The 51446-nt window shown below is 64.4% G+C and carries 74 protein-coding genes and 1 pseudogene (2 of these 75 running past the window's edge); 43 read left to right on the plus strand and 32 right to left on the minus strand.

The window, feature by feature from the left end; translation table 11 throughout:
* On the plus strand, positions 1–464 hold the 3' portion of the coding sequence (locus V6U71_RS13040; protein ID WP_411338866.1) for a hypothetical protein. Its footprint begins 31 nt before the window's first position; 464 of the gene's 495 nt are visible here — the last part of the coding sequence; its start codon lies off the left edge, out of view; the stop codon is at positions 462–464.
* Positions 465–493: 29 nt separating this feature from the next.
* On the opposite strand, the gene V6U71_RS13045 is transcribed toward V6U71_RS13040, so the two are convergent.
* Positions 494–622: a hypothetical protein gene (locus tag V6U71_RS13045; RefSeq protein ID WP_411338867.1), complete on the minus strand. Its 129-nt coding sequence runs from the start codon at positions 620–622 to the stop codon at positions 494–496.
* A gap of 312 nt (positions 623–934) precedes the next feature.
* Positions 935–1105: a DUF1328 domain-containing protein gene (locus V6U71_RS13050; protein ID WP_077029184.1), complete on the minus strand. Its 171-nt coding sequence runs from the start codon at positions 1103–1105 to the stop codon at positions 935–937.
* A 370-nt stretch (positions 1106–1475) separates the two neighbouring features.
* Between V6U71_RS13050 and V6U71_RS13055 the strand changes: the two genes are divergently transcribed.
* The 9 genes from V6U71_RS13055 (at position 1476) to V6U71_RS13095 (ending at position 5631) form a co-directional block, all read left to right on the plus strand.
* A complete protein-coding gene (locus V6U71_RS13055; protein ID WP_137893791.1) occupies positions 1476–1658 on the plus strand; it encodes a DUF3606 domain-containing protein in 183 nt (60 codons plus the stop codon).
* Positions 1655–1921 (plus strand): hypothetical protein, encoded by a 267-nt coding sequence (locus V6U71_RS13060; protein WP_411338868.1) that lies wholly within the window; start codon positions 1655–1657, stop codon positions 1919–1921. Before V6U71_RS13055 ends, V6U71_RS13060 begins: the two co-directional genes overlap by 4 nt.
* Positions 1922–1964: 43 nt before the next feature.
* The gene (locus V6U71_RS13065) at positions 1965–2585 is read left to right on the plus strand and encodes a retropepsin-like aspartic protease family protein (RefSeq protein ID WP_411338869.1); all 621 of its coding nucleotides are present in this window, start codon (positions 1965–1967) and stop codon (positions 2583–2585) included.
* A 75-nt stretch (positions 2586–2660) separates the two neighbouring features.
* Entirely contained in the window at positions 2661–3104 is a 444-nt protein-coding gene (locus V6U71_RS13070; protein ID WP_411338870.1) for a hypothetical protein, read from the plus strand.
* Positions 3105–3114: 10 nt separating this feature from the next.
* Positions 3115–3774, plus strand: coding sequence for an SOS response-associated peptidase family protein (locus V6U71_RS13075; RefSeq protein ID WP_411338871.1), 660 nt, complete (start codon positions 3115–3117; stop codon positions 3772–3774).
* A 60-nt stretch (positions 3775–3834) separates the two neighbouring features.
* The gene (locus V6U71_RS13080) at positions 3835–4509 is read left to right on the plus strand and encodes an SOS response-associated peptidase (RefSeq protein ID WP_293644168.1); all 675 of its coding nucleotides are present in this window, start codon (positions 3835–3837) and stop codon (positions 4507–4509) included.
* On the plus strand, positions 4509–4688 hold the full coding sequence (locus V6U71_RS13085) for a DUF6961 family protein (RefSeq protein ID WP_293644166.1): 180 nt from the start codon (positions 4509–4511) through the stop codon (positions 4686–4688). Before V6U71_RS13080 ends, V6U71_RS13085 begins: the two co-directional genes overlap by 1 nt.
* Entirely contained in the window at positions 4685–5275 is a 591-nt protein-coding gene (locus V6U71_RS13090; protein ID WP_411338872.1) for an alpha-ketoglutarate-dependent dioxygenase AlkB, read from the plus strand. The genes V6U71_RS13085 and V6U71_RS13090 overlap by 4 nt, the downstream gene beginning before the upstream one ends.
* A gap of 80 nt (positions 5276–5355) precedes the next feature.
* Positions 5356–5631: an HU family DNA-binding protein gene (locus tag V6U71_RS13095; protein WP_056350296.1), complete on the plus strand. Its 276-nt coding sequence runs from the start codon at positions 5356–5358 to the stop codon at positions 5629–5631.
* Between the two features lie 9 nt (positions 5632–5640).
* Here V6U71_RS13095 and V6U71_RS13100 read toward each other — a convergent pair whose 3' ends face one another.
* Entirely contained in the window at positions 5641–6063 is a 423-nt protein-coding gene (locus tag V6U71_RS13100) for a VOC family protein (RefSeq protein WP_137893798.1), read from the minus strand.
* 342 nt (positions 6064–6405) lie between these two features.
* On the opposite strand from V6U71_RS13100, the gene V6U71_RS13105 reads away from it, so the two are divergent.
* Both V6U71_RS13105 and V6U71_RS13110 read left to right on the plus strand, forming a co-directional pair.
* On the plus strand, positions 6406–7320 hold the full coding sequence (locus V6U71_RS13105) for an endonuclease (protein WP_411338873.1): 915 nt from the start codon (positions 6406–6408) through the stop codon (positions 7318–7320).
* A complete protein-coding gene (locus V6U71_RS13110; protein WP_411338874.1) occupies positions 7317–7493 on the plus strand; it encodes a hypothetical protein in 177 nt (58 codons plus the stop codon). The genes V6U71_RS13105 and V6U71_RS13110 overlap by 4 nt, the downstream gene beginning before the upstream one ends.
* Positions 7494–7777: 284 nt before the next feature.
* On the opposite strand, the gene V6U71_RS13115 is transcribed toward V6U71_RS13110, so the two are convergent.
* From V6U71_RS13115 to V6U71_RS13140, 6 genes are read right to left on the minus strand one after another with little or no spacing between them, the layout of a single operon-like run.
* A complete protein-coding gene (locus tag V6U71_RS13115) occupies positions 7778–8161 on the minus strand; it encodes a nuclear transport factor 2 family protein (protein ID WP_411338875.1) in 384 nt (127 codons plus the stop codon).
* A 31-nt stretch (positions 8162–8192) separates the two neighbouring features.
* A complete protein-coding gene (locus V6U71_RS13120) occupies positions 8193–8483 on the minus strand; it encodes a hypothetical protein (protein ID WP_411338876.1) in 291 nt (96 codons plus the stop codon).
* Positions 8480–11011: a cbb3-type cytochrome c oxidase subunit I gene (locus tag V6U71_RS13125; RefSeq protein ID WP_411338877.1), complete on the minus strand. Its 2532-nt coding sequence runs from the start codon at positions 11009–11011 to the stop codon at positions 8480–8482. Before V6U71_RS13125 ends, V6U71_RS13120 begins: the two co-directional genes overlap by 4 nt.
* Positions 11008–11955, minus strand: a complete 948-nt coding sequence (gene coxB / locus V6U71_RS13130) for a cytochrome c oxidase subunit II (protein WP_187140418.1) — start codon at positions 11953–11955, stop codon at positions 11008–11010. Before coxB ends, V6U71_RS13125 begins: the two co-directional genes overlap by 4 nt.
* The gene (locus V6U71_RS13135; protein ID WP_411338878.1) at positions 11948–12313 is read right to left on the minus strand and encodes a c-type cytochrome; all 366 of its coding nucleotides are present in this window, start codon (positions 12311–12313) and stop codon (positions 11948–11950) included. Before V6U71_RS13135 ends, coxB begins: the two co-directional genes overlap by 8 nt.
* A complete protein-coding gene (locus V6U71_RS13140; protein ID WP_411342394.1) occupies positions 12310–12627 on the minus strand; it encodes a hypothetical protein in 318 nt (105 codons plus the stop codon). The genes V6U71_RS13135 and V6U71_RS13140 overlap by 4 nt, the downstream gene beginning before the upstream one ends.
* Between V6U71_RS13140 and V6U71_RS13145 the strand changes: the two are divergent.
* Positions 12523–12912, plus strand: a pseudogene (locus V6U71_RS13145) (c-type cytochrome); the annotation flags it as partial. The gene V6U71_RS13140 and the pseudogene V6U71_RS13145 overlap by 105 nt on opposite strands.
* Before the next feature lie 22 nt (positions 12913–12934).
* Here V6U71_RS13145 and V6U71_RS13150 read toward each other — a convergent pair.
* The gene (locus tag V6U71_RS13150) at positions 12935–13597 is read right to left on the minus strand and encodes a cytochrome b (RefSeq protein WP_411338879.1); all 663 of its coding nucleotides are present in this window, start codon (positions 13595–13597) and stop codon (positions 12935–12937) included.
* Complete coding sequence (locus V6U71_RS13155) at positions 13594–14253, minus strand: cytochrome c oxidase assembly protein (RefSeq protein WP_411338880.1); 660 nt, start codon at positions 14251–14253, stop codon at positions 13594–13596. Before V6U71_RS13155 ends, V6U71_RS13150 begins: the two co-directional genes overlap by 4 nt.
* A 134-nt stretch (positions 14254–14387) precedes the next feature.
* On the opposite strand from V6U71_RS13155, the gene V6U71_RS13160 reads away from it, so the two are divergent.
* From V6U71_RS13160 to V6U71_RS13170, 3 genes are all read left to right on the plus strand, one after another.
* Positions 14388–14846, plus strand: coding sequence for a DUF2231 domain-containing protein (locus V6U71_RS13160; RefSeq protein WP_411338881.1), 459 nt, complete (start codon positions 14388–14390; stop codon positions 14844–14846).
* The gene (locus V6U71_RS13165) at positions 14843–16189 is read left to right on the plus strand and encodes a PQQ-dependent sugar dehydrogenase (protein WP_411338882.1); all 1347 of its coding nucleotides are present in this window, start codon (positions 14843–14845) and stop codon (positions 16187–16189) included. The genes V6U71_RS13160 and V6U71_RS13165 overlap by 4 nt, the downstream gene beginning before the upstream one ends.
* A 152-nt stretch (positions 16190–16341) precedes the next feature.
* Positions 16342–17355, plus strand: coding sequence for a cation diffusion facilitator family transporter (locus V6U71_RS13170; protein WP_235535732.1), 1014 nt, complete (start codon positions 16342–16344; stop codon positions 17353–17355).
* Here V6U71_RS13170 and V6U71_RS13175 read toward each other — a convergent pair.
* The 3 genes from V6U71_RS13175 to V6U71_RS13185 are packed head-to-tail and all read right to left on the minus strand — an operon-like array spanning position 17352 to position 20363.
* Positions 17352–18425 (minus strand): sensor histidine kinase, encoded by a 1074-nt coding sequence (locus V6U71_RS13175; RefSeq protein WP_411338883.1) that lies wholly within the window; start codon positions 18423–18425, stop codon positions 17352–17354. The two genes, V6U71_RS13170 and V6U71_RS13175, sit on opposite strands and share 4 nt — an antisense overlap.
* The gene (locus tag V6U71_RS13180; RefSeq protein ID WP_411338884.1) at positions 18422–18868 is read right to left on the minus strand and encodes a response regulator; all 447 of its coding nucleotides are present in this window, start codon (positions 18866–18868) and stop codon (positions 18422–18424) included. Before V6U71_RS13180 ends, V6U71_RS13175 begins: the two co-directional genes overlap by 4 nt.
* The gene (locus tag V6U71_RS13185; protein WP_411338885.1) at positions 18861–20363 is read right to left on the minus strand and encodes a sensor histidine kinase; all 1503 of its coding nucleotides are present in this window, start codon (positions 20361–20363) and stop codon (positions 18861–18863) included. The genes V6U71_RS13180 and V6U71_RS13185 overlap by 8 nt, the downstream gene beginning before the upstream one ends.
* Before the next feature lie 275 nt (positions 20364–20638).
* Here V6U71_RS13185 and V6U71_RS13190 point away from each other — a divergent pair, with 275 nt between their 5' ends.
* Positions 20639–20977, plus strand: a complete 339-nt coding sequence (locus V6U71_RS13190) for a response regulator (RefSeq protein ID WP_411338886.1) — start codon at positions 20639–20641, stop codon at positions 20975–20977.
* A 19-nt stretch (positions 20978–20996) separates the two neighbouring features.
* Here the strand turns inward: V6U71_RS13190 and V6U71_RS13195 are convergent, their stop codons facing one another.
* Positions 20997–21350 carry a hypothetical protein gene (locus tag V6U71_RS13195; protein WP_411338887.1) on the minus strand — a complete coding sequence of 118 codons (354 nt, stop codon included), beginning with the start codon at positions 21348–21350 and terminating at the stop codon, positions 20997–20999.
* A gap of 29 nt (positions 21351–21379) precedes the next feature.
* On the opposite strand from V6U71_RS13195, the gene V6U71_RS13200 reads away from it, so the two are divergent.
* The gene (locus tag V6U71_RS13200) at positions 21380–21595 is read left to right on the plus strand and encodes a DUF2945 domain-containing protein (protein WP_411338888.1); all 216 of its coding nucleotides are present in this window, start codon (positions 21380–21382) and stop codon (positions 21593–21595) included.
* A gap of 68 nt (positions 21596–21663) precedes the next feature.
* Here the strand turns inward: V6U71_RS13200 and V6U71_RS13205 are convergent, their stop codons facing one another.
* The 5 genes from V6U71_RS13205 to V6U71_RS13225 all read right to left on the minus strand — a co-directional run bounded on the left by V6U71_RS13205 (position 21664) and on the right by V6U71_RS13225 (position 23945).
* A complete protein-coding gene (locus tag V6U71_RS13205) occupies positions 21664–22149 on the minus strand; it encodes a CinA family protein (RefSeq protein WP_411338889.1) in 486 nt (161 codons plus the stop codon).
* A 1-nt stretch (position 22150) separates the two neighbouring features.
* The gene (locus V6U71_RS13210) at positions 22151–22651 is read right to left on the minus strand and encodes a hemerythrin domain-containing protein (RefSeq protein ID WP_411338890.1); all 501 of its coding nucleotides are present in this window, start codon (positions 22649–22651) and stop codon (positions 22151–22153) included.
* Positions 22652–22720: 69 nt separating this feature from the next.
* Positions 22721–23203, minus strand: coding sequence for a DUF421 domain-containing protein (locus V6U71_RS13215; protein WP_411338891.1), 483 nt, complete (start codon positions 23201–23203; stop codon positions 22721–22723).
* Positions 23203–23766, minus strand: a complete 564-nt coding sequence (locus V6U71_RS13220; protein WP_411338892.1) for a hypothetical protein — start codon at positions 23764–23766, stop codon at positions 23203–23205. The genes V6U71_RS13215 and V6U71_RS13220 overlap by 1 nt, the downstream gene beginning before the upstream one ends.
* Positions 23763–23945 carry a DUF3606 domain-containing protein gene (locus tag V6U71_RS13225; RefSeq protein ID WP_411338893.1) on the minus strand — a complete coding sequence of 61 codons (183 nt, stop codon included), beginning with the start codon at positions 23943–23945 and terminating at the stop codon, positions 23763–23765. Before V6U71_RS13225 ends, V6U71_RS13220 begins: the two co-directional genes overlap by 4 nt.
* Positions 23946–24004: 59 nt before the next feature.
* Between V6U71_RS13225 and V6U71_RS13230 the strand changes: the two genes are divergently transcribed.
* From V6U71_RS13230 to V6U71_RS13265, 8 genes are all read left to right on the plus strand, one after another.
* Positions 24005–24382 carry a hypothetical protein gene (locus V6U71_RS13230; protein WP_411338894.1) on the plus strand — a complete coding sequence of 126 codons (378 nt, stop codon included), beginning with the start codon at positions 24005–24007 and terminating at the stop codon, positions 24380–24382.
* 146 nt (positions 24383–24528) lie between these two features.
* Positions 24529–26181 carry an FAD/NAD(P)-binding protein gene (locus V6U71_RS13235; protein WP_411338895.1) on the plus strand — a complete coding sequence of 551 codons (1653 nt, stop codon included), beginning with the start codon at positions 24529–24531 and terminating at the stop codon, positions 26179–26181.
* Complete coding sequence (locus V6U71_RS13240; protein WP_411338896.1) at positions 26178–26717, plus strand: DUF1543 domain-containing protein; 540 nt, start codon at positions 26178–26180, stop codon at positions 26715–26717. The genes V6U71_RS13235 and V6U71_RS13240 overlap by 4 nt, the downstream gene beginning before the upstream one ends.
* Before the next feature lie 91 nt (positions 26718–26808).
* Positions 26809–27240, plus strand: coding sequence for a pyridoxamine 5'-phosphate oxidase family protein (locus tag V6U71_RS13245; RefSeq protein WP_056350245.1), 432 nt, complete (start codon positions 26809–26811; stop codon positions 27238–27240).
* Between the two features lie 114 nt (positions 27241–27354).
* A complete protein-coding gene (locus V6U71_RS13250) occupies positions 27355–27837 on the plus strand; it encodes a GFA family protein (RefSeq protein WP_411338897.1) in 483 nt (160 codons plus the stop codon).
* A 7-nt stretch (positions 27838–27844) separates the two neighbouring features.
* Positions 27845–28387 carry a PRC-barrel domain containing protein gene (locus tag V6U71_RS13255; RefSeq protein ID WP_411338898.1) on the plus strand — a complete coding sequence of 181 codons (543 nt, stop codon included), beginning with the start codon at positions 27845–27847 and terminating at the stop codon, positions 28385–28387.
* A gap of 27 nt (positions 28388–28414) precedes the next feature.
* Entirely contained in the window at positions 28415–28789 is a 375-nt protein-coding gene (locus V6U71_RS13260; protein WP_411338899.1) for an alpha/beta fold hydrolase, read from the plus strand.
* A 144-nt stretch (positions 28790–28933) separates the two neighbouring features.
* Positions 28934–29281, plus strand: a complete 348-nt coding sequence (locus V6U71_RS13265) for an alpha/beta fold hydrolase (protein WP_411338900.1) — start codon at positions 28934–28936, stop codon at positions 29279–29281.
* Positions 29282–29411: 130 nt separating this feature from the next.
* On the opposite strand, the gene V6U71_RS13270 is transcribed toward V6U71_RS13265, so the two are convergent.
* From V6U71_RS13270 to V6U71_RS13280, 3 genes are all read right to left on the minus strand, one after another.
* Positions 29412–29687 carry a hypothetical protein gene (locus tag V6U71_RS13270; RefSeq protein ID WP_054727924.1) on the minus strand — a complete coding sequence of 92 codons (276 nt, stop codon included), beginning with the start codon at positions 29685–29687 and terminating at the stop codon, positions 29412–29414.
* Between the two features lie 79 nt (positions 29688–29766).
* Entirely contained in the window at positions 29767–30558 is a 792-nt protein-coding gene (locus tag V6U71_RS13275; protein ID WP_411338902.1) for a DUF1206 domain-containing protein, read from the minus strand.
* Between the two features lie 164 nt (positions 30559–30722).
* A complete protein-coding gene (locus V6U71_RS13280) occupies positions 30723–31388 on the minus strand; it encodes an alpha/beta hydrolase (RefSeq protein ID WP_411338903.1) in 666 nt (221 codons plus the stop codon).
* Positions 31389–31580: 192 nt separating this feature from the next.
* On the opposite strand from V6U71_RS13280, the gene V6U71_RS13285 reads away from it, so the two are divergent.
* Both V6U71_RS13285 and V6U71_RS13290 read left to right on the plus strand, forming a co-directional pair.
* Complete coding sequence (locus V6U71_RS13285; protein ID WP_411338904.1) at positions 31581–32516, plus strand: SDR family oxidoreductase; 936 nt, start codon at positions 31581–31583, stop codon at positions 32514–32516.
* Positions 32517–32706: 190 nt separating this feature from the next.
* Positions 32707–33003, plus strand: a complete 297-nt coding sequence (locus tag V6U71_RS13290) for a plasmid stabilization protein (protein WP_411342354.1) — start codon at positions 32707–32709, stop codon at positions 33001–33003.
* Between the two features lie 36 nt (positions 33004–33039).
* On the opposite strand, the gene V6U71_RS13295 is transcribed toward V6U71_RS13290, so the two are convergent.
* Positions 33040–33264 carry a hypothetical protein gene (locus V6U71_RS13295; RefSeq protein WP_411338905.1) on the minus strand — a complete coding sequence of 75 codons (225 nt, stop codon included), beginning with the start codon at positions 33262–33264 and terminating at the stop codon, positions 33040–33042.
* A gap of 360 nt (positions 33265–33624) precedes the next feature.
* Here V6U71_RS13295 and V6U71_RS13300 point away from each other — a divergent pair, with 360 nt between their 5' ends.
* On the plus strand, positions 33625–34656 hold the full coding sequence (locus V6U71_RS13300) for a mannose-1-phosphate guanylyltransferase (RefSeq protein ID WP_411338906.1): 1032 nt from the start codon (positions 33625–33627) through the stop codon (positions 34654–34656).
* Positions 34657–34687: 31 nt separating this feature from the next.
* On the opposite strand, the gene V6U71_RS13305 is transcribed toward V6U71_RS13300, so the two are convergent.
* Positions 34688–34951 carry a DksA/TraR family C4-type zinc finger protein gene (locus tag V6U71_RS13305; protein WP_411338907.1) on the minus strand — a complete coding sequence of 88 codons (264 nt, stop codon included), beginning with the start codon at positions 34949–34951 and terminating at the stop codon, positions 34688–34690.
* A gap of 102 nt (positions 34952–35053) precedes the next feature.
* On the opposite strand from V6U71_RS13305, the gene ligD reads away from it, so the two are divergent.
* From ligD to V6U71_RS13325, 4 genes are all read left to right on the plus strand, one after another.
* Positions 35054–36937, plus strand: coding sequence for a DNA ligase D (gene ligD, locus V6U71_RS13310; RefSeq protein WP_411338908.1), 1884 nt, complete (start codon positions 35054–35056; stop codon positions 36935–36937).
* Positions 36934–37737, plus strand: coding sequence for an exodeoxyribonuclease III (gene xth / locus V6U71_RS13315; RefSeq protein ID WP_411338909.1), 804 nt, complete (start codon positions 36934–36936; stop codon positions 37735–37737). Before ligD ends, xth begins: the two co-directional genes overlap by 4 nt.
* Positions 37734–38111, plus strand: coding sequence for a hypothetical protein (locus tag V6U71_RS13320; RefSeq protein ID WP_411338910.1), 378 nt, complete (start codon positions 37734–37736; stop codon positions 38109–38111). Before xth ends, V6U71_RS13320 begins: the two co-directional genes overlap by 4 nt.
* 183 nt (positions 38112–38294) lie before the next feature.
* Positions 38295–39179: a Ku protein gene (locus V6U71_RS13325; RefSeq protein WP_411338911.1), complete on the plus strand. Its 885-nt coding sequence runs from the start codon at positions 38295–38297 to the stop codon at positions 39177–39179.
* 38 nt (positions 39180–39217) lie between these two features.
* On the opposite strand, the gene V6U71_RS13330 is transcribed toward V6U71_RS13325, so the two are convergent.
* A complete protein-coding gene (locus V6U71_RS13330) occupies positions 39218–39460 on the minus strand; it encodes a KTSC domain-containing protein (protein ID WP_411338912.1) in 243 nt (80 codons plus the stop codon).
* Positions 39461–39583: 123 nt separating this feature from the next.
* Between V6U71_RS13330 and V6U71_RS13335 the strand changes: the two genes are divergently transcribed.
* Entirely contained in the window at positions 39584–40462 is an 879-nt protein-coding gene (locus V6U71_RS13335) for a GNAT family N-acetyltransferase (RefSeq protein WP_411338913.1), read from the plus strand.
* Between the two features lie 159 nt (positions 40463–40621).
* Entirely contained in the window at positions 40622–41485 is an 864-nt protein-coding gene (gene asd / locus V6U71_RS13340) for an archaetidylserine decarboxylase (RefSeq protein WP_411338914.1), read from the plus strand.
* Positions 41486–41615: 130 nt separating this feature from the next.
* Here the strand turns inward: asd and V6U71_RS13345 are convergent, their stop codons facing one another.
* Positions 41616–42431: a class I mannose-6-phosphate isomerase gene (locus V6U71_RS13345; protein ID WP_411342355.1), complete on the minus strand. Its 816-nt coding sequence runs from the start codon at positions 42429–42431 to the stop codon at positions 41616–41618.
* 407 nt (positions 42432–42838) lie between these two features.
* On the opposite strand from V6U71_RS13345, the gene V6U71_RS13350 reads away from it, so the two are divergent.
* Both V6U71_RS13350 and V6U71_RS13355 read left to right on the plus strand, forming a co-directional pair.
* A complete protein-coding gene (locus V6U71_RS13350; RefSeq protein WP_054733396.1) occupies positions 42839–43024 on the plus strand; it encodes a YdcH family protein in 186 nt (61 codons plus the stop codon).
* A gap of 227 nt (positions 43025–43251) precedes the next feature.
* Entirely contained in the window at positions 43252–43731 is a 480-nt protein-coding gene (locus tag V6U71_RS13355) for an Hsp20 family protein (RefSeq protein WP_411338915.1), read from the plus strand.
* Between the two features lie 90 nt (positions 43732–43821).
* Here the strand turns inward: V6U71_RS13355 and V6U71_RS13360 are convergent, their stop codons facing one another.
* Together V6U71_RS13360 and V6U71_RS13365 are read right to left on the minus strand one after the other, a co-directional pair.
* On the minus strand, positions 43822–44091 hold the full coding sequence (locus V6U71_RS13360) for an usg protein (protein ID WP_062179463.1): 270 nt from the start codon (positions 44089–44091) through the stop codon (positions 43822–43824).
* A complete protein-coding gene (locus V6U71_RS13365; protein ID WP_056350214.1) occupies positions 44088–44315 on the minus strand; it encodes a hypothetical protein in 228 nt (75 codons plus the stop codon). Before V6U71_RS13365 ends, V6U71_RS13360 begins: the two co-directional genes overlap by 4 nt.
* 260 nt (positions 44316–44575) lie before the next feature.
* Here V6U71_RS13365 and groES point away from each other — a divergent pair, with 260 nt between their 5' ends.
* The 3 genes from groES to V6U71_RS13380 all read left to right on the plus strand — a co-directional run bounded on the left by groES (position 44576) and on the right by V6U71_RS13380 (position 46811).
* Entirely contained in the window at positions 44576–44890 is a 315-nt protein-coding gene (groES, locus tag V6U71_RS13370; RefSeq protein WP_411338916.1) for a co-chaperone GroES, read from the plus strand.
* A gap of 46 nt (positions 44891–44936) precedes the next feature.
* A complete protein-coding gene (groL, locus tag V6U71_RS13375) occupies positions 44937–46556 on the plus strand; it encodes a chaperonin GroEL (protein ID WP_411338917.1) in 1620 nt (539 codons plus the stop codon).
* A gap of 72 nt (positions 46557–46628) precedes the next feature.
* Entirely contained in the window at positions 46629–46811 is a 183-nt protein-coding gene (locus V6U71_RS13380; RefSeq protein ID WP_411338918.1) for a hypothetical protein, read from the plus strand.
* Between the two features lie 65 nt (positions 46812–46876).
* On the opposite strand, the gene V6U71_RS13385 is transcribed toward V6U71_RS13380, so the two are convergent.
* From V6U71_RS13385 to V6U71_RS13395, 3 genes are all read right to left on the minus strand, one after another.
* Positions 46877–47080, minus strand: coding sequence for a hypothetical protein (locus V6U71_RS13385; RefSeq protein ID WP_411338919.1), 204 nt, complete (start codon positions 47078–47080; stop codon positions 46877–46879).
* 150 nt (positions 47081–47230) lie between these two features.
* Positions 47231–47413, minus strand: coding sequence for a hypothetical protein (locus tag V6U71_RS13390; RefSeq protein ID WP_294048412.1), 183 nt, complete (start codon positions 47411–47413; stop codon positions 47231–47233).
* Between the two features lie 162 nt (positions 47414–47575).
* A complete protein-coding gene (locus V6U71_RS13395; protein WP_411338920.1) occupies positions 47576–48136 on the minus strand; it encodes a type 1 glutamine amidotransferase domain-containing protein in 561 nt (186 codons plus the stop codon).
* Between the two features lie 847 nt (positions 48137–48983).
* Here V6U71_RS13395 and V6U71_RS13400 point away from each other — a divergent pair.
* From V6U71_RS13400 to V6U71_RS13410, 3 genes are all read left to right on the plus strand, one after another.
* Complete coding sequence (locus V6U71_RS13400) at positions 48984–49907, plus strand: ATP-grasp fold amidoligase family protein (RefSeq protein WP_411338921.1); 924 nt, start codon at positions 48984–48986, stop codon at positions 49905–49907.
* A 206-nt stretch (positions 49908–50113) separates the two neighbouring features.
* Positions 50114–50905: a BON domain-containing protein gene (locus tag V6U71_RS13405; protein ID WP_411338922.1), complete on the plus strand. Its 792-nt coding sequence runs from the start codon at positions 50114–50116 to the stop codon at positions 50903–50905.
* A gap of 214 nt (positions 50906–51119) precedes the next feature.
* Positions 51120–51446 carry the 5' portion of a flavodoxin family protein gene (locus V6U71_RS13410; RefSeq protein WP_411338923.1) on the plus strand. It continues 282 nt past the right edge of the window, so the window shows 327 of its 609 coding nt (coding positions 1–327); the start codon lies at positions 51120–51122; its stop codon lies off the right edge, out of view.

Raw genomic sequence — 51446 nt, forward strand, 5'->3', positions numbered from 1 at the left:
TTCTCGCGCTCGGCGCCGCGACCCTCTCGCTCCAGTCCTGCGGCAGCGAACCGGTCGAGGCCGCGCCGCCGGAGGCAGCGACGAGTGCGCTCATCACGCTGCCCGACGGCTCGACCATGGCGGCGGCATCAGGATCGCTGACGCGCGAGATGGCCGATTGGCTTGCATCGCGCGAGGGCCAGATCAGGACATTCACCTTTCATGGCTTCGAAGAAGACAGGCCCAAATTGACGAGCATCGGTCTCGGCCGAGCCGCGGACCTCGCCACCGTCCTTCGCGCGGCTCCGGCCGCGACGATCGAAATCGCCGGCGACGAAGCCCAGATCAGCCTCCTCGCCGATTTGCTCGAGGATCGCGGCATCGCATCCGAACGGATGAAGATCGTCCCGGCGGCCGGGATCGGAACGGCTATGCTGACGCTCCATCGCGGCTCCATGTCTCCGCTGATGACGGCGAAATCCTGACTCTTTGTCAGGCAAAAAAAAGGCCGGCTTTAGTTGGTCACATCCTCGAACCACTGCGCATAGGGCGTGTTGACTGCCATGCGCCGATTATAGTCCGGGGCTCCATCGTCCCACCACACCGGTCCGCGCTCACCAAGCCCCCCCTTGGACCGATCCACCGCAGAGCGAGCCCGTCGAAGCGCGACGCCGTCTCTTGCTGCGAGCGCCGCTCGCACGTCTCGCCGGGCAGTCATCAGTTCGGATACAAGTCGCTCGCGCTGGCCAGGCTCCAACGCCGGGTTCGACATACGCCAAAGCCGGCCGCGAACGACGAAATAGCGGCCATCGGGAGTGACTTGGAGTCTGCCGGGCGGCTGCTCACACACGGCCGCTATAGGGAGGGGATATAGTCGTGTGCCGGCGACCGAGGGGTTTGTGATCGCCGGCACCCGTGAGGATGGCAAAGTCGGAACTTCGGCCATCCCGGAAACTCAGGGCAATGTGCGGCGTCCGCGCCCGAAGACGAAGGCGACGATGAAGAGGACGACGCCGATCACGAGCAAGATCTTGGCGAAGTCGGCCGAAAGGCCGGCAATGCCGCCGAAGCCGAGAAGCGCCGCGACGAGCGCGACGACGGCAAAGATGATAGCCCATCTGAACATGATAATTCTCCCGTCTGGACGCAGTCCGCCACTCGCCCGACCGCACTTGCGGGGGACGTTGAAAGCTACGCCAATTCATCCGTGGTGGATGTCCGGGTAACGCTGGCTCGCTTCGAAAGTTCCGCGCCGCCCCGGTCTCAGCACCCCCGGAATAACCTGTGTTAATCCGAAAATTTTCTCGGGAACGCTTGCCGTCGTCGGCGCGTCATTCGGGGTTGAGAGCGCCACTCCGCTCAACCGGCGAAAGAGGTATCGAAAGCAAGGTGCCGACAGAATCGCGGCACAGACAGGCGCAGATTGCTGCGCCTTCTGGGCCGGGCCGCAGCTCCCGCGCGGCCCGGCTTCGCGAGCGCAAACACAGGAGACCATGATGGCGGATGACAAGAGACTGACGGGCGCCTCCGATCGCGATCGGATCAGCCTTTCCGAAGATTATGAGATCCGCGATTGGACCGAGAGCCTCGGCGTGGGCGAAGAAGAACTTCGCGAGGCTGTCGATGCTGTCGGAAACAGCGCGGACGCCGTGCGCGCCTATCTGAACCACGGCCGATGACTTGGGACACTGCAGCAACGGCTCCGGTCGAGCGGATAGCCAGGGTCCTTGCCGGACATGAGCTCAGCCGGAACGGCGAAGGCGAACTGCGGTCGGCGGCCGATGCCGTCGACATGCTCTGGCCGGAGTATACCGCCGCGGCGCTCGCTATCCTCAAGACGATGCGGGAGCCGAGCGGGCGCATGCTGGCAGTCGGGGATGCCGGGGTGTGGGAAAGAATGATCACCGCGGCGATCGAGGACGAGACGATCTCCGAGAGCTGATCGTTCAGCCACGCGACACGAGGCCGGTGGTAAAGCCGCCGATATGCCTCTCACCACCGATCTCCCTTGGGAGCAACTCGCGATCTATGCGGCTGGCGCCGCGCTCGTCTTGATCCTGCTGTTCAAGATCCCCTATGTCGGCCGCGTGCTGCGCGGCCTCTTCTCCTTCGCGCTTCTCGCCTTCGCGATCTTCCTCATTCTTCAGCACGCCCTCTTCGATCCGAACCTCGGCCGCCTCACCGCGGCGATTGGTCTCGATCGACAGCAGGTCGTCGGCAGCGAGGTGCGCATTCCCATGGCGCGCGACGGACATTTCTGGGTCGATGCCGAAATCAATGGCATCAAGCGAAAGATGCTCGTCGACAGCGGCGCCACCGTGACCGCGCTATCGCAGGAGACCGCCCGCGCAGCCGGGGGCGAGGCCGATGCAACGCTGCTACCGCTCCTGATGCAGACCGCGAACGGGACGGTGCGGGCCGAGGCCGGAACGGTCGATGCGCTCGCGGTCGGCGCCATCGAAGCACAGCGGCTGAAGGTCGTGATCTCACCCGCGCTCGGCAATACGGATGTGCTCGGCATGAATTTCCTGTCGCAGCTCGCCGCCTGGCGCGTCGAGGGCCGCACGCTCTTCCTTGTTCCTCAACCCGCCGACGTCGACCCCTGATAGACACGGCACGGATTCGCCTTTGTTCCATTTTTGTTCTATGTTCCGTGACCGACTCGCAACGAAAGACCGGCCATGGGTGACGTAATCCCGTTCGACAGATCCGAAGGTGACGACCGCATCGGCGGCCATGCTGCCGCCAATGATTTTTTCGCACCCGGCGGTTTTCTCGCCGCGATCAATGCGGTCCATATCACCGGCGCGCATCTCGCGCGCGCGATCGAGACGATCCGGCATCTTGTGGTGAAGAGCCCGAGCGACATTGCGGAGCATGGCCGTCTGCTCGAGCGTTTCGCGCGTGAGCACGGGCTCGGCGATCATGGCGGCGCCGCGCTCCACGCGCGCGCGATTGCCCTCGATCGCTGGGCGCACGAATTCGACCCGTTCGGCGAGAGCGATATCAGCGGCTTCTACGCCGCGGGCGGCAGCGCTCCGCTCGTCGAGACCGAGATCGGTCTCGGTTTCGAGCCGGCGAGCTTTGCGGAACAAGTCCAAAAATGGACGAAGATCTTCGCCTGAAGCCCGAGAGATGAGCCGCCTCTACACCCTTGCCGCCACGGCTTCGGACGTCGCCGATCATTTCGGCGCCGGCGGCTTTACCGATATCGCCGTTCCCTCGGAGACGATCGAGGCCCTCCCCGGCCTCGTCGTCCACGAAACGAACGGCCGGCGACACCTTCGCCAGATGCTCTGGGGCTTCCCGCGCCTCACCTGCGAGATGCGGCTGCGCGGCGATCCGCCGGGCCGCATCGGCCTCGTCGCCGATCTCACCAACCCGATGTGGGAAGGTCTCGTCGTCGAGCCCCGCTATCGCTGCCTCATTCCGCTGACGCACTTCGCGAACCCCAACGGCTCGCCGGGCGAGAAGACACGCAGTTGGTTCTCTGCCGAAGGCCAGCCGATCATGGCCTGGGCGGGCTTCGCCAAGAACACCCCCGAATTGGGTCCCGTTTACGCCGGCATGACGATGGACGCGAACGAGCTCGTGCATCCCACCAACGATCGCATGCCCGTCCTCCTCATGCCCCATGAATATGAGCGCTGGCTCCACGGCTCGATCAAGGATGTCATCGGCTTCCAGTTTCGTCCGCCACCGCCCGCAGAAAATTTTGTCGCCGAGCATACCGACGATCTCTGGCGCAGCGGCAAATTGCCGCCGAGCGCGCGGCCCCAGCAAGCGCTGCTCTAGCAGAGCGCCGTTTCCCCCCATGCCCTTCCTTCCCGGCTCGATGCTGATAGACTGACGTCCATGTGCAATCTCTACACCGAGCGCAAAAGCGCGGCCGAGGTTGCGGCGCATTTCGGCGTCGACCTCCCCGTACCGGCGTTCAACAGCGCCGAGGATGTGTATCCCGGCTATTCGGGCATGGTCGTCCGCGAAGAGCAGGGAAAGCGCGTCCTGCGCTCGATGACCTGGGGTTTTCCGCGCCACTCCAAAAGCAAGAAGACGGGCCTGCCCAACAAGCCGAGCCCGACGAACAACGCACGCGACGATCAGCTCTTCAATCCTTATGGTATGTGGAGCCAATGGTTTGCCCAGCCGGCGCATCGCTGCCTGATCCCGTTCACCGCCTTTGCCGAAGCCGTCGGCGAAAAAGGCGCAATGACGAAGACCTGGATCAGCGTCACCGATCAGCCGCTTGCGGCCTGGGCGGGACTATGGCGCCCCACCGACGAATGGGGCGACGCCTATACCGGCGTGATGGTGGACGCGACCGAGGAACTGCTCGATATCCACGACCGCATGCCGGTGATCCTCCGTCCCGAAGATCATGAGACCTGGCTGCATGCGCCCGCCGACGAAGCATTCGGGCTCGTGCGCAAATATCCCGGCGACCGCCTCGTTGCCGAGCATAGCAACGACCCCTGGAGCAACCGCGGCAGGACGTCGCCCCCGCTCCCCGATATGCCGACCCTGCTCTGATGCTCACCGAAGACCGCCATCTCTGGGCCTGCGCCCTCGCCGTCGAGAAGCAGCATGGAGCGGGCGCACCGCGCTTCGTCGCAGCGCGCATCGGTGCGCTCGCGCTCGCGGGGGATAAAGCGGGCGTCGAGCGCTGGAAAGCGATCGCGGCGAAACTGAACGCACTCGCAAGGACATGAAGCACGGCCCTGTCAGCAAAAGTGCCGCGGCGCAGGCCGATCTGTTTGGCCGTGCACTGCTTCCCGGTGTCGAAGCGGCCGAAGCCTTCGTCACGGAAGCCGAGGAAGCCGCGCTCATAGCCCATATCGAACATGCTGGGCTCGAGGCCTTCAAGTTCCAACAATGGGAGGGCAAACGCCTCACGCGCTCATTCGGATGGAGCTATGATTTCCAGACGGGGGTTTTCGCACGCGCCGCGCCGATCCCCGACTGGCTCGCGCCGATCGCCGCTCGCGCCGAGCGTTTTTCAGAACTTCCGCCGGGCGCCCTCGCGCAGGCGCTGCTGATTTCATACGGCCCCGGGGCCGGCATCGGCTGGCATAAGGACCGGCCCGTCTTCGAGCATGTCGTCGGCATTTCGCTGGGAGCAGAGGCGGCGATGCGCTTCCGGCGCCGCCGAGGAGACAAGTTCGACCGCTTTGCACTGCCGCTCGCGCCCCGCTCGATCTATCGTTTCACCGGCGAAGCGCGGCACGCGTGGGAACATAGCATCGCGCCGATCGAGACGGCGCGCTGGTCGATCACCTTCCGCAGCCTCGCGAGTTGATCGCGATAGCGAAGGCAAATATTCGCTCCTATAGAGACCGCCCGGTCGGCGAGGGGCCGACCGCATAAGGGAGATATTGAATGAACCATGCCGACCTTTCGGACGCAGTTGCTAGCGCGCTCGGAACCAGCAAGGCCGACGGCAAGAAGGCTGTCGACGCCGTGTTCGCCGCGATCGCCGACGCCGCCGCCAAGGGCGAGGAAGTATCGGTAAACGGCTTCGGCAAGTTCAAGGTCAAGGAAAGCGCAGCCCGCGAGGGCCGCAACCCTTCGACCGGTGAGACCATCCAGATCGCAGCCTCGAAAAAGCTCGGCTTCGGCGCGGCAAAGGCCGTCAAGGATCGCCTCAACGGCTAAGACCCGACGTCAGGCGCCGAAGGTCACATGGCCTTCGGCGTCGATCGGCCAAGCCGGATTCCACGCGATTTCCCAGGCATGATCGTCGGGATCCGCGACATAGCCCCGATAGCCGCCATGCGGCGGCGCGTCGCCTGGCCGCAGCACCCGGCCGCCTGCAGCCTCCAGCGCCGCGATCACTGCATCGACCTCTTCCGCCGACCCGACATTATGGGCGAGCGCGAAGGCCCCCGGCCCGCCGAACGAGGTCCGCGTCATGTCCTCGGCGAGCTTTGCCTCAAGCCATGTGCCGAGGATCAGACCGTTCATCTGATAGAAGGCGATTTCCTCGTTCGCGAACACCGGCGTCCAGCCGAAGCCTTCGCTATAGAAGCGGCGGGACCGGACGAGATCCGCGATCCCGAGCGTCACGACTGCAATCTGCTGCTGCATGCATCGGTCTCCGATATAGGCTCTTTAACAACGGCAAGGGAGCCAGCCTTGTTCCCGCGATCACGAAGTCCCTATGAATCGCCGAAGCCAGACATCAGCTCGCGCCGAACAATGGATCACGAACCTCCTTGTTGGAAAGTCGAGTACCGCACGGAAATTCGGGTAAACTTGATCGAAATCAATATCATATTACACGTCATTCGGAACAATTCCTCGTAGGTGCGCATTCTTGTAGTGCCTCGTCTCTCCCCCTGGTTCCCGGGAGACGAGGTTCTCTCCCCAGATAATATTGCTGCCAACGAAGAGGTTGAAAGCGCCCCGCGTCGCGGCCAGAAGCGCCCGATGAACCAGCGCCTCCTTTTTATAGCTGCTACTCTCCTTTCGCTCAGCGCTTGCGCGGGGGCCGAGCAAGCTTCGCAGCCCTTTTCGCCCTCTGTCCTGCAAGACCGGCCGCTCACCCTGGCGAGCTGGAACCTCGAATTCCTTGCCGAGCATAACGGCGACGGATGTCAGCCGCGAACCGACGCCGACTATGCCGCCATGCGGCAGATAGCCGATGGGCTCGACGCCGACGTGATCGCGTTTCAGGAAGCGGAGAGTGTCGCGGCGGCAGAGCGCGTGTTCGACCCCGCCCGCTATACCGTCGTCATGGAAGAGCGCGCCGGTAGGCCCAGCGGGACCTGCGGCGGCGAGCACAAGTCGCAGCGCGTGATCCGCCAGGCTGTCGGATTCGCGATCCGCAAGACCATTGCGTTCGACCGCCACCCCGATGTGACCAGCCTCATGCTCGGCAATCCTCAACTGCGCTCGGGCGTCGACATCACGCTCCGACCTGTGCGCGCGAGGCCGCTCCGTCTGCTTTCGATCCACTTGAAGTCGGGCTGCTTTGCCGGAGATACCGCCAAGGCCTGCCCGATCCTCGCAGAGCAGGTTCCTGCCCTCGAGGCGTGGATCGATGCTGCTGCCGAAGCGCCCGTGCGCTTCGCCGTGCTCGGCGACTGGAACCGCAGGCTTGGACTTAAAGGCGACCGCGTTTGGTCCGAGATCGACGACGGTACGCCGGCGAACGCAGACCTCCGGCTCGCCGATGCCGGCAAGCGGCCGAAGTGCGATCCGCGGTACGACAGCTTCATCGATCATATCGTGCTCGACCGGCGCGCCGGCGCGGACATGCTAAGCTTTGCCGAGACGCTTTACGGGAAAGACGTCAAACATTATTCCGACCATTGTCCTGTATCGGTGGCGCTGGCGCGATGACGGGAAGAACCACCATCGACCAGGAACTTGTCGAAGCGCTTGAATTTCTGCTCGGCCGCGTTGACGACGGCGCCTTGTTCGATCGCGAAGCGCCGGACGGCGGATATCGCTCGCAAGGTCTCGAAAACGCGCTGAGGACGATCCGCCGCAAGCTTCGCGCCCGAGCGGATTGACGTTGGCCGCAATGCCGCTGGCCCGGAGGGCCGAAAACCGCACTCTTGCCGTAGCCGCAGCCGGGGCGGCGTGCGCGCGGGAGCGGCGGGCCGGACGGGGCGGAGCCGTGGCCGGAGCCGCGCGCAGCGCGGCTTGCCCGCCGTGACAGCGCGCGCCCGCACCGGCAAGAAGCGAGGCAAGTGTGCAGGCGCGGCCGGACATCCGTGCGACCCCTGGCCGAGCCTGCGAGGCCAGAGCGCGCTCGACAGATGCCGCGCTCAACCTCGGCCGAAGCAGTCTCCGATCACAGCTCTGACGATGGACAAGCGGTGCATTGAGCGAGAATGATCTGCCAGCGGTCACCCTGCTGCTTCCAGAGACGAAGATAGGAGAAAGTTCCGAAGAAGGCCGTGCCGCCATAGGATCCGGCGACATCGGTCGTCACGACGACGCTCGCCAGGTCACCATAGGGCCGAACGAGACGGTCGCCCCGAAAATCGAGCGAACTCAAGTCGAGCAGTCCCGAACGATGCGCCGCGATATCGTCGTCACGCGATCGCCTCACACCCTGTTGGTCGACGAAGATCATATCATCCGCAAGCAGCTGCTCCAGTGCTTTGACATCGCCGGCCAGCATCGCCGTACGAAGCGCTTCCTCGCATCCCGCTATCGCTTCGATCACCTGCATCCATTTCGCTCCCTCGGGCCGAACCGCCGTCCTATCGATCAACGAGCAGGACCGGCAAATATTGAAAGACGATTCCGAGCCCGCCGAACGCCAGCGCCAGCATCGCCGCACGCCGTCGCCACCAGGCGAAGGGATCGCCGGGAGCTTCACGCGAAACCGCGACGAACATCCATACCGCACCGCCGAGAATGGCCAAGGTACAAAGCGATGCCGCGAGGCGTACGCCGGACCCGCTGCCCCCGAACTCGGCGAGGAGGTAGAGAAGGAAGAAATGCACGGCCCACAGGACGAGACCGCCCATCATGATGAACCAGCTCTTCATCCGCCAGCGCCGACCAGTCGCGAGACGAGTGCGCCCGTCACCCCCTGTGCCGCGGTGTAGACGAGAAAGAGCATCGCGAGGTCGATGCTGTTGTTCCTAGGCTGCGGGACAAGGCCCCGCACAGCACGCGCCGCGCAGTAAAGCGCCATCAAGATTGCAATCGCCGCTGCGCATGCCTGAAGGGCCAGCAGCGCATAGACGACAGCCCCCTGCCCGCTCGCGGTGGGACCAAGTTCGCTACTCGACCAACTCACGTAATCCATGCCAAGCGCCGCACTCGAAACCGCCGCGGACAAAAGAAGCGCGAATACCGACCAGAAGGGCGAGCGTCGAAGGCATGCGCGTGCCGTGAGCGCGAGACCGATTGCGACAGCGTAGAGCCCTAGGATCGATATCGCCTCACCGAGGGGCGGCGGCGGCCGCCAGAAGCCCGGCTGGTTCGAGGACAGGAAGGCAAGGCTGAACAGCGCCATGAGAAAGACCATGCCCATCACGACCAGCAGGATGACCATCGCCCACCAGCCATGGCTCGACGGCCCGGTAACATAGGTCGGGACGCGGATGTCGGCGCCAATGTCGACGCCCTCGATTTCGACCGGCCGGTCGGTTTCCCAAAGCCATCGCAGCACCGAAATCACCGCGAGCACGCCGCTCACCCATGCGAAGAGATAGGCCTGCACCGTCAGCGCGAGGAAGAAGCCCGCGGTAAAGATCGCGGCGGCGAACGGCCAAGGGGAGGGCCCCGGCATGATCTGAAGATATTGCGGCTCGGCGAGCAGCGGGCTGGTGACGATTGTCTCGCGACGGCCCGTCGCCGAGCGCGGCAGGAAATAGCGCCCCTTCTCGACCTCATGCGCGAGCGCCGGATCGTCCCACAAGGGCTCGCGGCTCGTCACGACCGGGATCGAGCGTGTCGAATAAAGTTCGCTCGGCAACCATTCGAGCGTGCCGCCGCCGTAGACGTTTCCGGCATTGCCCTCGCCCGGCGCGAGCCGGAAATTACGCGCCAGGTCGACAAGGAAGAGGAGCACACCGAGCCCAAGCATGAACGCGCCGACCGTCGAGACCAGATTAGGCAGCTCAAGGCCCTGCCCCGGCAGATAGGTGTAGACTCGCCGCGGCATGCCCTGCAGCCCCGCCAGATGCATCGGCAGGAAGGCGACATTCATGCCGGTGAACATGAGGCCGAACACCCATTTGGCGAGCCGCTCCGACAGCGCTCGGCGGCTCACCATGGGAATCCAGTAATAGAAGGCCGCAATTAGCGGAAAGACCATGCCGCCGATCAGGACATAATGGAGGTGCGCGACGATGAAATAGCTGTCGTGCGCCTGCCAGTCGAAGGGCACCATCGCCACCATCACACCGGTGAGACCCCCGGTCACGAAAATGACGATGCTCCCCATTACGAAAAGGCCGGGTGCATTGAACTTCGGCTTGCCGATCGCGAGCGTCGCAATCCACGAGAAGACCTGGATGCCCGCCGGCACGCTGACCGCCATCGAAGCGGCGGAGAAGAACCCGGTCGTCATCGGCGGCATGCCGGTCGTGAACATGTGATGCGCCCACACGCCGAAACTGATGAAGCCCGTCGCGATCATCGCAAGGACGATGAGCCGGTAGCCGACGAGCCTCTCGCCCGCGACGGTCGCGACGATCATGCTCATCATCCCGGCGGCGGGCAGGAAGATGATATAGACCTCGGGGTGGCCGAAAAACCAGAAGAGATGCTGCCAGAGCAAGGGGTCTCCGCCGCGCGTCGCGTCGAAGAAGGGCCAGCCGAACGCGCGCTCGATCTCGAGCAGCAAGGTGCCGAGAATGATGCTCGGAAAGGCGATCACGATCATCACTGCGAAGACGAGCATCGCCCAGGCGAAGATCGGCATCCTGTCGAGGCGCATGCCCGGCGCGCGCGTCCGCAGCACGCCGACGATGATCTCGATCGCCCCCGCGATCGCGCTGATCTCGATGAAGCCGATGCCGAGCAGCCAGAAGTCGGTGTTGATTCCCGGCGAATAGGCCTTGGACGTCAGCGGCGGATACATGAACCAGCCGCCGTCGGGCGCGAGCCCGACGAAGATCGAGGCGAAAAAACAAAGTCCGCCGACGGCATAGGCCCAGAAGGCATAGGCGGACAGCCGCGGGAACGGCAGATCGCGCGCCGCGAGCATCTGCGGGAGCAGGAGCACGCCTGCCGCCTCGACCGCGGGCACCGCGAAGAGGAACATCATCACCGTGCCGTGCATGGTGAAGACCTGATTATAGGTGCCCTGCGGCAGGATCTCGAGCATCGGCGCGGCGAGTTGCGCACGCATGAGCAGCGCGAGCACCCCCGCCATCAGGAAAAAGAGAAAGGCGGTTCCGAGATAATAGATGCCGATATAATTATTGTTGACCGCGAACAGATATTCCCAGCCCTTGGGCTTGCACCAGATACGACGGAGGTCCTCCTCCTCTTCTTTCGGCCGCTCGTGCCGAGTCGGGAAACGCTCATAAAGCGCGGGATCGAACCCCGTTTCCGATCTCATTTGAGCGAGACCAGATAGGCGGTGAGCGCCTGCAGTTCCTCGCCGCTGAACTGGTGATAGGCGGGCATACGGTTCGCGGGCTTGATCGCCTGGCTGTCGGCGACCCAGCCCGCCATCGTCCCCGGATTATTGGGCAATATGCCCGCGCCCAGCGTCCTGCGCGAACCGACATGCGTCAGATCGGGGCCGGCCAGTCCACGCGCCGGCGTGCCGCGGATCGTGTGACAGGCGGCGCAGCCGCTCGAGAGAAAAAGTGCAAGCCCCTCGCCGCCGGCGCCTTGCGACGGGAGCCGCGAAGCCTGCCACCGCGCAAAGTCCGCCGGGGTGTGGGCCACCACCACAAACCCCATCAGCGCGTGCGGGCCGCCGCAATATTCGGCGCATTGCCCCTTGTAGATACCCGGCGCATCGGCCTCGATCAGCAGGCGATTGGTGCGCCCCGGGATCATGTCCATCTTGCCGCCAAGCCGCGGCACCCAGAAGCTATGGATGACGTCGGCCGCCTCGAGTTCGAGCAGGACGGGCTGTCCTATCGGAATGTGGAGTTCGTTCGCATCGCGCAGCGTCTCGCGGCCTTGTCCGTCCTGATAATGGACGCGCCACCACCACATCTCGCCGATGACCTTGACGCGCATGGCGCCTTCGGAAACGCGCGCCGCCGAAAGCGAACTGGTGAGCATGAGGCCCCACACGAGCAGACCCGTGAGCACGACCGAGGGAAACGCAAATCCCAGAATCCAGATCGCCTTCTCGCCGCCGAGCCGGGTCTTGAGCCGAGGCGATCCGCGCAGCGCGATCCAGAGTGCGCCAAGCACGATCGCCAATATCACGGTTCCGCCAGCAAGCAGCACCCAGGCAAGCAGGGTCACGGGCTCCGAATAGGGGCCGGCAGGATCGAGCACGGCGGGCGGCCAGCCTTCCGAAGGCAGCGTTCGCTCAGTCATCGAGGCTCAGCAGCCAGGCGGCGATATCGTCGGCTTCGGCTTTTTTCATCGGTATCGCGGGCATTGCGGTCCCCGGCGCCATCGCCGGCGCGTCGGTGACGAAGGCGGCAAGCAGCGGCGCGCGATTGGGCAGTTCGCCCGCGATCAGCGGGCGCGCGCCGAAGCCCGCGAGCGGGGGGCCCACGCGCCCTTTCGGCCAGGCGATCCCGGGCATGGCATGGCAGGCGCCGCAACCGAGCCGCGCCGCCGCATCGCGCCCGCGCGCGATGGCGGCGGGGTCTGCGGGTGCCGTTTCAACCGGGGCGGGCGCGCAGGCGCCGAGCAGCATCAAGACCGAAATCGCAGCGCCCCCTTTCATAGCCGTTCACCGTCCTCGTTTCGCTTTGGGAACCACCTCGCGCGGCCATTGGTTCCCGAAGCGTGCGCAAAGCCTCCCTCCTCCTCCTGTTCCTCCTGTCCGCATGCCAAGCGCCCGCGCCGCCCGATCGCTTCCGCGCGACGGGCGAGACGATCGCGATGAGCGGCGGCGATGCGGGCGCCGAAGCGGCCTGCTTCACCTGTCACGGGCTGCAGGGCGAAGGCGACGGGCGCGACGCGCCGCGCCTCGCCGGACTCGACGCGGGCTATCTCCATCGGCAGCTCGACGATTATGCAAATGGTCGCCGCGAGCATGCCGCGATGCGCGCAATCGCCCGCAAACTCGGCGACGGCGACCGATCGAAAGTGTCGGCATTCTACGCGGCGATCCAGCCCGCGGCGTGGCCAGTCGAAGCCGGCAATCCGGCGGGTGCGCGCATCTACGACGAGGGCGATCCCGCGCGGGGACTGCCGTCCTGCGCCTCGTGCCACGGTGTGGGCGGCGTGGGCGATGCCGCTAATCCGCCGCTGGCCGGTCAGCCCGCCGCCTATATCTCAGGTCAGCTTCGCGCGTGGCGCGAAGCGAAGCGCAATAATGACCCGCTAGGCGAGATGCGCCGCGTCAGCCGCCTGCTCTCGGACGCCGAGCTTGCGGCGGTGTCGCGTCATGCAGCGTCCTTTCCGCCCCATCCTCCGGAAGCTCGGGCAACATCCCCCGCAGCACGTCGTGCCGATCCCAGAAATGATGTTTCAGAGCCGCGCCGACGTGCAGCGGGATCATCGCGACGAGGAGTATGATCAGGAGCGCATGGATTCCCTCCGCCCAGTCGAGGATCCACCACTGAATACCCCTCTCCAGACTGTCGAACGGCATGTGCGGCCAGGGAAGGATTCCCGCCACCTCGAGCGGCTCGCCGCCGACCACCGACCACATTGCCCATCCCGAGAGCGGCAGACCGAAAAAGCAGACGTAAAAGAGTATGTGCGTCACATAGGCTGCGACCGTCTGCCAGCCCAGCCGGTCGGCATCGTTGATGGGACCCGGCACGATCATCCGCCAGATCGCGCGCAGCGCAGCAAGCACAAGCATCAGCAGGCCGAGTTCGGCGTGAACCCGAAACGCCTCCAACTTGTCGCCACCCGCGTCGATGCGGCTCATGCGCCAGCCCCAGCCGAGCTGGAATAGGATGAGCGCGGCCATCGTCCAGTGGAATAGCTGCCCGACGGGCGAGTAGCGGCGGTCGGCGGCATAGCGCGCCGCCCACGCCTGGATCGCCTCGATCATGCTGCCACCGGGGGCGGCGCGCCGAGGAGGCGCCACCCGGTCCAGAGCGCCGCGCCGAGATAAAGAGCCGCGGCAGGAGCCCACATAATGAGGCCCGCCAGTTGCTGATCTTCGAGCGGCGCCAGCCCCCAAGCTATCGTCGTCGCGAGATGGGGCGCATAGAGGGGCGTGCCCGCGAAGGTAATGAGCGCCCCGAGCAGCCCCATCTGCACCATCATGGCAAACAGCAGGCCGATCGCGAGCGGCGGCGACGACGAGCGGAGCGAAGCCCAGAAGCCGAACGCGGTCGCGAGCAGCGAAAGCTGCATCAACCAGAAAGCGCCGTCGCTCGCCAACGCGAGGGTATAGGGCGGCGGCGCGTGCCAGATCCAGAATGCGAGAATGTGCCCGGCCGCCCATAGCGGCGCACCGCCGCGCGGCCGAAACCGCGGCAGGCCGAGCGCAAACAGCGGAGCCGCAACCGCGGTCAGGATGATATGGTGCGCGACGCGCACCGAGAAGAGCGCCGACGACAGGGCGCATAGCGGCGACACGAACAGAAGGGCGATCAGCGCGAACCCGGCCCAGAAGGGACCGCGCGCTTTCCATCGCCACGCCATCAGCGCCGCGGCGCCCAGCGCCGCGAGCAGCCCGGGATCGAGATTCCAGCGCAGCATCCAGTCAGCCGGGATCGGCGCGGGACCACAATAAGGAATCGAGGACGGATCCATCCAATTGCCAACGTCGCGCCCGGCGCGCGGGTTCCGGGAAACTATTGGGCGGTCGGCGCATTATCCAGACGGGGGCCTGCATGGAGATCAATATGGCAACGGCCCCATCGCCTTTCACCGACCCGCCCTATCGCCGACACGCGCCCCATCCGCTGCACGCCATTCTCCTCGCCTTTCCGGTCGCCCTGTTCAGCAGCGCGCTCCTTTCCGACATCACCTATCTCAACAGCGCCGAGATGCAGTGGAGCAATTTCTCGGCCTGGTTGATCACGGGCGGGCTGATATTCGGGGCTCCGGTGCTCCTGTGGTCTGCCATAGCATTTGTCCGAGGCCGAAAGCAGCCAAAGCGCGGGCCTGCCACCGCCTATTTTCTGCTGATCCTCGTTATGTGGATCGCGGGCCTCGTGAACGCCTTCAAGCATAGCCAGGATGCCTGGAGTTCGGTCGGCACGGCCGGCGCGACCCTCTCGGCCCTATCCACAGTTGCAGCGATTGCCGCCGCCTGGCTTCTCCACGCAGCGAAGGAGCCCCGCGCATGAACCGGCAGACCTCGCTTGGCCTCGTCGCTGCGGCGGCGCTAGCGGCCGCGCTCGCCGGCTGCGGCAAAGGCGATGAAAAACTCGACCAGACGGGCGCCAGCCCGAGCCTGCCGAATATCGACGAGACGCTCGTCCCACCGATGAAAATCGCCAAGCCTGCAGGATGGAACGGCGAGCTTCCGACCGTTCCAGCCGGTTTCAAGATCGTGCCGGTCGCCACCGACCTCAAGATTCCGCGGCAGATCCTCATCCTCCCCAATGGCGACATTCTCGTCGCCGAAGGGTCGGGCGGCCATGCACCGAAGCTCCGCCCGAAGGATGTGATCGCGGGCTATATCAAGAGCCTTGGAAAATCCTCGGTGAAGGGCGGCGACCGCGTCACCTTGCTTCGCGACGCGAACGGCGACGGCAAACCCGAACTTCGCACCAGCTTCATCGAGGATCTCGATGCGCCCTATGGCCTCGCGCTCGTCGGGAACGACCTTTATGTCGCCAACCAGGGTGCGCTGCTGCGCTTCGCGTACACGCCGGGCGCGACGCGCATCGCTGGCAAGGGCGAGGAAGTGACCAAGCTCCCGGCAGCGGTCAATCATCACTGGACGAAATCGCTCGCCGCGAGCGCGGACGGGTCGAAGCTTTATGTCGGCATCGGCTCGAACAGCAATATCGGCGAGCGGGGAATGAGCATCGAGGAGGATCGCGCCGTCATTTGGGAGGTCGATGCCGCCACCGGCGCGAGCCGCATTCTCGTCTCGGGCATCCGCAACCCGACCGCCCTCGCCTTCGAGCCATCGTCGAACGCCCTCTGGGCGGTGGTGAACGAACGCGACGAGCTTGGCGCCGAGCTCGTACCCGATTATCTGACCTCGGTGCGCGAGGGCGCTTTCTACGGCTGGCCCTACAGCTATTGGGGACGCCATCCCGATCCGCGCGTTCATCCACAAAAGCCCGAGCTCGTCAGGACCGCAGTCACTCCCGATTATGCGCTCGGTTCGCACGTCGCGCCGCTCGGGCTGAGCTTTGCGACCGAAGGCGGGCTCCCGGGCTATGAGACGGGCGCCTTCGTTGGAGAGCATGGCAGCTGGAACCGCCAGACTCTCGCGGGCTACAAGGTCAGCTTCATCCCCTTCGCCAACGGACGTCCTGCCGGCAAGCCGAAGGATTTCGTGACCGGCTTCATCAAGGACGGCAAAGCGCGCGGTCGCCCGGTCGGCGTCACCTGGGACCCGGCGCGCGGCGCGCTCTGGATCGCCGACGATCTCTCTCACACGGTGTGGCGCGTCACCGGACCCCGCGCGCTCGCGATGGGATCACCGGTCGCTGCTGCAGCCAGCAAAAGATAATCAGGCGGAGCCGCCCGGCTTGGGACATAGCGACGCCTCTCGGGAACGTGCCGCCCCGCCGGGCGTAGCTGACCCATGACGCGTCCCATCCCCTGTCTATCGATATCGAGAGCCATCGCGGCCCCTTGGGCCGCGATGGCGAAGGTAGCTCGGTGATAGACCAGTCTGATACGGGCAAGCCGCGCTCGAGGGCGCATCATATCAGGGCGAACATCGTGCTTTACGGTGCGCTCTTTGCCAATCTCGGCATCGCCGTCGCCAAATTTGTCGCCGCGGCGATCAGTGGTTCCTCGTCGATGCTATCGGAAGGGGTCCATTCGCTCGTCGACAGCGGCAATCAGATGCTGCTCCTCTACGGCCAGGCGAAGGCAAAGCGGCCGCCCGACAATCGTCACCCCTTCGGCTACGGCCGCGAACTTTATTTCTGGGCGTTCGTCGTCGCAATCCTCATCTTTGCTGTCGGAGCCGGCATTTCCATCTACGAAGGCTGGATTCACTACCGGGATCCCGAGCCGCTTCGCGATCCGACGATCAACTATGTGGTGCTCGCCATCGCCTTCCTGCTCGAGGGTGCGTCGTGGACGATCGCGGTGCGCGAGTTCAACGCCGGGCGGCGCGGGCTCGGCTGGTGGACGGCGGTGCGGCGGTCGAAGGATCCCGCAGGTTTCATCGTCCTGTTCGAAGACAGCGCCGCGCTCGCCGGCCTCGCCATCGCCGCCGGCGGCATATGGCTGAGCCATGCGACAGGGGATCCGCGGATCGACGGCATCGCCTCGATGGCGATCGGCGCAATCCTAGCGGCGGTCGCGATCCTTCTAGCCCGCGAAGCGAAGGAGCTGTTGATTGGCGAGGCTGCGGACCCCGAACTGATCGCGCGTATCTGGACCATCGTCGAACGGCGCCGCGAAATTACCGCCGTCAATCATGTGCGCACGATCCACACCGCACCCAATTCGATCTTCGTCGCGGTAAGCGCCGACTTCGAGGATCGTCTCGCCATGGGTGAGGCCGAGACGTTGATCGAGGCGATCGAGGCCGAGCTCAAGGCTGCGTCGAGCGATATCAGCTCGATCTACATCCGCCCCGAAAAGCAGTCCGATGCGCTCGTCCAGCCTCGCCCGTCGGCGGCGGCCGAACCCGCGCGGCAGCCGCGCGGCGCAAACTAGGCTTTGAGCTCGCCCGGTCGCAACTGGATCCTGATGAGCGCGCTCGTGCCCGGCATATCGCGCGAAGCATCGACCGCGCCGTAAGAGACAGCCGCCTTGTGGGTCCGCGCCAACGCTTCGATGAGGCGCGTTCCGAGACCCGTGCCGCGCGCCGTTCCGTCGGACGGCATCCCTGCCCCGTCGTCGACAACCGCGAGTTCGAGCAATGTCTCGTCGGCCCGGCGAAGCGATATCCGAATCTCGCCATCATGGCTGTCGCCATAGGCATATTTGCACGCGTTGCTCACCCATTCGTTGGCGATCATGCCGAGCGCCACGGCCTTGTCGGTGGCCACACGCATGGGCTCGACGTCGGCGATGACACGCCGCGCGGCGACCCCCGTCGACCAGGTTGCCGAAAGATCCTCGGCAAGGCCGCCCAGATAGTCGTCCATCGCCACATATTCGACGTCGTCTGTGGTGTAGAGGCGCCGGTTGACTTGCGCGACCGTCGCGATCCGTTGCTGCGTCTTCTGCAGCGCTTCGCGGGCCGCGGGATCGGCGATCGTCTTCGATTGGAGGGCGACGAAAGACATCACCATCTGGAGATTGTTCGCGACGCGGTGGTTCACTTCCTTGAGCAGCGCTTCCAGCCGCGCATTGGTCGCGCGCAGCTCGCTCTCCACCTCGGCGCGCGCGCGCCGAAGCTGGGCACGCTCGAGCACCTGTTCGAAGCTCGAGGCCAAAAGATCGAAGAAATCCTCGCCGACCGACTTTACCACATAATCGTCGGCACCCGACTTCAACGCCGCCACGGCGATGCGGCTCTCCTCGGAGCCCGTCACATAGACGACGGGCGGGCATTCGCGCAGGGCGCGAAGCGCCTCGAGCGTGGCAAGCCCGTCCTGCCCGGGCATATAGTGATCGACGGCAACGAGATCGAAGGCAGTGACCTTCGCCATGTCGACGCCCTCGCCGCCGCTTGCCGCGAGGCTGACTTCATAACCTTTCCGGCCAAGCGCGCGCGCCGCAAGCCGCCGCATGCCGTCGTCGTCATCGATATAGAGAATGTGGGCCAGGGCGGGTCTCAAACCGGGTCGGGATCGGGGACCTGGATCACCGACAGGAAGAGGCCGAGCTGGCGAATGGCGTCGGCGAAATTCTCATAGTTCACCGGCTTGGTGATATAGACGTTGCAGCCGAGGTCGTAGCAGCGCTGGATCTCGATCTTGTCGTCGGTGGTCGTGAGCACGACGACGGGCGTGCGTCGCAGCGGACTGCTGTCGGCCTTCAGCCTGGCGAGAATGTCGGTCCCGCTCATGTCGGGCAGATTGAGGTCGAGCAGCACGAGCGCCGGCCCGTTGCGCACCGGGCCCTCCGCCGCATCGTACAGGAACTCGAGAGCCGAGGTGCCGTCGAGAAAATGATGGATCTTGTTGGAAATGCCGGCGCGCCGGATATTCTTCTCGATGAGGCGCGCATGCCCCTCGTCGTCCTCAATCATCACGATGTTGACGGGCAGTTGGTCAGGCATCTTCTTCTCCGTTTTGCCACACGAGGGGCAGGATCAGCCGAAAGGTGGAACCCGTGCCGAGTTCGGACTGGATTTCGATATTACCGCCGAGGCGATAGGCAAGCGCGCGGGCGTGGGCAAGGCCGATCCCCTCGCCCTGCTGGTCCTGGACACCGGACCTCCGGAAGAGGTCGAACACGCGTTCATGATCGCGCGGCTCGATGCCCCGACCATTGTCGGCGACCGAGACCCACGCGCGCCCGAGATCCGTTCCGCCGTCGACCCGGATGATACCGGCCCGCCCCGGCTGCAAATATTTGAGGGCATTCTCGATGAGGTTCGAGAGGATCTGCTCGACCGCGACCCGGTCGTTGATCACGGTCGGCAGGTCTGACACCTCGACCGTCGTACCGGTCTCGTCGATGCGGTGCTGCAGGCTGCCGACGATCGCGCCTACGACGTCGCCGAGCGCAAGCGTTTCGGGTGCGAGCGTACGGCGTCCCTGGCGCGAGAGATTGAGGATCGCGTTGATCAGCCGGTCCATCTTCTGCGTCGACGTACGGATGAAGCCGATCGATTCCGGCAGATCTTCCTCGATCGCGAGCCGCGTCGCGGCGTCGGGCGCCTTCCAGCCCTGCGCATCGCCCTGTTCGAGATAGCCCGAGATCGCCTTGCGCGCGGTCTCGAGTTCGGCCGTGAAACCCATCACATTGACCAGGGGCGAACGCAGATCGTGCGACACGATATAGGCGAAGCGCTGGATTTCGGCATTGGCGCGCTTGAGCTCGCCCGTCCGCGCATCGACCAGTTCCTCGAGCCCTTCGTTGAGGCGGCGCAGTTCCGCCCGCGAGGCCCTGAGCTCGACGAGATTGTTACGGACGAGGAGCAATGTCGCGGCGGCGACAACCAGCAGGAGAATGCCGGTGCCGATCAGCGTCAGGGTGAACAGCGATTGCGTGCGCTGCTGCCGCGCTTCGCGATCCTTGAGGAGGGCGAGTTCGCCCTCGAGCATCGTCTCGACGAGCGCGCGCGCGGCACGCACCTCGAGCACCCCCTTGTCGTTCGCGAAGTCACCGATCAGTGCCGCGCGGTCTGCGCCGCGGAGGCCGAGTGTCGCCCGGTAATGGCGGCCATAGGCGTCGAGATGCGCGCGGAGCCTGGCGGCGCGGCCGCGCTGGTTCGGATTGTCGCTGATCAGCGCCTCGAGCGATGCGAGCTGGGCGCGCGACCGGCCCTCTGCTTCATCCATGATCGTCGCGAACGCCGGGTTCTGCGTAAGGATTAGCCCGCGGCGCGCCGTCTCCATCCGTTCGGTCGCGCTTGCGAAGGCCCCGAGATTGGCTTCGACCGCGAGCGTATGCGCGACCATGCGGGCGTCGGCCTCATTCTGGCGTTGCACATAAAATGCTGTCGATGCCGCAGCGAGGAGCGTAACAAATCCGATCGTCAGGAGAAGGATGATGAGGCGACTCGCCCGCGTGTCGCGGCCGAGCGACGAGATCCTGGCCGATTCCATCGATATGCCCCTCGGCCCGGTCGAACAATTTGTGCCGTGCATGCACTGCCATGCCCTTCGTGGCAAGCAGCCTTGCTAGCCCTATCAGCCGAGATTGCAGGCGGTCTGGGCGGCGATTAACATGGATCAATATGATTTTGGATGAGGGGCGCCGATGCTCAGGCGTAGGCGCGGCACCGGGAGGACATTCACTCGGATGCCGCCGTAAGTCGAGCTTCGTGAGCGCGCCACGAGCGCCTCGCAGATAATGCAGGGAAAATATGCCCAAAAGGATATTGGTCGTCGAAGATGATCCACTTGTCGCCATGATGCTCGAAGATGCGCTGGGCGCGCTGGGGCATGATATTGTCGGGGACGCCGGCGATATCGCATCGGCGCTCAGACATATCGCGACAGGCGAATTCGATGCCGCGATTGTGGACGTCTATCTCGAATCCGGCTTGCCTTGCGATGCGGTAGCCGAGGCTCTCGCGGCACGCTCGATCCCTTTCCTTGTCGCGACGGGCGGTTTTGTCGGTCAGCCAGGCTCCTGCTGGAACGATCGGCCGATCCTTGCGAAGCCTTTCACCGTCGACAGCCTCGAAGCCGCGCTAGCCAGCCTCGCACAACAATAAAGCGAGCGCGCGCCGCCGATCAGAGTCCGGCTTTCTCAAGGGCGGCGGCGACCTCATGGTCGAGCCCATCCGACCCTTTTGGAGACATGCGGTTGAGCAATGTCTGTATCCGCTTCTGGGCGACCTGCAGGGCCTTGTGGCGTACCTCGCGTTCGCGGTTCGTCCGCCAGGATCGGCTCTCACCAAGCAGCGCGGCCCATTTCGCCTCTTCAGCGGTAAGGACGGCGAGGGCAAGCCGCAGACCGTCGCGCCGACCGCGCGCGTGATCGTCATTCATCGCAGCCTCCCCACCGTATTCGGCAATCGCATCGAAAGAGCCTGCGACAGATGTCTTCCTGCTCGCCGCTCCAAGCGAGGAACCTTTCACGCGCACGCGGACTGTTTCTTAAAAGGAGAGCGATCATGAAAGACGAACCCGAGAACGGCGATGAGGTGACCTGGAAGAGCCACGGCGGACGCGCCGAGGACAAGGTCGTGAAAAAAGTGACGAAAGCGATGGACATCAAGGGTCATCATGTCGCGGCATCGCCGAAAAACCCCGAATATCTGGTCGAAACGGCCGAAGGCAAGCGAGCGGCCCACAAGGCCGGCGCCTTGAAAAGAAAAGAGCCGCGTTAAGGACAGCTGCCGAACTCGGCCGAACTCCGGCCTCCGGTCCCGCCTGCCGAAGCGCCCGCGATCCTCGTTCACGAGGCCGCATCGATCATGATCTGGAGTGCTGCGGCGACCGCCTGATCGAGAACATTGCGGCGGCCGATATCGCCGAAATGAAAATCCTCGACGTGTACGGCGTCGGCACTGGCCACACCGATGTAGACCAGACCGACTTCCTCACGACCTTCGCGAGGCCCGCAAAACCCCGTGATCGCAACGGCGATTTCGGCGCAGCTCTTGCCGAGGGCGCCCGTCGCCATCGCGGCCGCGACCTCGGGATTGACGGCCCCGCCCCGTTCGGCGTCTTTCCGAAGGACACCGAGCATCTCGCATTTGGCGTCGATCGAATAAGCGACGAAGCCGCGCTCGAGATGGGCTCCGAGCGCGGCATCGGCTGCGAGAACCGCTGAGAGCTGACCGCCGGTGCAGCTTTCGGCTGTCACGAAACGCAGCGTCTTTCCGGCCAGATGCCGGGCCAGCTTGCGCGTCCGCTGTTCGATCAGCGTTGCAGCGCTCACCCTACATCGTGGCGAGTTCGGCGGGGGGAAGACCCGCGGTCTCGGCCTGACGCTTCAGTTCCTCTTTCCGGGCAAGCATCCTTTCGCCGAGTGCGTCGAGGTCGACGTCGGCGGCACGCGCCTGCTGGAACATATTGTCGTGCTGCTTTTCCTCTTCCTTCACATGATGCTTGATCTCTTCCGACAGCACCGTGACCTTCGCCTCGAAAAATTCGTCGTCGGGTCGCGAGGCGACGATATCGTTGATCAGGATCTTGGCGCCATCATGCTCGACATAGGCTTCCTTGAGGAGATCGTCGTTGATCTTTCCCTTGAGCGCCGGATAGAAGACCTCCTCCTCGATCTGCGCATGGATTTTGAGCTCGGTGCAGATCCGGTCTGCGATCTTCGCCTTGCGGTCGGTGCCGCTCGCCTTCTCGAATTCCTCGAACAGGGCTTCGACGGCACGGTGATCGGCCGCGAGGATATGGGTGGCGTCGGTGTCGACTTCGGTCGGTTTCATGGCAGTCTCCATCGTCATGCCCCGCGCTTGTTCAGCGCGCGGCGAGCCCGAAAGTTGCGCTCGATCCTCTCAAACCGCGCCGTCGTCGGCATCGCGCTGGCGCGACGCGCCTTCGGACCGCTTGATGAAGCTGATCTTGCCCTGCGGCTCGAGGATCGCCCATTCCACGTCGGAAATGTGGGCAATGCCCGCGAGCCGCATCTCGGACTCGATCTCGTCGGCAGTGAGCCGGTCGCGGTGAAGATTGTCGCGGATGATCTCGCCCTGCTTCACCACGACGCGCGGATGGCCTTCGAGCAGATTCTTGAGCCGCGGAAAGAGATAGGTCGCCCAGCTCAGCGTGAGCGCCCAGAAGGCGAAGGTCACGATCGCGAGCAACGCGCCGGTCAGGCTGAAATCATTATGGGTGACGCCCTGCTGGATGAGGTCGCCCATCACTACGAGCAGAACCAGCTCGAAGGGCGTCATCTGCCCCAGTTCGCGTTTCCCCAGGAGCCGGAGGAGCGCATAGAGCAGGAAAAACATCGCACTCGCGCGAAGGACGATATCCATCAGGGCAGGACCTTGATCTCTAGCGGCATGCTCCCGAGCCGCTGCTCGCCGTCGAACAGCGCAATCTCGCCCTTGGTTCCTGCGAAGAGCGGCGGGTTGATCTGGCCATCGATCTTCACGACGAGCGTCTCGCCCGCGCGAAGCTCCCCATAGGAGAAACGATAGGCGCCGTCCTTGTAGCTTTCCTCGGCGGCGGCGGGGAGCATCGTGTTGATCGTCATGTCGGTCCAGAGCGACGGGGAGACCGCAAGCACCGCATCGGAAACATCGCGGATCGCCTCGACACGAATGCGGGTTTCGAAAAACTCGCCGTTGCGAATGACCGAGGGCGTCTTCACCTCGAGCCGCGCTGCTCCAAAATCCTCGACGCGCAGCGGACTCGGCTGGCCACCGACGAGGCCCGATAGCGCGACGGCGACGATGGCAGCGAGCAGGACGAAGGAAACGGGGCTCGCGTGGCGGTGCCAGCGCTGCCCGGCGATCATCTTCTCGCTGATTCCGTCCGGGCGACGGCTGTTCGCTGCAGCCGCGTTGCCGCCCGTCCCCTCGGGGCCCGCCGTCAAGCGAGGGGCTCCGGCCACGGCCGCGCGAGATAGGTACGAACCGCATCGGCGCGATCGCCGACTGCCGCGACCGCGATCAATATTTCGGACTGGCTGGCGCCCAATATGCGCGCCCAGGCGAGCATCGCCCCGGGCGCGCTTCGATCGATGCGATCATATTTGAACTGTTGGTGGATCACGCCCATCTCCCGTCGATTATGACGGGCGAACGCCTGCAGGGTTCAAAAGTTGCGGTTCGGTGACGATCGCCGAAGGGCGTTCGCAGGAGTCAGGGCAATGGACAAGCCTCGCCGTCGTCACTCCTTCACGCGCGCCGCGAAACGCCGCGATGCGGCCAAAGTTGCGCACGGCGATGAAGATAAATCCGGGCGAACGAACGCAACTTTCGCCCGCGTCCAAGGGTTTCTCGGACCAGAACCCACAGCCAATGGAGAGTATCATGAGCGTCAAGGGACAGATCAAGGAAGCTGCCGGCTATGTGAAGGAAGAAGCCTTCGAAAACGGCGACAGCCCCGAGGCCAAGCGCAAGGCGCAGGAAGGCCGCGACCTTCGCAACGAAGGCCGCATCGAAGACGGCAAGCCGCCGAAGACGGGTACTCCCGGCACCGAAAACTAATCCTCCCGCCAAGTCGATGGCCCCCTTCGGGTCCGCGCATGCGGACCCTTTTTTTTTGGCTGGGCGCCCCGGAGCAGCTGAGGAGAATTCGCATTGACCCAGAGCAAGTCGGCCGAACTTCTGCGCGCCCGGAGCATTGTCGCAACATGACACCCCGCATAGCCTTTGTCGGAGCCGGCCCGACCACGCTCTACACGCTGCATGCGCTTCTCTCCCACAACCCCTCGCCCTTCCGTCTTGCCGTGTATGAAGCGCAGGCGTGCGCGGGGCGCGGAACGCCCTATCGGCCCGGCTGGAACGACCCCGCCATGCTGGCGAATATCGCCAGCATCGAAATCCCGCCGCTTGCCGAGACGCTGTGCGACTGGCTGATACGTCAGCCGCCGGAGCGCCTCGCCGATCTCGGCATCGATCCCGATGCGATCGGCGAACGGACCTTCTATCCGCGCGTCGCGCTCGGCGAATATTTCCGCGACCAGTTCGACGCCGTTATCGACATGGCGCGCGCGCGCGGTATCGAGGTCGAGCTGCGAACGCGATGCCGCGTCGAGGACGCGGTCAGCACGTCGGGCGCGATGATACTCAAGGTTCGTATGAGGTCGGGCGAACTCGCCGACGAGGCTTTCGATCATGTCGTCCTCGCGACGGGTCACCAATGGCCCGCCGAGCCCGAGGTTCGGCCGGGCTATTTCCTCAGCCCCTGGCCCGCTTCGGCACTGGCCACGGTCCCGGCCTGCGATATCGGCATTCGCGGCAGCTCGCTCACGGCCATCGATGCCTGTATCGCGCTCGCCAACATCCATGGCTCGTTTGACGAAACCCGGGACGGCGAGACGCATTATCGTCCGGCATCCGCCACTGATGCATTCCACATGACGATGATGTCGAGGAAGGGTCTGCTCCCCGAAGCCGATTTCTATGCGCCGCTTCCCTATGAGCCGCTCGCCATCTGTACCGAGGAAGCGATTACGCGTCTCGTCGCGAGCGAAGAAGACCAGCTGCTCGATGCCGCCTTCGCACTGTTCAAGGCGGAGCTTGCCGCTGCCGATCCCCCTTACGCAGCGGACATCGGCCTGGAGGACCTCGACCTCGAGGGCTTCTGCGAGGCCTATTTTGCGCGGCGCGCAGCGAGCGCCCCATTCGCGTGGGCCGAGGCCAATCTCGCCGAAGCGCAGCACGACTATGCCGCAAGGCACACCGTCGCCTGGCGTTACGCGATCCTGCGCATGCACGAAACTCTCGCGCTTCTCGTGCCATATCTGGAGGGTACGGACTACCGCCGCTTCGTGCGCCACTTCAAGCCGGTGTTCGTCGACGATTATGCCACCGTTCCCCACAAATCGATCCGGCGGCTGATCGCGCTCCATCGCGCCGGGAAGCTCGATGTCACGGCGATCGGCGACGACTACCGCATCGACACGAGCGGCGACGAGGCCGGCGCGTCCCTGATCCTGGGCGGCAAGCAGCGGCATTTTGAGGTGTTTATCGAGGCGATGGGCCAGCGCCCGCTCGGCGCCGCAGCCTTTCCATTCCCCTCGCTGCGGCAACAGGGCATCGTGCGCGATGCAGCGCCTGGTGCCGGCAAGGCGGAGGCGCGGGGCATCGCGATCGACGATGCCTTCCACCCGATTGCAGACGATATCCCGGAATCCCGCCTCTTCTGCCTCAGCCTGCCCTTCCTGCTCGGCCGCCACCCTTTCATCCAGGGAATAACAAGCTCGCACGAAATGGGCCTGGTTGTCGGAGAACAGCTTGCAGGCGCGATCGGCCAGGCGAATGCCGAGGAGAAGGCCGCGTGAAGCTCTTCGCCATTTATGTCGGCGGCGAGATGGCCGGCGCCAATATCGAGCTGCACGACATGCGCTTCGTCGCCGCGCCCACGATCACCGACACTTATGATGCGCTCCGCCGCCAATGGTGGGGCACGCCGGGCAGCTTCCATATCGACTGCTGGGCCGAGATCGATCACGCCGATGGCTATGACATAGTATTGAAGACCGCGCCCTTCGAGGGTCCCGAACGGCTCTATTATGTCAATCTAGGCGGCTATATCCGGGGCGAATTTCTCGAGCGCCACCGCAATCTTTTCATCGTCGCGGACACGCTCGCGCGCGCGAAGTCGCGCGCGCTCGCATCGGTGCGGCAGTGGGTGCAGCCGCACCGCGACGAGATGTATGAGGCCGAGCAGGCCTTTGCGCTCGACGCGGTCGCCGCCGAAGCCCGGCTCCACATCCATCTCCTGCCCGCCCCGCGGCGCGAGCTCGCGATCACCTGCGAATATCGCCCGATCCGCGCGCCGCGCCGGCAAAGCCGGACCGCCGCGACCGGTCCCTGACCCAAGCCGCGAGGCGCAGCCCCCCTCCGCAACTCCCGCCTTCGCGGCGCATTGACGCAGATACAGACGCTCCAGACAAAAGGCTCCTCCCATGACCATGACGATCGAACAGCTTTCCGAGAAGATGAAGGATATCGACTTCGCGATGCTCGCGACGCACACGGCGGGCGGCGCCATCGGGTCGCGGCCGATGAGCAACAATCGCGAGGTCGATTATGACGGCGATGCCTGGTTCTTCACCGACGAGACGTCCCTCATGGTCGCCGATATCGCGGCCAACCCGAACGTCAATCTGAGCTATCAGGGCAAATCGGGCCTGCTCGGCATGCGGCCCTTCTTCCTCGCCGTCGAGGGTCACGCAACGCTCATCCGCGACAAGGCCGCATTCGCCGAACATTGGACGAAAGGACTCGAACGCTGGTGGCCCGACGGTATCGAGACGCCCGGGATCGTCCTCATCAAGGTCTCGGGCACCCGCGCGCATTATTGGGACGGGGAGGATGAGGGCGAAGTTCAGCTCTGACAAGGAAAGACATCCCGCCACGGTTCCCGGTCGGTGAAGGACAAAGAGAAGCCACCACCCCATCGGTCTGCCATTACCCTCTCCGATACCCGCGCCGCGAGAAAGGCGAGCTCCATGCCGAAAGCTTCCGACAGCGACAATGCAAGCGCCGGAGAGGTTGCGCTCGATGGGGGCTGCGCTTGCGGCGCGGTTCGGTACCGCCTTGAGGAAAAGCCATATGATAGCGGCTGGTGTCACTGCCGTGTCTGTCAGCATGTCTCGGGGTCGGGCGGCATGGTCTTTACGACGGTCCATCTCGACCGGTACCGCATCGTTGCGGGCGAAGAGCATATAGGACGCTTCGCATCGACCAGCTTCGGCACGCGCAGCTTCTGCCGGACGTGCGGCTCGCCGCTAGCGATCCATGTGCGCCACCAGGCCGATGAGATCGATATTGCGGCGGGGACGCTGGACGATCCCGAAGAGATTGCACCAGCCTTCCACCTTTATACCGCCGAGGCGCCGAGCTGGATGCCGATGATGGCGTTCCTTCCGCGCTACAAGGCGCTGCGACCGAAGACGCGCGGGCTCGACGAGGGGGTCACGGAGGCGGGCTGAGGCGTAGATGAAGACCGCGCCCCAAGAGCCGCACGGGGCAAAATCGCAACCGCTTTTGCAGCGGGGCGTTTCCAGGTCAGATCATGACGATTTCGAGTTCCGCCGCGTCGAACCGAAGCTCGATCCGCTACTGAAAGGACAAGACATGCGCATCCTCATCCTCAGTGCCGGCGCCGCACTTTTTCTCGCCGCTTGCGACAGCAAGCAGGAAGCTGCGGAGGACAGGATGGAACGTGCAGCCGAGACCAGTGCGACGGTCGCCGGCCCCCTCCCTGCGGCGCTCGGCCTCAGTGAGGCACAACTCCTCGATGCCGATATTGTCGGCGCGGACGGGAAGGATCTCGGAGACGTATCGCAGGTGCTACGCGGCGCCGACGAAAAGGTGGACCGTCTCCTCGTCGAGCTCGATGGCGTCGGTCCCGACCGCTATGTTCATGTACCGGTGCAGGGCCTCAAACCTATCGTACGTGGCGACGACACCGATCTTCAGACGAGCATGACCAAGGCCGACCTCGATGCGCTGCCCGAAGTGAAACTGCCAGCCCCTTGAGATCTTGACGCGCGAGGAGCATCGACTGTGAACGGAGAAACTCTCCATCGGCGGATCGATGTCGGCGGAGTTGATATCTTTTACAGGGAGGCGGGACCGCCCGACGCTCCGGTCCTGCTGCTGCCGCATGGCTATCCTTGTTCGTCGTTCGAGTTTCGCAATCTCCTGCCGCGGCTTGGCGATCGGTGGCGGCTGCTCGCACCCGATTATCCGGGCATGGGCTACAGCGATACGCCCGAGCATTTCGACTATAGCTTCGACGGCTATGCGCAGCTTCTCGACGGGTTCGTGCGTGCGCTCGGCGTCGAGCGCTTTGTGCTCTATCTTCACGATTTCGGATCGCCGATCGGCGCACGTCTCGCGATCATGCGGCCTGAACGCATCCTCGCGCAGATCATTTAGAATGGGGACATTCCCTATGAGGATGCGCTGGGCGACAAATATACCGAGATAGAGAAGAGCTGGTCGCTTCCCGCACCCGAGATAAGCGCCGAGATCGGCAAGGCAATCAGCGAGGATGTTTTTCGAGAGGAGTTTCTGAACGACGTGCGGCCCGATCTCGTGCCGCGCATTCCGCCGGACCTCTGGAAGCTGCACTGGTCACTGATCAACCCGCGGCGCCGCGAGATCGCGATCGACCTTATCGCCGGCCTCAAGGCCAATCGCTCGTGGTTCGGCGCGCATCGACGCTATCTGCGCGAGCACCACCCTCCGACGCTCATCGTCTGGGGTCCGCAGGATTTCTATATGCCCGAGAAGTCTGCGCGCGCCTATTTGCGCGATCTCCCTGGGGCCGAGCTGCATATGCTAGACGGCGGCCATTGGCTTCTCGAAACCAACCTCGACGAGGCTGTCCCGCTGATCAGGGACTTTCTCGATCGGACGCTGTGCTGAGAAGCGACGCCGAACCGCGTTCCCTTGCCTTATCCCCGCGGCGCCAACTGCCAGCAGCCTGAACGGGCCACCGCAACGATAAAGGGCGCCGGAACCGGCGCCCTTCACCCTGCCCTTAGGGAAGGCAGTCTTATTTCTTCTGGGTGTCGCCGACGCCGGTTTCGGACGGAGCAATCTCGCCATTGTCGTCCATCGCGTTGGCCTTTTCTTCGCCTTGCTCTTCGACGACATCGGCCTTCTGCTCCATCGCCTCTTTGGCGGGACCTTCGGGCATCGCGTCGGCCTGATCGTCGATCGCCTCGGCCTTCGCTTCGGCCTGATCCTCGACCTTGTCGGCGGCAGGGCTTTGGCAGGCGCCGAGCGCAAGGGCCGAGGTTGCGGCGAGGGTTACAAACAGCTTTTTCATCGAGACTCTCCCTGTTGATGACTGCCCTGCTAACGCGGCGAAGCCCACAGGGTTCCGCGGGCCTGCGCGATGGGCATCGTCAGCGTCGCGCAGCCATGATCCGAGCGATCATATCTTCATCGCGAAGCCGCCGCCAGCGGGCCTCGACGAAGCTATGTACGCCGAACAGGAACAGCCCCGCGGCAACGAGCAGATAGAGCGGCGGATTGTCGGTGAGCGCCGAGAGCGCGTCGCCGAGGCCCTTGACCTCGCGGGCAGCGCCGAACCAGCCGCCGCGCACGAGCGAGGCGCCGATGACCGCGAACACGACCGCGCGCGCAGCAAGCCCCGCCCGCCCCACGGGCACGGCCCATGCAGGTGCTGCCGCATCGAGATCCTTCGCAAAATCGGTGGTCCAGGCCTTGACCGCCTGCTGCCCGGCCGCCGCGAGGAAGGCGGCGCCGACGAGCCCGAGGAGCAGGCCGCCAAGCGGCAGGTCGAGCAGCATGCCCGCCGCCTCTTTCTCGCGGCCGTCTTCGGCGCCGCCGCCCGAGGCAAGGCGAAGCGCCGCCCAGGCGAGAATGAAATGGGCGACGCCGCTCGCGGCATAACCTATCCGCACAGCGACGCCCTTCGCACCGGTTCCCTTGTTTTCGCTATCGAGCGCCGCCCCGTACAGGCGATAGGCGCCGTAAAGACCCAGACCCATCGCGAGAAGAGCAAGAAGGATCGAGCCAGCGGGCATATCGCGGACCGAGCGGAACACGGCTTGCGGACTGGCGTCGTCGGCCGACGAACCGGTGAGCGCTATCCATGCCAGCAGGCAATAGACGACGCCGCGCGCGAACCACCCCGTCCGCGCAAATGTCTCGAGCCGCCGCAGCTTGTTCATGATGCCTGTCCCCGAATGTTGACCTATCAGGCCAACGCCCGCTGCACCCGGCAGTTCCGCGCGGCTCCCACCCCGCCGCGGGTGCCCCCCTTTCCCTTCCCGGCCACCCCGCGTCGCTCGCCGACACCCGTGCGCCCGATGCCGCCGTGACGAAGCTGCGCGGTTCAGCCGCAGCTTCTCGCAAAGGCGCCGGTCACGAAGTCGCGGCCGGTCCGCAGTCCGACCGGGTCGACGCTGTGCGCGACGCCGTAGGAGATATGCGTCTCGACCTCGACGCCGAGCCGCTTCAACTGGCTCTCGGACATGTGCAGCGCCGCGATCGGCACGACGGGGTCGGCCGTGCCGTGCACCAGCAGGACTGGCGGTTTCGACGGAACATGATGCGCGAGATCGGCCGCGCCCGCGAGCATGCCCGAATAGCCGACGATAGCGGCAACGGCGCGGGGGCGGCGAAGGCCGACCTGAAGCGCCATCATCGTGCCCTGGCTGAAACCCACAAGGGCGAGATCGGCCTCGCTGAGGTCATATTGCGCGAGCTTGCGATCGATGAACGCGTCGATCGCCGGCGCTGCCGACGCAGCGCCTGCAGCCAACGCCGCCGGGGCGAAACCCGACAGCCCCCACCATTGGTAGCCCCCGCCCATTATCGAACATCGCTGCGGTGCATGCGGCGCAAGAAACAGCGTGTCTGGCAAGGCCTCCTGCCACTGCGGCGCCAGCGAAATCATGTCGGAGCCGCTCGACCCGAAGCCGTGGAGCAGCAGCACGATGTTTTTGGGGGCGCCTCCGGAGCGAGGTTGCAGGCTGGCACCGTTCACGATCTTCGACAAGCTTCTTCTCTCAGCTTCGGCGGCGCAGGGCGCGCCCCCGGGCGGTAAGGATTGCAACGCTGTATAGGTAGAAAGTCGGCCGCGCATTTCCAGACCACCGCCGCAGCGCAGCTCGGCATGAGCCAAGTGCTCCGCAACCAAGTGTGGGAACCGCCGGTTTGTCGATGACAGGCAGAACAGGAGGAGTCGGCAATGGCACGCAAATCAGAGGCCGGAAAGGTCGGAGAAACCGCGTCCGAGAAGCGCGGAAAACAGACGGCGGCAAGGAAACTGCGGAAGGAGGTCGGCGATACGAAGACGATCCGCACGCCGCCGAAAGACCGGGAATCCGATCTCGACCGCGCGCCGAAATGGGAGCCGCGCTATGCCGGTTCCGATCGGCTCAAGGACAAGGTCGCGATCGTGACCGGCGGCGACAGCGGGATCGGGCGCGCGGTAGCCGTATTGTTCGCCCGCGAAGGTGCGGATATCGCCATCGTTTACAAGAGCAACAAGGCCGATGCCGAGGAAACGGCTTCGCTCGTAGGCGCCGAAGGGCGCACCGCGATCCTCGTCAAGGCCGACGTGGGCAAAACCAGCGCCGGAAAGACTATCGTCGACAAGGTCGTGAGCAAGCTGAAGCGCATCGATGTTCTCGTCAACAATGCGGGCGAACAGCATCCGGCGGACGATATTCGCGACATCAGCCCGGAGCAGCTGCAGCGCACCTTCGCCACCAATATCTTCGGCATGTTCTATCTTGTGCAGGCTGCGCTGCCGCATCTCAAGAAAGGCGCGGCGATCATCAATTGCACGAGCGTGACCATGTATCAGGGGAGCGGTGGTCTGCTCGACTATAGTGCGACCAAGGGCGCCATTACCGCCTTCACGCGCTCGCTAAGCGAGAATCTGATCGAGAAGGGCATCAGGGTGAATGCGGTCGCGCCCGGCCCGATCTGGACCCCGCTCAATCCACGCGGCGGAGCGCCAGCCAAAAAAGTTGAAAGTTTTGGCGAGACGACGCCGATGAAGCGACCGGGAGAGCCCAACGAGGTCGCACCGAGCTTCCTCTTTCTTGCGTGCGACGACAGCAGCTACATGTCGGGCCAGGTGCTCCACCCGAACGGCGGAACGGTCGTCAACGGATAGACCGCGCCGAGCGGCAATCATAGCTGGGCGCCGCCGCCGCTCGCAACGATTGTCACGCGGTGCCGACACGGCCAGCGCGCTCGTGTCCGTCTCCGGAAGCGAGGTCTTGCATGTCACCGATTAGCGTCTTTAGCGGAACCCCAAGATGTTCCGTTGGTTGACCAAAGGGGGCCGGATAGGGAGAATTGTCATGCCCCGTGGGGACAAATCGAGCTACACCGACAAGCAAAAGCGCAAGGCCGAGCATATCGAAGAAAGTTATGAGAAGCGCGGCCTCGGCAAGAAGGAAGCGGAGAGCCGCGCATGGGCAACGGTGAACAAGGAGTCGGGCGGCGGCAACAAGTCGGGTTCCGGCCGTGGCCAGCCCGATACCCATGAAGCCTCGAGAAAAGGTGGCCGCAAAAGCGGTGCGGGCAAGAGCAGCGAAAAGCGATCGGCGGCCGCGAAAAAGGGTTGGGAAACGCGCCGCCGAAATGCCAAGGGATAGCGGCGGACGAGATTAGCAAGGACCGACAAAGAGCCCCTATACGGGCGCTCCGGTCCAGGCAGCGCTGCCGTCACCATCATAAGATTTCAGCCGATCGACAAGGCTTCGGCGCTCCGCCGCTACCTCGCGCAGGAGGAGGATCGCGGCCTCCCGGTCGAGGCCGACAGGATCAAGGCGGCCTTGATCGATCCTCGCGATGAGATCGGAGAGGAATTTCAGTTCTTGACCGGCCAGCATCAGAAATGTGTCGCTCTGGTTCATGCCTGTTCAACGCCCCGGCGCCCCGGCGGGCTGCATCAGGCGGAGGTAAAGTCCGACCGGCAAGCCTCCCCAACCTTCGTCGTTAAAGCATTCTTCTCGCCGACTTCGCAATCTTCCGGCGCGACAGGACACGGGGCCAAGCTCAATCCGGACCACGCATGCGAGGAATCGGTATAACCTGCGTTAATCAGACCGGGATTTCGGGCCTTTTCCCATAAGCAGGGGCAACTCGCTCGCTTGCGCGGCGTTCGTGCGGACATGGTCCAGCCGGTCGCTAATTTCGAAAACGGCGGAGAGTCTCGGCGCGCCGCGACCGGGTCGAACTCGCGCCCATCCGCCCGATCCTGGAAGGTTGATCCTATGTCTGCGACGATCCAGCCCGTCATCCTTTGCGGCGGCGCGGGTACGCGCCTCTGGCCCGCTTCCCGCGGCGCGCGTGCCAAACAGTTTCTGGATATCATCGGAAAGGAGAGCCTGTTCGCCCGCACGCTCGATCGGGCAACCGGAGCCGGCTTTTCGGAGCCGCTCATCGTGTGCGGCGCCGAGCATGTCGCGATGGTGCGCGAGCAATCCGAGGGTCGCGATCTTCGGCTGATCGTCGAGCCCGCGGCGCGCAACACCGCTGCCGCCATCGCACTCGCGGTCGCTTCGTCGGCCGATGACGTGCTGCTGCTCGTCATGCCGAGCGATCATGTCATCGCCGATGTAGCCGCTTTCCGGGGCGCCATCGCCAAAGCCGCCGATCTTGCGCGCGACGACTGGCTGGTCACATTCGGCATCGCCCCCGATCGGCCCGACACCGGCTTCGGCTACATCGCCAGCGGCGCACCGCTCGGCGACAGGGGATTTGCCGTCGCCCGCTTCGTCGAGAAGCCGCCGCTCGCCGATGCCGAAGCGATGCTTCGCGAGGGTGGCTACAGCTGGAACGCCGGCATCTTCCTCTTCCGGGCCGGTCGCATGCGCGAGGCGATGCTCACGCATTGCCCGGCCATATATCGCGCGGCGGAAGCCGCGGTCGCCAATGCGCTGCACGATTGCGATGCCCTGCACGCGGCAAGCGCGCCGTTCCAACAGGCGCCCTCTGATTCGATCGACTATGCCGTGATGGAGAAAGACGCCCGCGTCGCGGTCGTCCCCGTGTCGATGGGCTGGTCGGACCTCGGCAGCTGGCAGGCGGTGCACGCGCTCGCAGGTGCCGACGCAGCCGGTAATGCTTGCAGCGACGATCTTTTCGCACACGACAGCCACAATTGCCTCGTCCGCGCGCCCGGAAAACGCGTGTCGCTCGTCGGCATGGACAATGTCGGCGTCATCGTCGACGGCGACGATATCCTCGTTATCGCGCTCGACCGATCGCAGGAGGTCCGGGCCGCAGCCAAGGCGCGCGCCTGAAATCCATGCCGCGGCCCGCTTTCCCAAGGGGTCAGCGCAGCTGACTGTCCTTGCTTCCCCGGCGGTTGAAACCGGCCGGACGGCGTTCGGCGTCGCGAAGCGTCTGGCACCCGATGCAGGTACGGCTCGCAGGCAAGGCCTTTCGCCGCGCCTCCGGAATCCGCTCGCCGCAATCGTCGCAATAGTCCGCGCCCTTGCCGGACAGCAGCCGCAGGCGCGCCTCCTTGACGGCATCGCTCACCGTGTCGTCGATCTGCGCCTGAACGGCGCCGTCGCGCGCCCAGCCATTCGCCATGTTGAAGCTCCATGTCTCGGGGACGAAAATGGGAACGCATGGCGGGGCGGGCAAGTTGCCCCGCCACCGGGAACGATCGCGGCGCCGGATGGTCTTGAGTCCATGGCCAGAAAGACCGCCGCACCGAGCGCTGCAGACCGCGCCCCCTCTTCGAAGCGCGGCGAACGAAGGGCTGCGGCTCCCCCGCCCTTTCGTCCGGTCCAGCTGGCGACGCTCGTCGACAGCGTTCCCGCCGGCAGGGGCTGGGTTCACGAGATGAAATATGACGGCTACCGCCTGCTGATCGCGGTCGGCGGCGGCGAGGCCCGCGCCTATACGCGCTCGGGTCTCGACTGGTCGGAGCGCTTCGCGCCGCTCCTCGCCGAGGCCGCAAAGCTGAAGGTGGACAGTGCGTTGATCGACGGCGAAGCGGTCGTGCTCGATGCTGAAGGCCGCTCGCGCTTCCAGTCGTTGCAAAACGCCCTCAAGGCCACCCCGGACAGCATCGACTATTTCGCGTTCGATCTCCTCGAGCTCGACGGCGAGGATCTGACCCCCCTCCCCCTCCTCGATCGCAAGGCGCATCTCGCCAAAATCCTTCCCAAGGCCTCCAGGCATATCCGCTTCTCGGACCATATCGAGGGCAGCGGCGAGAAGCTGCTTGAAAGCTTCTGCGCCGCAGGTCTCGAAGGGGTCATCTCGAAGAAGGCCGACGCGCGCTATGTCGGCTCGCGCGCGGGAAGCTGGCTCAAGGCGAAGTGCATCAAGCGGCAGGAGTTCGTCATCGTCGGCTGGACGCCTTCCGACAAGTCGCGCGCGTTCCGCTCGCTCATGCTCGGCGTGCATGAGAAGGGCGCGCTGCGCTACGCGGGCAAGGTCGGGACCGGATTCGATACCGAGGAGCTCTTCCGCCTCCAGGCGATGATGAAGCCGCTCGAACGAAAGGAGCCGACGGTGAAGGCGCCCCGCACCGAGACGCGCGGCGCGCACTGGATCGAGCCGAAGCTCGTCGCCGAGATCGCTTTTACCGAGATGACAAACGAGGGCACGCTCCGCCACCCGAGCTATCTCGGACTTCGCGAAGACAAGAAGCCGGAGGCCGTGGTCGTAGAGAGCGAAGAAAAGGTTGCGGTGGCGACGAGCGTCTTCCCCGTTCCGATCAGCAACTCCGACCGCGTCATCTTTCCCGAGGCGGGGCTCACCAAGGGCGAGCTTGCAGAATATTATGCCGCACTCGCGCCGATCATGCTGCCGTGGGCGGGTTCGCGCCCGATCAGCCTCGTGCGCTGTCCGCAGGGCCGCGCCAAGAAATGCTTCTTCCAGAAACATGATGCCGGAAGCTTCGGCGATTCGGTGAAGCAGGTCGCGATCGAGGAGAAGGATGGCGACAACCAGCCCTATCTCTACATGGACACGCCCGAGGGCCTGATGACCTGCGTCCAGATGGGCACGATCGAATTCCATGGCTGGGGCGCGCGCATCGAGGATGTCGAGAAGGCCGATCGGCTCGTCTTCGATCTCGATCCCGACGTCGGTCTCGATTTCGAGGCGGTGCGCAGCGCCGCCTTCCAGTTCCGCGACATCCTGAAGCAGATGGGCCTCGAGACCTTTCCAATGCTAACCGGCGGCAAGGGCGTCCATGTGATCGCCCCGCTCGTGCCGCGCGCCGAATGGCCCGAGGTCAAGGACTTCGCGCACCGGCTCGCCCGCGCCGTCGCGCAAATGGATCCCGACTGCTTCACCGCCGCCCTCCCCAAGGCGCAGCGCAAGGGCCGGATCTTCGTCGATTATCTCCGCAACCAGCGCGGCGCGACCGCGGTGATGCCCTATTCGGCGCGCGCCCGCGAGGGCGCGCCGGTCGCCGCGCCCATCAGCTGGAAGGAAATGGAGACGATCGACAAGCCGTCGCATTTCCGCATCACCGACGCGAAGGAGCTTCTGAAGCGCGCGAGCCTCAAGGCCCTGCAAGGCTGGGGCCGCGCCGACCAGACGCTGCCCGACCTGTGAAGATCGCGACCTATAATGTGAACGGCATCGGCGGCCGCCTCGACATTCTGCTCGGCTGGCTCGCGCAGGCCGAGCCCGACATCGTCTGCCTGCAGGAATTGAAAGCCCCTCAGGAGAAATTCCCCGAGAAGGCGATCCGCGACGCGGGCTATGACGTGATCTGGCACGGCCAGAGCCGCTGGAACGGCGTCGCGATGCTGAGCCGCGTCGGCGAAATCCACGAAACGCGCCGCGGGCTCCCCGGCGATCCCGGCGACGAGCAGAGCCGCTATATCGAGGCCGCGGTCGGCGGCATCCTCGTCGCCGGCCTCTATCTTCCCAACGGCAACCCCTGGCCCGGTCCGAAGTTCGATTACAAGATGCAGTGGATGGCGCGGCTCGACGCGCATCTGACAACGCTCTTCGACCTCGATGCCCCCATCGTCATCTGCGGCGACTTCAACGTCATTCCCACCGACCTCGATGTGTACAAGCCCGCGAACTGGAAGAAGGACGCGCTCTTCGCGCCCGAAGCCAAAGCCGCCTACCGGCGCATCCTCGACCAGGGCTGGACCGATGCGATCCGTCACCTGCATCCCGAGGAGCGCATCTACAGCTTCTGGGCTTATTGGCGGCGCTCGTTCGAACGCAATGCCGGCATCCGCATCGACCATCTGCTACTAAACAAGCCCGCGGCGAAGCGGCTCGAGGCAGCCGGCGTCGACACCCGCCCGCGGGCGCTCGACAAGACGAGCGACCATGCGCCCGCCTGGATCGAACTTGGCGCGGGCTCCACAAAGCGAAAGCGCAAGGCGTCATGACGCGCACCATCGCCGGCTGGAAGCTGCCACCAGCCGAGCGCGACCAGCTGATCGAACGGTTCGAACCGCGCTATGCCGAGCTGGTTGCCGACCATGTGACGCTCCGCTTCGGGACCGCCGAGGACACGCCCCTACCCGCCGCGCACGCGGGCGAGATCGTCGGCGAAGTCGACGACGGCGCGGGCGTCCAGGCGCTCGTCGTGCGCATCGGGGGCACCACCGATCGCGGCGACGGCAGCCATTATCATATCACCTGGTCGCTTGGGCCGGGCCGCGAGGCGAAGGAGAGCAACGACGTGCTCGCCGCAACGAAATGGCAGCGGGTGCATCCTCCGATCGCCATCGCGCTCGCGCCCGCGCGCTGGACCGTCTGACAAGCTCGGATCGGCAAGTCGCGGGCCGCGAAAACGGCAGGCGCGCGCGTTCGCGACTGTCCGGCCATTTCCAGCTCCCGCTTTCGATCCCGTTGCGGCGATCGGGCTTACCTTCCCATCGCCGGCGCGGAACGCTCGGCGACCGCGCGCATTGAAGGAGCATTGGCAAAGGAGTGAGTGACGATGGCTGCGCGCCCTTATTGGAAAGGCCAGATCCGCCTGGCGCTCGTTTCGATCCCGGTCGAGATCTATTCGGCGACGAAGAGCGGGGCGACGATCGCGTTCAACCAGATCCACGAGCCGACCGGCAAGCGCATCAAATATGAAAAGGTCGTCCCCGGCGTCGGCCCGGTCGACGTCGACGAGATCGTCAAGGGATTCCAATATGCCAAGGACCAATATGTGCTGCTCGACGACGAGGAGATCGAAGGGGTCAAGCTCGAGAGCAAGAAGACGCTCGAGCTCACGCAGTTCGTCGAGGCCGAGGATATCGACGAGATCTATTTCGAGAAGCCCTATTATGTCGTCCCCGCCGACGACCTTGCCGAGGAAGCGTTCATCGTGCTGCGCGAGGCGCTGCGCCGCACGGGCAAGGTCGGTCTCGGCCAGCTCGCGATGCGCGGCCGTGAATATGTCGTCAGCATCAAGGCGTGCGGCCGGGGTCTCGTCATGGAGACGCTGCGCTATGCCGACGAGGTCAACAAGGCGGCGAGCTATTTCCGCGACATTGCCGACAGCGATCCCGACGAAGACCTGCTCGACCTCGCGACGACGCTGATCGACAAGAAGACGGGCAAGTTCGACGCGAGCGACTTTCACGATCGCTATGTCGAGGCGCTGAAGGAGCTTATCGAGCGCAAGAAGAAGGGCAAGACGCTCAATCTCGACGACGGGAAGGACGAGAAGGCGCCGAGCGGATCGAACGTCGTCGACCTGATGGCGGCGCTCAAGAAATCGATCGGCGACGGCGGTGGGAAGGCCAAGGCCGCCAGCGCCAAGAAGGCGCCCGCCAAAAAGACCCCGGCGAAAAAAACGCCCGCCAAGCCGGCAGCGCGCAAGCGCGCATGAGCGGCGCCTCCGCAGGGGCGATCGTCACCGCCCCACTGTCAGGCACCAGGACCGAACCGCCGGCGCGCCGGGTCGCGCTCGCAGCGGAAATGATCCTTGATATGCGCGTTGAAATAGGCGCCGAGCGAATCCGCGGCGCACAGCCCGTCGTAGATCGCGCGCGGGACGCCATGATAAAGATATTTGCCGCTGTCCCGGAAGCTGATGGAAAGCACCGACGCTGCCTCGTCATAGGCGACATGGTCGATCATGGTCGAGCGGGTGAAGCGGCGCGCGCGCATATGGGCAGAGCGCGTCGCAGCCGCACAGGTTCCCACCAGGGCGCGGGCAAGCGCGCGCCGCCGGTCCGAGCGAGCGCCCCCTCCCCGCAGACCCGCCCCGCCTCTCCTTGCCGGCCCTGATCGATGACAACCGAGCCGACAGCCGACGAGCTTCGCGCAATCGCCGAACACCGCGGGATGAAACTCGTCCGGTCGCGAAAGCGAACGCCGGGCGTCGGCGACTATGGGAAGTTCGGCCTCACCGATGCGGCGGGCAAGCCGCTCCTCGGGATCGGCGAACAAGGGCTCATGGCAAGCGCCGCCGACATCGCGCACTATCTTCGCGGCGGCGCGGCCGACAGCTGGAAACTCTCGGCCGAACGCGAACCCGCGGCGAAGTCTGCCAAGAAGGCACCCAAAGCCGCCGAACCCATCGAGGAGCATTCGCCTATCCGCCGACGCGGAAAAACGAGTCCGCTACCGTCACCCGAGCCTGCACGAAGGCGGCAGGATCCGCCGCCGCCGCCGAAAGCCAAGCCGGTGCTGAGGATCGTCAAACCCGAAGTCCTGCCGGAATCCGAGCTCAGCCTGCGGCCCGCGACGGGCAAGGACCGAAAAGCTCTCGCCCGTCTGCTCGCCCAGCTTGCCGAGCCGCCCAAGCGCATATCGATCGATGCGAATATCGAGGCGATCGGCAAAGCGAAGGCCGGGCTTCTCGTCGCCGATGCCGGCGGGCTGGTCGGATGCTGCGCCTGGGCGGTCGTTCCGACCTTGCAGCACGGCCTCGTCGGCCGCGTCACCCTGCTGCTTGTCGACGGCGAGCGTCGGCGGCGCGGCATCGGGACGGCGCTCCTGACCGCCGCCGAGACGGCTCTCGCCAAGGGCGGATGCGGCACGATCGAGATCATGAGCGACATCATGATCAACAACGCCCACAACTTCCTGCGCGCGCGGAACTATGAGCAGAAGAGTTACCGCTTCGTCCGTTCGGCGGGAGGGGCGCTAAAGGCCCGGCGAGACTGAGCGCGCGCCCTACCCGATTATTTTCCGCTCCCGGCCATGCGCCTTCCTTACCCCACGACATCGGGATAAAGCATCACCGCCGGAACGAAGAGGCGGGCGCCGTCGTCTCTCCCCAGGCGATCGGCTTTCCCTCCGAAGGATCGACCAACGGATGATATCATGTTCGAGCGCCTGACAATTCTTGCCCAGCATGCGATGCCGAAGCGGCGGCTGACCGAATTCGCCGGCCGTGTTGCCGCGTCGTCGGGCCGGCTGACCCCGCGACTGATCCAATGGCTCGTCGCCAAATATGGCGTCGACATGAGCGAAGCGGAAAATCCCGACATCCGCAGCTATGCAAACTTCAACGACTTCTTCACGCGTCCGCTGAAAGCCGGCGCTCGCCCGCGGGCGGAGGCCGATTTCATCTGTCCGGTCGACGGTGCCATCAGCCAGTTCGGCGCCATCGACGATCATCACATCGTCCAGGCCAAGGGCCACCGTTTCACCACCACCGCGATACTGGGCGGCGACGCTGCCCTCGCCGCGACGTTTCGCGACGGCAGTTTCGCCAACCTCTATCTTTCGCCCAAGGATTATCACCGGCTGCACATGCCGTGCGACGGGGAGCTCAGACGCATGATCCACGTCCCGGGCTCGCTCTTTTCCGTCAACCCGACGACCGCGCGCGGGGTGCCCGGCCTTTTCGCGCGCAACGAGCGGGTCATATGCCTGTTCGAGTCCCCCACTCACGGCCATTTCGCGATGATACTCGTAGGTGCGACCATCGTCGGCAGCATCGCAACGTCATGGCATGGCGTGGTGAATGCGAAGCGATCGGGCAAGATATCGTCGTGGTCCTACGCCCCCGATGAAGTCGCGCTGCGCAAGGGCGACGAGATGGGTCGCTTTCTCCTCGGCTCAACGATCGTGATGCTGTTCGAGAAGCAAGCGATCGCGTTCAACCCCGATTGGTTTCCCGAACGGCCGGTGCGCCTCGGAGAGGAGATGGGAAGCGCCGTAGAGAAAGCCTCGGGCGGATAGCCGATCAACCCTGTAACATGCGCGGCAGCCGACGCGCCTCGCTAGGCGTCTCGGGCGGCAGGACGGTGCCAGGCCAGTTGGCGCAGGCGGATCGCCCTCCATCGGTGACGCGCCAAGGTCGCGCAGGGCGTCAAGGCTTGTGCCAACCCGCCAGAAAACGCGCGCCGGCTCCGGCCTCGATGGTAGCGACGTCCTCGGTCCACAGGCACTCGCCCGCCTGCGCGGTCACGCCGTCAGCTGCGACCGTGCCGCTGAGTGGGACGATCATCGCCCCATCCCTCGCATCGGCAAGCGGCGAAAGGTCGTTGGCGTTCAGGTGCGCGACCACGAGATGGCGGCTGTCGAGCAACAACGCACTCTCTGCGATATCGACTTGGCGGCAGAGATCGCGTGACATTGGCGCGGCCTTCGCGACCGCCGTCCCATCGGCGAGGTGCAGCTCGCGCGGGCGGCCGTAATCGTAGAGACGATAGGTAACATCGACATTCTGCTGGATTTCGACGAGCGTGACCCCCGCACCGATTGCATGGACGGTTCCGGGCGGAATATGAAAGAACATGTTCGCCCGCACGGGATGCCACTCCATGAGCGCCTCGATAGCACCCGAGCGGGCGGTATCGGCGAGTTCGCGCTCGCCGAGCGCGCGAAGCGTACCAATTCCGAGCACCGCGTCCGGCTCAGCGTCGAGAATGTACCAGCATTCCTCCTTGCCTGCGGGAAGTCCGCGCGCCTGCGCCTGCCGGTCGTCGGGATGGACCTGGATCGACAGGCGCTCGCTCGTGAAGATATATTTCACGAGCAGCGGATTGGATTGGGCCGGACGAAACCAGATTTCGCCGACGCGGCCACCAGTCCGTGCATCGAAGGGCGGAGGAAGCCGATCGACGCCCCAGGGTTTCTCGACCCTAATCGTATCAAGCTTCTGTGCTTTCATGGTCACATCCATCACTCCCATTCTGAAGCATATGCCGGTTGGCTCCGGCGCAGCGCATATTCCCAGGCGCGGCCAGGAAGGCGAACAGCGCAAATGGCGCCGGCGACGCGCCGTAAGAGCGGGTAAAGCTGTTCCTCGCGAGTCGGCATGCTACCGAAACAATGGTCGCCGGACCGGGTTGCAGCGACTAACCCATGTTGTGACGATTTAGCTGTAGCGCGCCGATCGCCTCTACATCTTTGCTTCCCAATGCCGGCTGTCGTGCCTTCCCTGCGGGGCGCCGCGCGATGCTCTTCACAGCTTCCGACAGTCTCCCACAGGCGGACACTTCAACCCCTTGAAATCCCGACCATAGCTTTCCTACATCCACGCCGCAGCCGCTCGGGCTGCAACATCCTCAACTTGGCATGGAGAAGAAGATGTCCAGCAAACATATCGATTATCTGCGGCGCGAGCATGCCCGCCTCGACGCCGAGATCGATCGGGAGGCGCAGCGCCGCCAGCCCGACGAAGTCCTGATTGCGCGGCTCAAGAAGCTGAAGCTGGCGATCAAGGACCAGATCGCGGCATGGAGCCGCGATACCGGCGACAGTCGCGTCGCCTGACCCGATCGCGGAGCCGCGCGCGTTGCGGCTCCGCACTTTGGCGCTGCGGATTTTCGGAACATGGCGCATCCAGAATCTTCGCGCGCGCGACCTCTTGAAATCGAAAAAATGGCTTCCTAATTTTTTCCCGGATGCCGGATTTTCCGGGTCCTGAGGACATAGAGAGCGCCGGCTCTAAGTCCCGGCGCATCTCATGCCCGAATTGCTTCAATCAGGAGGATTTGGAAATGAGAACCGATTTTGACTTCACCCCCTACCGCCGCTCGACGGTGGGCTTCGATCATCTCTTCGACCTGCTCGAGAAGGGGCAGCGCGGCGAAACGTCCGATGGCTTTCCCGCCTTCGACATCGTGCGCGATGCCGATGACCGCTTCCGCGTCACGCTGGCGGTGCCTGGCTTCAAGGCCGACGAGATCGAGATCGTCGCGCAGCAGAACCAGCTCAGCGTCACGGGCAAGCCCGCCGAGGAAGACGCCAAGCTCGACTATCTCCACCGCGGCATCGCGCGCCGCGCGTTCGAGCGCCGCTTCCAGCTCGCCGACTATATCGAGGTCGGCGGCGCGAGCTTCGCCGACGGGCTGCTCTCGATCGAGCTCAGCCGCGTCGTCCCCGAGGCGATGAAGCCGCGCAAGATCGAGATCGGCGGCGGCGACACCGAGCCGCGCCGGATCGGATCGTCGAACGAAAAGACGCTCCAAAAAGCGTAACAACGGGCGGGGCCGCCGTTCAGCGTTGGCCCCGCCCTTCAATATCAAATTGCATTTAAACGCCGGACGGTGGCGGCCGCCGCCCCGATCTCAATCGAGCGAGCGAATGATATCTGCCGCACTCCACTCGGCGGGTCCGATCAGCATATCGTGCGCGATCCGCACCGAATGGAGTGCGGCTTCGATCTGCCGCCGCCACATGGCAAGAAAGTCGAACAGCACCGGGAAATCCGGTGGCAGATCATAATCCTGCCAGACGAAGAGCTGGAGCAGCGAGGGATGATCGGGCCGGTAATAATGGATCTCGGCGGTCGTCAGCCCGTAGCCGTCCAACTGTGCGATCAGCGCGCGGTCGGTCATGGCGCGCGCGTCTCGCCCCCGTCGAGCGACCGAAGCGCCGCGAGCACATCGTCGACTGGCACCGCTCGCCTCGCCCCCGGGGGTTTGCGAAGCGCGGGCTTGTTGCGGACCGCCGAGCGATCCGATGCCCAGGATGCGAGAAGGGCGCGCTTGACCTCGGGCTCGAGGCTCGGGTGACGCGCCACGTCGAAGGGATGAAGAAAACGGGAAAATGGCTCGGACATGATCGTGCCTCCTTCCTTGTAGCCTTTCCTTTCCTGTCGTGCGGCAGGCTGCCGCGACCAGAGATTTTGGAAAGGAAGCGAGACGAGTCAAGAGGTGTCAGCCCCTTGATAAGGGGCATTTGTTTTGCGCTGGCGCGAATGCGAAAAAATTTTCGTCGACCCTCTTGAAGCAAAAAATTCCGCTTCCTAGCTCATCGGCGCCGCGCGTCCCGGACAGGCGCGCCGGCTTATCATATCGCTATGCAACATGGAGGTTATGCATGCATTTCCGTCCCTTGCACGACCGTGTGGTCGTCCGCCGCATCGAAGCCGAGGAGAAGACCTCGGGCGGCATCATCATCCCCGACACCGCCAAGGAAAAGCCGCAGGAAGGCGAAGTCGTCGCCGTCGGTCCGGGCGCCCGCGCCGAGGACGGCACCATCGCCGCGCTCGACGTCAAGGCCGGCGACCGGATCCTGTTCGGCAAATGGTCGGGCACCGAGGTCCGCATCGACGGTGAGGAACTGCTCATCATGAAGGAGAGCGACATCCTCGGCGTGATCGAGCAGACCGAGGCGCTCAAGCAGGCGGCCTGATGCCGCACTCATCACCAACTGAAAGGACAGCAAGAAGGAGGTCAAAATGGCTGCCAAGGAAGTGAAATTTGCGTCGGACGCGCGTGATCGCATGCTGCGCGGCGTGGATACGCTTGCGAATGCAGTGAAGGTCACGCTGGGCCCGAAGGGCCGCAACGTCGTGATCGACAAAAGCTTTGGCGCACCGCGCATCACCAAGGACGGCGTCACCGTCGCCAAGGAAATCGAGCTTGCCGACAAGTTCGAAAATATGGGCGCGCAGATGCTGCGCGAGGTCGCGAGCAAGCAGAACGACAAGGCCGGCGACGGCACCACGACCGCTACCGTGCTCGCGCAGGCGATCGTCCGCGAGGGATCGAAGGCGGTCGCCGCGGGCATGAACCCGATGGACGTCAAGCGCGGCATCGACCTTGCCGTCACCACCGTCGTCGAGGACCTCAAGGCGCACGCCAAGTCGGTCGAAGCGAACAGCGAGATCGCGCAGGTCGCCACCATCTCCGCCAATGGCGACGAAGAAGTCGGCCGCATTCTCGCTGAGGCGATGGAGAAGGTCGGCAACGAGGGCGTGATCACCGTCGAGGAAGCCAAGAGCCTCGCGACCGAACTCGAAACGGTCGAGGGCATGCAGTTCGATCGCGGCTATCTCTCGCCCTACTTCATCACCAACGCCGAGAAGCTGAAGGTCGAGCTCGACGATCCGTACATCCTCATCCACGAGAAAAAGCTCTCGAACCTGCAGGCGATGCTGCCGCTCCTCGAGAGCGTCGTCCAGTCGGGCCGGCCGCTGCTGATCATCGCCGAGGATGTCGAGGGCGACGCGCTTGCGACGCTCGTCGTCAATCGCCTGCGCGGCGGGCTCAAGGTCGCCGCCGTCAAGGCGCCGGGCTTCGGCGATCGCCGCAAGGCGATGCTCGAGGATATCGCGGTGCTCACCGGCGGCAATGTCGTCAGCGAGGAGCTCGGGATCAAGCTCGAGAGCGTCACGATCAATATGCTCGGCCGCGCCAAGAAGGTCGTCATCGACAAGGATAATACGACGATCGTCGATGGCGTCGGCGCGAAGTCGGATATCGACGGCCGTATCGCGCAGATCCGCCAGCAGATCGAGACGACGACCAGCGACTATGACCGCGAGAAGCTGCAGGAGCGGCTTGCCAAGCTCGCGGGCGGCGTCGCGGTGATCCGTGTCGGCGGCGCGACCGAGGTCGAAGTGAAGGAGAAGAAGGACCGCGTCGATGACGCGCTCCATGCGACACGCGCGGCCGTGGAAGAAGGCATTCTTCCCGGCGGCGGCATCGCGCTCCTTCGCTCGCTAAAGGCGCTCGAAGGCCTCAAGGCCGCGAACGACGACCAGCAGTCGGGCATCGACATCGTTCGCCGCGCGCTCCGCGCCCCGGCGCGCCAGATCGCCGACAATGCCGGCGAGGATGGTGCATGGATCGTCGGCAAGCTGCTCGAGAGTGACGGATATAGCTGGGGCTTCAACGCCGCCACCGGCGAATATCAGGACCTCGTCAAAGCGGGCGTGATCGACCCCGCCAAGGTCGTGCGCACCGCGCTGCAGGATGCCGCGTCGGTCGCGTCGCTGCTGATCACCACCGAGGCGCTCGTCGCGGAGCTGCCGAAGGAGGAGAAGGCCGCGCCGATGCCGGCGATGGACTTCTGACATATCGAGGGCGGCGGGAAACCGCCGCCCTCACCTGCCACGTTTCTGTGCGGAGCATCAAGGAGATCGGCAATGCCGTTCGGAGGTCATAATATTCGAAATTGTGTGTCGGAGATCAAGCTGCGGCATGGCAAACAGGCCGACTTCATCGTCTCCAGGCAGGTGCAATGGTCGCGCGACCGCGGCAATGACGAAGAGATCGCATTCTGGAACGCCGTGCTGACTGACTTGCATCGAACCGCTTCTCCGCATTGAAAAGGTGGCCGCCAAGGGGCGCTCCGATCCGGGCGGGCGACCGCTTGCCAACCCATGCTTCCTATTCAGTTCGTTCGACCGGTCATGCCGCGGCTTTGCGCCCAGCCGTAGAGATCGGCGATCATGCCTCGCTCGATCTCGGGTTGCAGATAGATCACGACGGCTGTTTCGGCTTCCTTGTCGATGAAGCGCTTAGTCGCGTAGAAGACACCCTCTCGCTCGGTGTCGCCGCCCTCGATTTCGTCGGGCCATATCTCAATCGTTCGCACGGGCCTCTCCTTCCCATTCCGCTGTCCGCGATCGATGAAGGGAGAATGCCAAAGTGGTAGGAAGGTTGCACCTGGAACGGGCGCAACCGGGGAATAGAAAAGGCCGGGCCGCATCGAAGTGCGGCCCTGCCCCGAGAGGACGCCTCGGCGTCACTCTTCTTTCCGACGTCGGCGGTTCTGACGATTCTCGTCGTCGCGGCCAGCCTGGTGTCCCTGGTCCTGGTCATTGTCCTGACCGGGCTGGCGACGCTGCTGATCCTCCTGTTCCTGCTGGCCGGGATTCTCGTTCGGATTGCGATCGGGTTGGCCGCCCTGCTGGTCGTTCTGTCCCATGTGGGTCATCCTCTTTCCAAACTGCCTGGGCGGTAGGGTTTGAAGCGACGCGCCATAAAACAGCGAGTTCCCGCCGCTTTCGACAGCTTATCGCAAGAATCGCCGTGCCCGCACGCGATCGCCTTTTCACAATTCAACAGTCCCGTATTGAGCTCGGCACAGCTACGCCCGCGCCTTGCGATCGGCCACCGCTGCGACGATCGCATTGCAGAAGTCGGGCAGGTCGTCGGGACAGCGACTGGTGATGATATTGCCGTCGACCACGACGCTCTCATCGACCACCTGCGCGCCGGCATTGGCAACATCGGTGCGGATCGACTTGTAGCTCGTCATCCGCTTGCCCGATGCGAGCCCGGCTTCGACGAGAAGCCACGGCGCATGGCAAATCGCGGCAACCGGCTTGCCAGCACCTGAGAAGGCCCGAATGATCGAGATCGCCTTATCCTCGACCCGCAGCAAGTCGGGATTGATCTGGCCGCCCGGCAGGACGAGCGCGTCATAACGGTCGGTGTCGACGTCGGCGATCTTGAGATCGACTTCGACCTCGTCGCCCCAATCGTCTTCGTCCCAGCCGGTAATATCGTCGTCGTCGATCGATGCGATTTCGACCTCCGCTCCCGCGTCCTCCAGACGCTGAAATGGCACTTCAAGCTCGGATTGTTCGAAGCCATCTGTCGCCATGATCAGGATCCTGCAGCCGGCGAGTATATTGTCCTTGGTCATCGGAAAGCTCCTTTGCTGTCTCATGACCAATGCGCCGCGGCTATCGTCGTTCCCGCCCTTGCCCGCGCGCGCGGCTCTCCGTCCTCGTCTATCGGCAATGGCCGCACCGAGGCCTGAGGCCGTGATCGCGTCGAGGGCAGCCTCGACAATTTTCCAGAATGGCGGCGACCGTGCGTCTCATCTTTGCAACCTTTCTTCGCCAACTGCATTTGAACGGCGCACGGGCTTCGACGGTGATCGGTCGGTCTGCCGCCGCCATGTGCATCGCTTCGCGTATCGCCGCGGCTGTTCGATCCCACGTCTCAGTCGAATTGCCGTCGGCGTACGCATTCAATCGTCGTCCGCGCCGCTCCCCAACGTTGTCCGAATATCGGCGCGCATATCCGACTCAACGACATATCGCTCAGCTTGGCCGTCGGAGTGTGCTACGCGCCTAATGTTTGAGGCAAGCGGATGCTCCAATCAAATCATCGGATACACGGTCAGCATTTTTTCTGTTTGGGTATAGTCACGCCGGGGTCTTCCCCTCCCCACTTCCCCCCACTTCGCTCGAATAGGCTGACCGGTAGCAATCTTCCTTTGCCCGTTCATGAAGATCCGAGGTTGAGACGTGCGATGCTGCACGCGATCCGCAGCGGCGCGCGCGATCACGCGTTCCTCACCGGTTGGTCGCACCCGAGCGCCTGAGCGCTGCCTAGGTGATCGGAGGTTGGTCGATGATATGCCGGGAGCGTTTTCTGCGCCGCGTCGTTCGTATCCGCATGCAGCTTTGCCGCGATATAAACCTGGATCGGCCGAGCTTCCGCGATAGCGGCCACACTTCGCTCAGCCGTGAGACCGACATGGCATGAAACTCTCGCGCGCCTCGGAAGACCCGGCGAAAGTGGACAATGTCGGCTCCTCGATAGCCGCGCACCGGATTGCCCTTCTCTACGCCTTGCGTCATCGACGCCTGCCCGACTTGCTCAATCCGACGCGCTTCACCGAGCTCGTCCAGCTCCGCAAATTGAATGATCGGTCACCGTTGCAAACGATGCTGCTGGATAAGCTTGAGGCAAAACGCTTGGCCTCGAAGCAACTCGGCGCAAACTGGATCATACCGACGCTCTGGCAGGGCCAGATGCTGCCGCGCTTCATTCCGTTCGCCCTCCCATCTATCGTCAAAGCGCGTCATGGGTGTAACCAGTATCAAATCCTGGAGACGTTTCCGGATTGCCAACGCTGGAAGCAGGTCCAGCGAGCCGCGCGCCGGTGGCAGCGCCGGGAGTACGGCCGCTGGCTCGACGAATGGGCTTATCGCAATGTGCCTCGTGGCGTTTTCGCCGAGCCGTTGCTCGGCGGCGCACGTCCTCTCCCAATCGACTACAAGATCTACGTCTTTGGCGGTGTCGCGACGCACGTCCAGGTACATTTGGGGCGCGGTGTCCGTCACCGCTGGATATTGCATGACCGCAACTGGCGGCAGCTCGTGCCTGCCGCCGATCGACCTTCCAGACCCTCCTCCCTCGGGGCGATGCTGCAAGCTGCAGAGACGCTTGCCGGGAACCTAGCCTTCGTTCGGGTCGATTTTTACGAAATCGACTGCCAACCGCTTTTCGGCGAGTTTTGCCTTTATCCCGGCTCTGGCCTCGATCCTTTTGCAGCCGACTGGATCGACGTCGAGCTGGGAAGGCTTTGGAAAGATGCGTTGGAGAGATCCGGTTCCCCAGCGGCAAGTTCGCCGGACGCAAAGCACGCGCGGCCCACTGGGTATGATCCTTTCCAGATTTGATTCTCCATGAGAATTCGGCAGCGCCGGCGACGCCAGCTGCCCATTGGAGAGATCGAGTCACATTCGTCGATGCATTGACGTCGCAGCGCGACATATTGCGCCCAGATCGGGAACTTGCCCCCACTTCATGCGTCGGTTCGGCGGGACGGGGGGTTGCCTCCCTTCCCGGCAACCTGCCCGCCCCCCTCAACAAATGGAGATGGATCATGGACAGGTTCGACGACCGCACCCCGCTCTGGGATTATAGCGACAACAGCAGCCCCGACACCGGCGCATCGTCGGGTCGCTACAACCGCGGCCGCGCAGAGGATGCCTCGCGCGCTTTTGTGGCGATCGAGGAAGACGAGCGCGAGCAGCGCCGCCCGCGCCGCGCCTATCGCGAGCAGGAATATCGCCGCGATAATTGGGAGGCTGAGCGCGCGGGCGACTATCGCCGGCCGGTCCGCCGCGCCGAGCGCTCCGATTGGCCCCGTTACGACCGCACGCCCCGCCGCGACGCCTATTACGATGCTGCCGGCGAAGCCCGAGGCGAGGATCGTTCGCGCGGCGGCAACTACTGGCCGAGCGAGTTCGGCTATTTCCCGGTCGAGGGCTATTCGCCTTACGGCAATTATCCGCGGACGCGCAGCCCCGATTATGACCCGGAGGAACGCGGCTTCCTCGACCGCGCCGGCGACGAAGTGCTTTCCTGGTTCGGCGATCGCGACGCGCGCCGTCGCCGTGAACTCGATCATCGCGGCCGCGGTCCCAAAAGCTATATCCGCTCCGACGAGCGCATCCGCGAGGACGTGAACGACCGTCTCACCGAGGATGTCTGGATCGACGCCTCCGAGATCGAGGTCAGCGTCGCAGATGGCGAAGTCACGCTCTCCGGCACGGTCGAGGATCGCCGGTCGAAGCGCCGCGCCGAAGATGTCGCCGACGACGTCACGGGCGTCAAACATGTGCAGAACAATCTGCGCTACAGCTCGGGCGTCGTCAGTCCCAAGCTCGACTGACCCGGCAAGCCGACAGGAAGGGGCCGCTTTGGCGGCCCCTTCTGGCTGCCCGCGCTCGGCGGCACCGATATTTTCAACATGAACTCCCTGTCGGAACTCGCCCAAGGCGGGTCGAGAGCTGACGCTCATCGTCATTCCGAGTACGCCGCCAGTATGACATCGGAACCAACCGCGACCGGCGCGCGCTTCACCCCGGCGGGGTAAAGGAGACGATATGGCCCCGATTACCGCTACCGCGATCAATTGCTCGCTGTCGGCGCGTGGCCGCAAGAGTTCGACCGATGCCATGCTTGCGGTGCTTACCGAATATTTCGAGGCGGAAGGCGTCCGTGTCGGCAAGCCCATCCGTATCGCCGCGCACAGCATCAAATGGGGTGTCACCTCGAACGAGGGTGGCGGCGACGAATGGCCGCAAATTCGCGAGGCGATCCTCGGCTCCGATATTCTCATCTTCGGCACACCGATCTGGATGGGTCAAGCATCAAGCGTCGCCAAGCTTGTGATGGAACGAATGGATGCCTTCCTGTCGGAGACCGACGAC

Source organism: Sphingopyxis sp. J-6 (assembly GCF_046603995.1).
In the GTDB taxonomy this organism is placed as follows: Bacteria; Pseudomonadota; Alphaproteobacteria; order Sphingomonadales; family Sphingomonadaceae; genus Sphingopyxis.

What these genes read in the sequence shown, in the direction of transcription:
- V6U71_RS13050 (WP_077029184.1), bottom strand. Translation starts at nt 1,105, where the DNA reads ATGTTCAGATGGGCTATCATCTTTGCCGTCGTCGCGCTCGTCGCGGCG.
- V6U71_RS13055 (WP_137893791.1), top strand. Translation starts at nt 1,476, where the DNA reads ATGGCGGATGACAAGAGACTGACGGGCGCCTCCGATCGCGATCGGATC.
- V6U71_RS13060 (WP_411338868.1), top strand. Translation starts at nt 1,655, where the DNA reads ATGACTTGGGACACTGCAGCAACGGCTCCGGTCGAGCGGATAGCCAGG.
- V6U71_RS13065 (WP_411338869.1), top strand. Translation starts at nt 1,965, where the DNA reads ATGCCTCTCACCACCGATCTCCCTTGGGAGCAACTCGCGATCTATGCG.
- V6U71_RS13070 (WP_411338870.1), top strand. Translation starts at nt 2,661, where the DNA reads ATGGGTGACGTAATCCCGTTCGACAGATCCGAAGGTGACGACCGCATC.
- V6U71_RS13075 (WP_411338871.1), top strand. Translation starts at nt 3,115, where the DNA reads ATGAGCCGCCTCTACACCCTTGCCGCCACGGCTTCGGACGTCGCCGAT.
- V6U71_RS13080 (WP_293644168.1), top strand. Translation starts at nt 3,835, where the DNA reads ATGTGCAATCTCTACACCGAGCGCAAAAGCGCGGCCGAGGTTGCGGCG.
- V6U71_RS13085 (WP_293644166.1), top strand. Translation starts at nt 4,509, where the DNA reads ATGCTCACCGAAGACCGCCATCTCTGGGCCTGCGCCCTCGCCGTCGAG.
- V6U71_RS13090 (WP_411338872.1), top strand. Translation starts at nt 4,685, where the DNA reads ATGAAGCACGGCCCTGTCAGCAAAAGTGCCGCGGCGCAGGCCGATCTG.
- V6U71_RS13095 (WP_056350296.1), top strand. Translation starts at nt 5,356, where the DNA reads ATGAACCATGCCGACCTTTCGGACGCAGTTGCTAGCGCGCTCGGAACC.
- V6U71_RS13100 (WP_137893798.1), bottom strand. Translation starts at nt 6,063, where the DNA reads ATGCAGCAGCAGATTGCAGTCGTGACGCTCGGGATCGCGGATCTCGTC.
- V6U71_RS13105 (WP_411338873.1), top strand. Translation starts at nt 6,406, where the DNA reads ATGAACCAGCGCCTCCTTTTTATAGCTGCTACTCTCCTTTCGCTCAGC.
- V6U71_RS13110 (WP_411338874.1), top strand. Translation starts at nt 7,317, where the DNA reads ATGACGGGAAGAACCACCATCGACCAGGAACTTGTCGAAGCGCTTGAA.
- V6U71_RS13115 (WP_411338875.1), bottom strand. Translation starts at nt 8,161, where the DNA reads ATGCAGGTGATCGAAGCGATAGCGGGATGCGAGGAAGCGCTTCGTACG.
- V6U71_RS13120 (WP_411338876.1), bottom strand. Translation starts at nt 8,483, where the DNA reads ATGAAGAGCTGGTTCATCATGATGGGCGGTCTCGTCCTGTGGGCCGTG.
- V6U71_RS13125 (WP_411338877.1), bottom strand. Translation starts at nt 11,011, where the DNA reads ATGAGATCGGAAACGGGGTTCGATCCCGCGCTTTATGAGCGTTTCCCG.
- coxB (WP_187140418.1), bottom strand. Translation starts at nt 11,955, where the DNA reads ATGACTGAGCGAACGCTGCCTTCGGAAGGCTGGCCGCCCGCCGTGCTC.
- V6U71_RS13135 (WP_411338878.1), bottom strand. Translation starts at nt 12,313, where the DNA reads ATGAAAGGGGGCGCTGCGATTTCGGTCTTGATGCTGCTCGGCGCCTGC.
- V6U71_RS13140 (WP_411342394.1), bottom strand. Translation starts at nt 12,627, where the DNA reads ATGCTCGCGGCGACCATTTGCATAATCGTCGAGCTGCCGATGGAGATA.
- V6U71_RS13150 (WP_411338879.1), bottom strand. Translation starts at nt 13,597, where the DNA reads ATGATCGAGGCGATCCAGGCGTGGGCGGCGCGCTATGCCGCCGACCGC.
- V6U71_RS13155 (WP_411338880.1), bottom strand. Translation starts at nt 14,253, where the DNA reads ATGCTGCGCTGGAATCTCGATCCCGGGCTGCTCGCGGCGCTGGGCGCC.
- V6U71_RS13160 (WP_411338881.1), top strand. Translation starts at nt 14,388, where the DNA reads ATGGAGATCAATATGGCAACGGCCCCATCGCCTTTCACCGACCCGCCC.
- V6U71_RS13165 (WP_411338882.1), top strand. Translation starts at nt 14,843, where the DNA reads ATGAACCGGCAGACCTCGCTTGGCCTCGTCGCTGCGGCGGCGCTAGCG.
- V6U71_RS13180 (WP_411338884.1), bottom strand. Translation starts at nt 18,868, where the DNA reads ATGCCTGACCAACTGCCCGTCAACATCGTGATGATTGAGGACGACGAG.
- V6U71_RS13185 (WP_411338885.1), bottom strand. Translation starts at nt 20,363, where the DNA reads ATGGAATCGGCCAGGATCTCGTCGCTCGGCCGCGACACGCGGGCGAGT.
- V6U71_RS13200 (WP_411338888.1), top strand. Translation starts at nt 21,380, where the DNA reads ATGAAAGACGAACCCGAGAACGGCGATGAGGTGACCTGGAAGAGCCAC.
- V6U71_RS13210 (WP_411338890.1), bottom strand. Translation starts at nt 22,651, where the DNA reads ATGAAACCGACCGAAGTCGACACCGACGCCACCCATATCCTCGCGGCC.
- V6U71_RS13215 (WP_411338891.1), bottom strand. Translation starts at nt 23,203, where the DNA reads ATGGATATCGTCCTTCGCGCGAGTGCGATGTTTTTCCTGCTCTATGCG.
- V6U71_RS13235 (WP_411338895.1), top strand. Translation starts at nt 24,529, where the DNA reads ATGACACCCCGCATAGCCTTTGTCGGAGCCGGCCCGACCACGCTCTAC.
- V6U71_RS13245 (WP_056350245.1), top strand. Translation starts at nt 26,809, where the DNA reads ATGACCATGACGATCGAACAGCTTTCCGAGAAGATGAAGGATATCGAC.
- V6U71_RS13250 (WP_411338897.1), top strand. Translation starts at nt 27,355, where the DNA reads ATGCCGAAAGCTTCCGACAGCGACAATGCAAGCGCCGGAGAGGTTGCG.
- V6U71_RS13255 (WP_411338898.1), top strand. Translation starts at nt 27,845, where the DNA reads ATGAAGACCGCGCCCCAAGAGCCGCACGGGGCAAAATCGCAACCGCTT.
- V6U71_RS13270 (WP_054727924.1), bottom strand. Translation starts at nt 29,687, where the DNA reads ATGAAAAAGCTGTTTGTAACCCTCGCCGCAACCTCGGCCCTTGCGCTC.
- V6U71_RS13275 (WP_411338902.1), bottom strand. Translation starts at nt 30,558, where the DNA reads ATGAACAAGCTGCGGCGGCTCGAGACATTTGCGCGGACGGGGTGGTTC.
- V6U71_RS13285 (WP_411338904.1), top strand. Translation starts at nt 31,581, where the DNA reads ATGGCACGCAAATCAGAGGCCGGAAAGGTCGGAGAAACCGCGTCCGAG.
- V6U71_RS13290 (WP_411342354.1), top strand. Translation starts at nt 32,707, where the DNA reads ATGCCCCGTGGGGACAAATCGAGCTACACCGACAAGCAAAAGCGCAAG.
- V6U71_RS13295 (WP_411338905.1), bottom strand. Translation starts at nt 33,264, where the DNA reads ATGAACCAGAGCGACACATTTCTGATGCTGGCCGGTCAAGAACTGAAA.
- V6U71_RS13300 (WP_411338906.1), top strand. Translation starts at nt 33,625, where the DNA reads ATGTCTGCGACGATCCAGCCCGTCATCCTTTGCGGCGGCGCGGGTACG.
- V6U71_RS13305 (WP_411338907.1), bottom strand. Translation starts at nt 34,951, where the DNA reads ATGGCGAATGGCTGGGCGCGCGACGGCGCCGTTCAGGCGCAGATCGAC.
- ligD (WP_411338908.1), top strand. Translation starts at nt 35,054, where the DNA reads ATGGCCAGAAAGACCGCCGCACCGAGCGCTGCAGACCGCGCCCCCTCT.
- V6U71_RS13320 (WP_411338910.1), top strand. Translation starts at nt 37,734, where the DNA reads ATGACGCGCACCATCGCCGGCTGGAAGCTGCCACCAGCCGAGCGCGAC.
- V6U71_RS13325 (WP_411338911.1), top strand. Translation starts at nt 38,295, where the DNA reads ATGGCTGCGCGCCCTTATTGGAAAGGCCAGATCCGCCTGGCGCTCGTT.
- V6U71_RS13330 (WP_411338912.1), bottom strand. Translation starts at nt 39,460, where the DNA reads ATGCGCGCGCGCCGCTTCACCCGCTCGACCATGATCGACCATGTCGCC.
- V6U71_RS13335 (WP_411338913.1), top strand. Translation starts at nt 39,584, where the DNA reads ATGACAACCGAGCCGACAGCCGACGAGCTTCGCGCAATCGCCGAACAC.
- asd (WP_411338914.1), top strand. Translation starts at nt 40,622, where the DNA reads ATGTTCGAGCGCCTGACAATTCTTGCCCAGCATGCGATGCCGAAGCGG.
- V6U71_RS13345 (WP_411342355.1), bottom strand. Translation starts at nt 42,431, where the DNA reads ATGGATGTGACCATGAAAGCACAGAAGCTTGATACGATTAGGGTCGAG.
- V6U71_RS13350 (WP_054733396.1), top strand. Translation starts at nt 42,839, where the DNA reads ATGTCCAGCAAACATATCGATTATCTGCGGCGCGAGCATGCCCGCCTC.
- V6U71_RS13355 (WP_411338915.1), top strand. Translation starts at nt 43,252, where the DNA reads ATGAGAACCGATTTTGACTTCACCCCCTACCGCCGCTCGACGGTGGGC.
- V6U71_RS13360 (WP_062179463.1), bottom strand. Translation starts at nt 44,091, where the DNA reads ATGACCGACCGCGCGCTGATCGCACAGTTGGACGGCTACGGGCTGACG.
- V6U71_RS13365 (WP_056350214.1), bottom strand. Translation starts at nt 44,315, where the DNA reads ATGTCCGAGCCATTTTCCCGTTTTCTTCATCCCTTCGACGTGGCGCGT.
- groES (WP_411338916.1), top strand. Translation starts at nt 44,576, where the DNA reads ATGCATTTCCGTCCCTTGCACGACCGTGTGGTCGTCCGCCGCATCGAA.
- groL (WP_411338917.1), top strand. Translation starts at nt 44,937, where the DNA reads ATGGCTGCCAAGGAAGTGAAATTTGCGTCGGACGCGCGTGATCGCATG.
- V6U71_RS13380 (WP_411338918.1), top strand. Translation starts at nt 46,629, where the DNA reads ATGCCGTTCGGAGGTCATAATATTCGAAATTGTGTGTCGGAGATCAAG.
- V6U71_RS13390 (WP_294048412.1), bottom strand. Translation starts at nt 47,413, where the DNA reads ATGGGACAGAACGACCAGCAGGGCGGCCAACCCGATCGCAATCCGAAC.
- V6U71_RS13395 (WP_411338920.1), bottom strand. Translation starts at nt 48,136, where the DNA reads ATGACCAAGGACAATATACTCGCCGGCTGCAGGATCCTGATCATGGCG.
- V6U71_RS13400 (WP_411338921.1), top strand. Translation starts at nt 48,984, where the DNA reads ATGAAACTCTCGCGCGCCTCGGAAGACCCGGCGAAAGTGGACAATGTC.
- V6U71_RS13405 (WP_411338922.1), top strand. Translation starts at nt 50,114, where the DNA reads ATGGACAGGTTCGACGACCGCACCCCGCTCTGGGATTATAGCGACAAC.